Here is a 56,443-nt window from a genome sequence, read left to right as displayed (position 1 = left end):
GCCTGTACGTCCCGGTGCACCGCGACCCGGTGACCGGCGTCGTCCTGGCGGAGATCCGGGTCACCACCCCGCGCCGCCCGTAGCAACCCGCCGCCACGCTGCTGACGTACGAGACCCCCGGGCCCTGTCGGCGGGCCCGGGGGTCTCACGGCGGCAGAGGAGCGGTCAGAGGTTGTCCCAGTAGCTCTCCCGCTCGGAGGGCGGCCCGAACCGCTCGATGGACCAGCAGGTGCAGTTCCCGCCCTCGTACAGCTCCTCGTCACACTCCTCGTGGTGTTCCCGCACCCGCCGCTTCGCCGGGGCCGCTGGCGGCGCGGGCTGCGGGGCGGGCGGCTCCGGGGCGGCCTCGATGGCCGGCATCACGCCCGCCCATTCCATGCCCAGCGCGGCGAGGGCGGCACGCTGCTCCGCGGTGAGCTTGTCCCGCCGGCTCTTGGTGTTCGAGAGCCACACACCCAGTTTCACCGGCACCGGATCCGCCTCGCCGTCGACCGCGATCTCGACGACCGTGCTGCGCGGGACGGGCCGCTGCCCCTCCTTCTCCACCCACTGGGTGAGGGCGGTCAGGCCCCGCTGGAACGCCGCCTCGGCCTTGCTCCTGGCCTTCTTCGGCCCCTTGAGGGCGGCGGCCAGCGCCGGACGGAGCTCCGCCGGGGCGGCGGCCGCCACGGGGAGGGTGGCGCCCTGCACGCCCAGCGCGGCCAGCCGCTCCCGCTGCTCGGGAAGGAGCTGCGCCCATGTGCCCGGCTCCTGCTGTCGCCACCTCCAGGTGCCGATGTCATCGCCCTCGAACGTGACGCCCGGCGCGATGTAGGGCAGGTGGCCGTCGGTGTCGACCAGGTCGGCGAGCACCCGGTAGTGCCGCTGCCAGTTCAGCGGCCACGGGCAGTTCCAGTCCGGGTCGATCTCCGCCAGCTGCTTCGCCCGCTCCGCCGCGCGCTTCGGGTCCTTCCCGAGCCCGCCCTTCCGGCGCAGGTTGGCCATGTGCTGCCCGACGGGCACCATCGCCTCGCCCTCGCCCCACACCGCGTCCTGACGCGGCGCGAGGTGCCCCATGGCCCGCCGGTAGGACCGGAGCGCGGCCAGCTTGGCCTCCCACGCCTCCTCACCCGGCTCCCAGACCATCCCGGCCTCCGGCGCGTCCAGCAGCGTCTTGCGGCGCTCCTCCAACTCCCCGGCCCGCAGCGCCTTCCTCTGCTGGTGCACCCACCGCCCAAGCGGAAACGCCTTCGTTGCCCCGACCTCGACCTCTACGTCATAGGGCACGGCGTAGACACCGGTGATCTGGTTCTCCTTCCGCCAGCGCAGCAGGGCCTGGTAGCCCTCCAGCCACACCAGCGACTCCGGCCGGTAGACCCGGGTGCGCAGGAACGCCGCGATCGTCGCCGCGTCGCGCGGAGAGGAGAAGTGGAGCAGCGCCGCTTCGGCGGCGGCCTGCGTGTCGTCCTGCTCCCGGTCCTCGCCGTCGCCGTCCCCGCCGGCCCCGACGATCTGCCCGTCCTCGTCACGTCGGACGTGGACCTTGCGCTTGCCGCTGGTGAGCGCGCGGGAGGCGAGCTGCTCGACCGGGCGCTCATCGTGGCTGCGCAGGCCCTTTATCTAGTGGTCGTTAAGTGTGGGGCGTGTTTGGCATGGTGCAGAGGCGGCTGTCATGAGGGTGTGGTGTGTGTTGGAGCTGTTAGCGGAAGATCTGCTCGATGCCGAAGACGAGTTTGTGGGCTTGGGGCCATCCGGCGTCGATGAAGGCGTCGCAGATCTGTCGTAGGGCGGTGAGGTTGTCCGGGCTGCGGAGGAGGCTGCGGTGGTCGGCGAGGATGCGTTCCACGAAGGTGACGCAGGTTCCGACGCCGAGGGTGTCTGCGGTGTAGCCGCTTTGGGCCCCGACCTGGGTGATGATGTCGCGGACGGTGAGGAGCGTTTCCTGCGGGCGCCGGTCGATCATGCGCTCACATAGTCTGACGAGGTGGTGGGCGGTGCGTGCGATTGGGGTCGCCGAGAGCACCTTGACCAGTGGCTGTGCCTCGTCGAGGAGTCTGGCTTCTTGTGTGGTGGGGGGTGTGCTGTTGGGGACGCCGCCGCTTGCGTAGTAGAGCTGTGACGCGATGTGGTCGAGGAGTTGGGCGGTGTTCTTGAATTGCTCACGCTCGGCGTCGGTCAGGGTCTGATACTGGAGCAGAGCATGACGGGTTCGGTCCAGGGCAGGTTCGGCGAGCTGTTGCATCACTGTGAGCGCGCGTCGCCGGACAGTGTCGTTGTCGTGAGTGAGCGCTCCGGAGACGCGTAGTTCGTGGAGACAACCGGACCACGTACTGCCGTCCGGCCAGTGACTGCCAGGCGGGTGAGAACCGTCAGGGCACGAGGGAGGTGGGACCGCAAAACGGCAGGGAAGTGTTCGACTAGGGGGTACTTGGCTGCGTCGAAGTCCTGTCGGCGATTGGACACGAGTGTGAACACGGAGCCGCTGCCCAGCTGCGTGCTGGCCGAAGATGTCTCGGTGTGGCTCAGCATGGCCACGTAGAGGTCTTCAGCAAGACCCGGCAGAAGATCCATCAGTTCCGAGATGTTGCTGTTCATGGAGTCGAGGTCGTTATAGCCGCGCTCTTCGAGCTGGGGCGACTCCACGGCGCGTCTGAGCAGCATCTCGGTCGCGGTCAGGTCACTTGCTGCAGTCTGGATCACTGCGGTGACGGCCAGCCGGGAAGCGGGGGCTGGAGGCTGGGTCCACAGGTATTCCAGCAGGCGCCGCGCTGCCAGCCCGCAGAGTCGCAGCTGCTGTTCGTCCAGCACCGCCCGATGGGATGCCAGGTCGGTCACCAGAACGCCACCGTTGTCTTTCCAGGTGGACACACACCCGGCGATGCTGGCGTCAAGCAGCGCCATGTCAACACCTGCCAACTCGGCGCCGCGCAGGTCAGCGGGGAAGGCCGCGAGTAGGTGCTCCTGCCACAGGCGGGCCACATCGTCGTCATGCTGAGGGGATCTGTTCACGCGACTCATCTTCGGGCAACGTTCTGCACAGCGGGTGCTGTGTGCACCTGCTCAAGCGGCGGTAGCCGATGAGAGCTGCGGCGATACCGACGAATGAAGACGGCGGCCGCCGACTTGTACCCGGTTGCGATCGGCACCGACGCCATCGTCTACCCCTCGCCCGGACCGTCCCTTGCTGGACGTCCTGCCGCATACGCCCGAGGACATGCCGGTGCCCGGCATGTTCCGGCTTGGGGTCTCGCCCGGGATGGTCGAGCACCAGGGCACCCAGACCGTCCTGTGGGCGCACCAGTCCAGGCCGCTTCCTCGTTTTCCGGTCCCGTGAACAATTCTGACTCCCGGTTCACGGCAGATCCCCTGCCCGTCACCCACCCGTGTAATCAACTGCGTCTGCTTCATTGACATCTCACTCAGAAGACCTACCTTTGGGAGCGCTCCCATAGCAGTCTTGCAACGGGAAGGAGTCCCCCCACATGCGCAGAAAGAGTCCGTTGACCGGGCGTTCGCGGGCGTCCCTCCGCCGGCCTTTCCAGGCGCTCGTCATGGTGTTCGCCGTGGCCGTCGGCGCCCTCGCCTGGTCGGCCCCCGTCCAGGCTCACGGCACCGTCGTCGGCCCCGGCACCCGCGCGTACCAGTGCTGGAAGACATGGGGCAACGACCACACGAACCCGGCCATGCAGACCCAAGACCCCATGTGCTGGCAGGCCTTCCAGGCCAACCCCGACACCATGTGGAACTGGATGAGCGCGCTCCGCGACGGCCTCGGAGGCCAGTTCCAGGCACGGACCCCCGACGGGACACTCTGCAGCAACAACCTCTCGAGGAACGCCAGCCTGGACAAGCCCGGACCGTGGAAGACCACCACCGTCGGCAACAACTTCTCGGTCCACCTGTACGACCAGGCGTCCCACGGTGCCGACTACTTCAAGGTCTACGTGAGCAAGCAGGGCTTCAACCCCAAGACCCAGACTCTGGGCTGGAGCAACCTCGACTTCATCACGCAGACAGGCCGCTTCGCCCCGGCACAGGACATCACGTTCCCCGTCCAGACTTCCGGCTACACCGGACACCACATCCTGTTCGTGATCTGGCAGGCCTCGCACCTCGACCAGGCCTACATGTGGTGCAGCGACGTGAACTTCGGCTGAGCCGCAAAGCACCGCACACGGCACCGGCCTTGGCCGGGCGCCGGTAACCCGCCGCCCGGCCGACTGAGCCCCGTCGGGGCAGGGGCCCCCATTGGTCACCCTGCCCCGACGGGGCTTCCCGCGTTCCTCACTCGACTCTGAAGCTCCTATAGATCGTCAAGCAGTGTCTCCTGCACCAGATCCTCGGCCTCGTGCGCCGAGCCCAGCATGCGGTAGCAGAACGCCGTCAGTTCACCCCAGTGGGGCTCGAAGTCCACGCGGTCATCATGCGGCACGCGCGACTCACAGCAGGTGTGTCGGGCCCTGGTAGAGGTCGCCCGCGTTGCGGGAGAGCGCCGCGATCAAGCTGCCGTAGTCGCTGACGGGGACGCCCCGACCGACGTAGACATCGACCTTGCCCTCCTTGTCGATGCCGAAGTGCTTGCGGCGGAACGCCTGGTCGGCCGCGCGCTCGGGTAGGACCGTCGCGGACACGGTGACCGTCGCCCCCGACCGCTTGAGGCGTACGGCGGCCAGGTCGCTCCACTTGTACGTGGCTTTCGTGCCACCTGTGACGATCAGTCCGGCCGGGCCGACAGTGAGGCTGTCGGGTTCCGCCTGGAACGCCCGCCAGCCGCCCTGCACCCAGCCGTAGATCCAGCCCGCCACGGTGGCTCCGAGGACGATGAGGAGGTCGTCGCCGACGCTGAGTTCGGTGGCGGCGCCCACGTGACCGAGGGTGAGGCCCCCCATCAGCAGACCGATGACCACGAACATCGCGGCGGAGCAGAACTTGGCGTGCCTGTTCCCGCGGTCCTTGATCGCTTCGACGCGGCTGGTCGTGATCGTCAACGGGCCGGTGGACGACGGCGGCTGCTCGGGCTCCGATTTTCGGGTCCGTGGCGGGTGCAGGACCTTGGTGGTCGCCTGGGAAGCGGCGTCGAGCGGGGTACCGGGAGCGGTGCCGCGTACGGTGTCGGGAAGCGCCCTCAGCCGGGCGAGGGCGCTGTCGGCGTCGGGCCGCCGGTCGGGGTCCTTCTCCAGCAGGTCCACCAGGAGGGGCGCGAGTCGCCCGGCGTGGGCGGGCCGCAGCGGCGGATCCGTCAAGGCCGCGGTCGGGTTGTGCCGGGGGAACGGCGGCTCACCCTCGACCGCCTCGTACAGCGTCACCCCGAGCGCGAACAGGTCGGCGGGCGCGCCCGGCTTGGTGCCCCGCCACAGCTCGGGCGCCAGATAGCCGGGCGTGCCGATGACGACTCCTTCGGCGGTCAGCGCGGTGTCCGTGGCGGCGAGCGCGATGCCGAAGTCGGTGAGCATCACCCGGCGGTCGGTGGACAGCAGCACGTTGGCGGGCTTCACGTCCCGGTGCACGATGCCCGCCGCGTGCGCCGCCGCGAGCCCCGCGAGCGCCCCGGCGGCGACCCGCTCCACCTCGTCGACCGGGAGCCGCCCGCGTTTTCGCAGTTCCTCGGCGAGGGAGCGGCCCGCGACGTACTGCATGACGATCCACGGGGCGCCGCCCCGCTCCCGCAGGGCGTCGTAGACGGTGACGATGTTGCGGTGGTCGCGCAGCCGTGCGGCATGCCGTGCCTCCCGTACGGCCCGCGCGTTGCGCTCCTCGCGCTCCGCCTCGCTGGCCTGGTGAGGGATGCTCACCTGCTTCAGCGCAACCTCGACGTTCAGCTCCTCGTCGTGGGCGAGCCACACCTGCCCGAAACCGCCCGCGCCGAGCGGACGCACCAGCCGGTAGCGGCCCCCGACCACTTCACCGTCGCTCACGAAGAACCCCCGTTCGATCCGAGTTGTCGTACGCGGGGCCGGCCCGTGGGCCGAGCCGCGCAGCCGTCAGCGTAGGGCTTGCCCGCGGGGCACAGAGGCGATACGCGGATACGAAGATCGGCGGGCGGCTCACCGGGGCTTGTCAGCGGTCCGCGGCGTCACGGCTGGGTCGTGCCTTCAGGCCGAAGCCGATCAGTACGACCCCGGTGACGCGGTCCATGGCCCGGCGCACGACCGGCTTCTTGAAGAAGGCGCGGGCCTTGGGCCAGCAGCAGGACGTACGCGCCGAGCCAGAGCGCGGTGAGCAGCGCGTGGACCAGGACCAGCAGGGCCATGCCGGTGTGCGGGGAAACGAGGCACGAGTACCAAGTCGTGGCACGGTGCACCGACCCGTCCCACCCGGGCGCCACCACCCTGATGTACACCACCCACGCCACCTCGATCGACAAGGCCGCGGCAAAGGTACAGGCGCTGCTGCTGGACAAGAGAGGTCCGGGCTACCGCATCACGTAGGTGACGGAGCGCGACCCGGAGTGCACCTGAGTTCACCCCCGGGTTCGGCGGGCAGTGCGCCGGCGAACCCGGGTGCCTCAAGGTGGAAGGATCCGCAGCCTCTGACACCCACCATGCTTCGCGCGCTGCTGGTGACAGATAGCGCGCCGACCTAAGGACAACCGCCGTGCTTGCCCCGATCAAAGTCGCAGGCCAGTGGGCGCTGATGGTGACAACTACCGCGCGTCGGCTCACGTGTGACTGAGCGCTTCATTTGGCGAGTGAGCGCGTGAGTCGGCGGCCAGAGCATCCGGTGTCGATGGCTTGGGAGGCACGGGTGCATTGGGTCTCGCTGTGGGTGACCTGCGTCCGGGCTCGGCCTCGAAGAGGCCCACGGCTGACCAGGCGCGTGAGCCCCGTCCGAGCGGCACCAAACAGGAGCTATCGCCTGATAACGCCTTCTGGATCTCAGATGTTGCGGGTGGCGCTCTGCGCCGAGTGCCATGATCGAGGGGCTCGGGGCGAAGGCGCACAGGTGATGACGGGGAGGGCGCGGTGGAGGGCCAGCTTCTGGGAGACCGTTACCGGTTGGTCCGGCAGCTCGGCGAGGGCGGCATGGGCGAGGTCTGGGAGGCGCGGGACGAGAAGCTGGACCGGCAGGTCGCTGTCAAAGTGATCTCCCTTCTCGCCGGGAGGGAAGGCCGTGGGGATGAGGCCCGCGCCCGTTTCCTGCGCGAAGCACGGATCACCGGCCGGCTCCAGCATCCGTACATCGTGTCCGTCCACGATCTCGGCGAGAGCGATACGCAGAGAGGCACCGTGCCCTTTCTGGTCATGGAGTTGGTGCGGGGCGAAGGGCTCGACGTCAAGCTCCGCGAAGGCTCCGTCGACCTGGCCGAGGCGGCCCGGTGGGGCGCTCAGATATGTGACGCATTGGGTGACGCGCACGCTCACGGCATCATGCACCGGGACATCAAGCCGTCCAACATCCTCGTCACACCTTCCGGAACGGTGAAGGTCCTCGACTTCGGTGTCGCACGCGCCGCCGATCCCTACGCGACTGCTGACCGGCTGACCCAGACCGGATTCATCGTGGGCACGCCCCCGTACATGGCGCCGGAGCAGGCGCGTGGCCACCCGGAACCGAGGAGCGATCTGTACGCTCTGGGCTGCCTGCTCTTCGAGCTGGTCACCGGCAGGCTGCCGTTCCAGGCTCCGGACAGCGTCGGCTATCTGACGGCGCATCTGAGCCAGCAGCCACCCGCGCCCAGTTCCGTGGCCGCGGGTGTGCCAGAGGCCTGGGACGCTGTCCTGCTCAGGCTTTTGCGCAAGGATCCTGCAGAGCGGTACGCGAGTGCCGCCGACGCCGCCCAGGCCCTGCGGAGACTCGCGGACGCGCCCGAGCCTGTGCCGGCGGCCACCGCACCGCTGACCAAGGCCTGGCCGTCGTCGTCCCCCGGTGGCCCCTCTCCCCGGAAGCCCGTTGCGCCGCGGTCCTGGATCGCGATCGCGATCTGGCTCCTCATCACGCTGGTGGCCGCCACGGTGACCGCGGCCAATATCGACGGAGCCGAGGACGGTCGCGACGTAGCCAGCGGCGCCGGCGCGGTCGCCATCGCCACTGTGGGGCTGATCATATGGTTCGCCGTGCAGGCAAGCGGTGGGAGCAGTCGAGACGGGCGACCATGAGGGACGCGGACCCGTCCTCATGGTCCATGAGGTGCCCGTCATCCCCGAGCAGCGGACTCACGTCTGTGTCCATGAGACGAGGGCCTGCGGCAGGGACCTGGTGCTGCTCCTGACGGTGGCCGTCGGATGGCAGCAGGGCGGTGTCTCGGGTACAGCGCAGCATTTGCATGGGCCCGCGCAGCACAAGGGTGCTGCACGGCGGAGGCCGGCCCCAGGATGGTGCAGCGGGTGGCCGGCGCCCGCTCCGCCCGCCTCAGCAAGCGCGGGTGTCACGCGGCCCGCCGAAGCTGTGAGGCTGCGAGGTTCACAGGTCGTTTCCCCAGGTGACGGGGTGAGCTGTGAGGCTGTGAGGTGGAGCTCGCGGCCGTACCGGTGCGGGTGGTTTCGCATCGAACGCCGACGCGTGTCGCAGACGGCGGCCTAGCCTGCGTGCCATGGATGACGAGCTGACCAACGATGACCATCTCCGGGCCCTGGCCGCGCTGGAGGCCGTCGTCCAGAACAACGACGGCGCCCTTGAGGTCCTGGCGGGCGGCGCGCACGAGCGCCCGCTGGCGGCCCTGCTTGCCGCGTACGGGAAGCACACGCTCCAACGCGTCCTGCTCGCCGCGTTCGGCATCGAGGCCACCATGACCCGCGACGAGACCGGCCAGCGTGTCGCGGAGCTCAACGGCGATCCCATGGCGCGCATCGTCTTCCTCCTGACCCACTCCCTGCACCACCAGGCCGCCCTCGCCGGCGACGACCTCGTCACCGCCAAACGAATCGGCGGATCCATCCTGCTCGCGATCCACGCCTTCACCGACGCGGACAACGGCGACGACCTCGTCACCGCCAAACGAATCGGCGGATCCATCCTGCTCGCGATCCACGCCTTCACCGACGCGGACAACCAGGACGCCCTGACCCTGCTGCGGGCACTGCGCAACCAGGTCCTCCAAGCCGACTGAACCGCCCCCGTATGCCCTGGTCCCGCTGGTGCTCGCGCAGGACGATGGAGCCATGGGCACCCGCGACCAGGACCACGGCCAGGACGACGTCGTCGAACCGGCTCGGCCGCCGCTCACCGCAGCCCGCGCCCGGGAGATGACGGCCGGGTTGCGCGAGGCGATGGACGACGGCCGGTGCTCCGTGGCGGTGCTCGCCGCCCGGGTCCGCGACGCCCACGCCGCCCGCATCTGGCTGCCGCTCGGGTACGGCAGTTGGGAGTGGTACTGCGCCGCGGAGTTCGGCATCAGCCGCGCGCAGGCGTACTGGCTGCTCGGCGTCGCCTGCTCCCTGGCCGCGATCCACGGCGCGGTCACCGCAGGCACCGAGACTTCTCGCACGCGAGACAGCGACCCGGCCGCCGCGGCCGCGCTCGACTACGGCCTGTCCCAGCGCGCACTGATCGTCGTCTCCGGCCGTAGCGGCGACGCCGCGGAGCTGATCACCCGCCGACTCGCCGTGCTCGCTCACAGCGGTCTCCAGGCCCTCGATGAGCCGGCAGTGCGCGCGGTGGTCCGCCAGTCCGTGCGCGACGTCCGAACCGCCCCGCCTCCGTCGCCCGCCGATCCGTCGACGGATCCCCTCGTCGCCGCAGGGCGCCAGCTCACCGACGACCTCTTCGCCAGAAGTCGCCTGCCCCTCCTGTCAGCGGCAAAGCTCGGACCGGAGCCGGGCAGCCAGGTCGACTGCCGCCTCGATCTCCTCGCGGCGGATGGACACGCTCTCGACGTTGAGGCCGAATGGCACCTCGAGCCGTCGGCAGAAGGTCATCAGCTCGCGGGCGGTCGCCAGCGCATGCTCGAACGATGCCTGCAGCGTGTCATCGGCGTGCTGGAGTTCGTTGTGGATCCAGCGGGGCACCTCCACGCCGAGCCACCTCAGGAACTCCAGCGTCTTCATCGACCCGCAGACCGAGAACGTGAACACGATCGGGGACGGGCGCCAGATCCCGGGCGGCGCACTCGTAGCGGTAGTCCGAAACCAGGCCCTTGGCGGCGTTGACGTCGTAAACGACCTGGGTGACGAAGTACGAGCAGCCGGCCTCCTGCTTCGCGAGCAAACGCAGGTGCTCCGTACCAGTGCGCGTGTGTCGCTCCGGGATCGCGACGCCGCCAAGCAGCAGGTCGGGCCTGAGTTCGGCCCGCAGAGACTGGGCGCGCGACAGAGTGGTGGCAACCGGCGTCTCCCGCGACGCCGCGCCCACGAAGACCGAGAGGACCTGGTCTGGTTGCTCCGTGAGCCAGCTTCGGAAGTCGCTCTCATCGTACTTGCCGACCGCCCGGTAGACCACGACCGCCAGATCGAGCTCTCCGAAGTGCCGGGCGAGGTACTCCGCGGGGTCCATCGTCGGCGTGAACGGGAACGGCCGCTCGGCCTGGTTCCGGTCGCTCTCGTCGTCGATGTCGTAGAGCACGAGCCCGTCGGGCTCCAGGCCGTCGAGCCGCTTGCGGGCGATGTCGGCGATCTCCTGAGCCCGCTCGGGGGTGGTCGTCTGCCTGGGCGGCGTCACCGCGAAGAACAGAAACTCACCTGCGCGGTCACAGATGCGCTGCTGGAGGTCCACGGCAGCGACCCTAACCGGTCGGCTCGTTCCGTCGGCTCCGAACGCAGCCGTAACGCCTTGCTACTGACAGTTCCCCGGCACTGTGACTACATCCCCGCGGGTGCGCGTGGCGTCGCCGGGGGCGAGCAAGCTGGTGAGTTCGGCAATCGCCTCGGGCGACGGTTTGAAGTAGCGGCGGACGTTCTCCGGCTTCTTGTGCCGGGACTTCGCCATCAGCATCAGCGCCGCCCACCAGGGCCGACGAGGGCCTAGCGCACGTTCTGACATGGATGTTCCTCAACCCCCGAAAGTCCCGTAAGTTCACGCAATCTGAAGGGTTCACGGCGAGAACTCAAGGGTCCGTCGTCGTGCTCTGTGGAGTTGCTTCCGTGGGTTCGGGGCCAACTCGCGACCTTGCCGTTCCTGGTCCCCTGGACCGGCAAGACGCCGAGCGGCCCCCTGCTCGAACGCAGCGAAGCGGAGTTGAGAGCTTGGGGGCGGGGCAGCCTCGGGTCGCTCTTGTACCGGCGGGCGCTGGGCGAGGCCCTCGCCACGGCGCTGGCGGTACGCGACGGCGCGCCGTCGACCGGCCCCGCACCCACGTACGCGCAGGTGCAGGCCCTCGTCGACGGGCCCGGCGTCACGTGCCGGTGAGCTTGTCGAGGTCGGGGGCGTAGACGGTCATCCAGTGCGGGTTCAGCCGGTAGTAGACGACCTCGCGGTTCCAGTCGAAGGCGTCGTCGTCGCCGTAGAAGTCCTTCAAGTAGGAGAGGAGTTCCTGCCAGTCGGCCGTGGTCTCGGCGTCCTCGGGGTTCAGCTCCTCCACCGTGCCGTGGGTGAACACGCCGAGGTCCTCGCCGCGCATGTGCGCGACGCTGGCGGCCGGACGGGCCGCGAGATGACGGGCCTTGGCGGCGTTGCGCGCCGTGCCGAAGTGCCACCGGCCGTGCAGGAAGTGCCCGTCGGCGCCGCTGATCCGCGGTTCGCCCTTTGCGGTCACCGTCGAGAGGGCGAGCGTGCACATGCCGGTGAGGGCCCCGGTGAGCTGCGCCGCCGTGATGGTGCGGCCCTCGACGATCGAGCGGAGGTGTGCGGTCGAGCCGGAGAGGGAGGAGTCGAGGAGGGACTGGAGCTTGTCGAGTTCTTCTGGGGTTTCGCGCATACGTCCATCGTCGGCCGTAAACCCGACACCTTCTGTCGTCATTGATGAAGCAGCGGTGAGGTTGCTCCGCGCGGGTTGCGCTCGGTGCTGCGTGGATGGCAACTGCGATCTCTCGGGTTGGTGTCGGTGGTGGTGAGAGTCAGTGGTGGCGTTCTGGGGTGGGGTGTTGCGGGGGCTGGTCAGTGGGTGTTTGTGGGTGGGTGGTCCGCTGTCATGAGATGAGAGATTGAGGGGCGGGATCGCTGTCGTGGGGCTTTATCGCATGGCAGCTGATGTTGTCTCAGGTTCGAGAGTTCTTATCCGCTGAGGTTGGCCGGCCGGTGTGATCGTGGGGTGGACCAAGAGGTAAGGGCCGGTCGTGGGCCTGTGCTGCCCAGGGGATTGGTGGTGCGTCGTCTGCTGGAGCGGCAGCAGGCGGGGGAGCTGGCCACGCGGCATGTGCGTGCGGTCGCTGAGACGGTGGGTGTCTCGGAGCGTACGGTGTGGCGCTGGCTGGAGCAGGCGAAGGCGACCGGGCAGGTGGAGGCGCCGGTCCGGCAGGGGTATGCGGTGTCGGACGAGGTGTGGGCGCTGCTGGGCGAGGTGGGAGGGAATGTCGCTGAGCTGAGGCGCCGGCTGGCCGCGGCTGGCGGCGGGGCTTCGGTGCCGTCGGCGTCGACGTTGCACCGGGTGATCCGCAGGGACCGCCGGGCGGGCCGGGCTTTGCTGGTCGAGCGGGAGCCTGAGGTGGCCGGGCCGAGCAGGCCGGATCCGCTCAGCGAGCTGGGCCTGAACGTCGTGGCCGGCCAAGGTACAGGCGGGCAGGTTTTTCTGCGGGAGCAGAAGCATCTGGCACAGGTCCCGGTCCTGGTCCCAGGCGCGCAGGTGGTGCACACGCCCGCTGTGCGGTCGGTGCTGCGGACGGTCGCGCACGCGGCCGCGGTGGGGGCGGTGGTGTGCTTGTACGGCGACGCCGGCCAGGGCAAGACCGTCGCGCTGCAGTACGCCTTGTCCCAGCTGCCGCACCCGGCCCGGGTCCGTCGGGTCCATGTCGGTGTGCACCCGACGGTGCCCGAACTGCGCCGGGTGCTCGCGGACGCCCTGGAGCTGGGCAGGCGTCTGCCGCGCGGGGCGGGGGAGGCCGACCTGACGCTGGTGAACGCGCTACGACAACCCCGCGTGCTGGTCTTGGACGAGGCACAGCGCCTTCCGGGACCGGCGCTGGAGTTTCTGCGCGGGCTGTGGGACCACCCGGACACGGACACGGCACTCGTGCTGGCGGGTGCGGGCAGTGAACGGGCGCTGAGCCGGGTGCCTGCGCTGGCGTCTCGGGTGCTGACTTGGGAACTGGTGCCGCGTCTTCGCCCGGGCGACGTGGCAGCGGCGATGGCGGCGTTCCACCCGCTGTGGGAGGACGTGAGTGAGGACGATGTCGTATGGGTGGACGAGCATGTGTGCCACGGCAATTTCCGGACGTGGGCGAAGCTGACCTCGCACCTGACCGCCGAGATCTATGGCAAGAGCCGTGCGGTGGTGGACCGCCGGTTGCTGGAGCGGGCCTGCGCACGGCTCATGGGGCCGCTGTGACCGGCGCGGCCAGGCCGGGAGAGGGCGCTTCCCGCTCCGGCGTGCACGGGGACGGCGGGGGTGTGCGGGGAGGCCTGCCTTCCTCCTCCCTGTCGGCGCTGCGCGGCCCTGCCGTGCGCAGGCTGCTCGCCCTGCGGCAGGACCAGAGACTGACGACCCGGCATGTGCGGCTGATGGCTCAGTCGTTGGAAGTGACCGAGCGCACGGTGTGGCGGTGGCTTGCCGCTGCCGAGCGTGACGAGTCAGCGGCCGCGGAGCCCGGAGCGCGGGCCCAGAGCAAAGACCGCTTCTCCGTTACCCCCGAAGTGCGCCGCCTGCTGGCCTTGTGGAAGGGCAACGTAGCAGCGGTTCATCGGGAGCTGACCGCTCGCGCGGCCAGGGGCGAGGGGGAGCCGCCTCCGTCGATTCCGACGCTGCACCGGGCGGTCCAGCGGGATCTGACGCCGGGGGAGCGGGCCGGACTCGCCGGTGGCGAGCGGGCGGCGCGCAAGCACGATGTGTTCCTGTCCCGGCCGCGGGGCTGGCGCAACCAGGTGTGGGAGACCGACCACGTCCAAGCGCCGGTGCTGGTCGATGTCGACGGCAAGCCCCGAAGGCCGTGGATCACCTGGTTCACCGATTGCGCCACCAACGCGATCACCGGTGTCGCGGTGACGCCGGTGCATCCGTCGCGGGAGTCGGTACTGGCCGCGCTGCGCTCCGCGGTCTTGCGCGAGGACCCCTACGGCCCGTTCGGCGGCCTGCCCGAGAAGGTGCGTGTCGACCGCGGCAAGGACTTCCTGTCCCGGACGGTGACCGCCGCGTTCGATTTGCTGGACGTGACGGTGGAGGACCTGCCCGCCTACACCCCCCACCTCAAGGGCACCGTGGAGGGCCTGAACCGGGCGGTGGAGAGCATGTTCCTGGCCGCGTTGCCCGGCTACGCCCGCCAGCCGCGCCCCGGCAAACGGCCTTCCCGCCCGAAGGACGAGGTACTGATCGGCTTCGAGGACTTCACCGCCCGGCTGCTGGCCTGGACACGGTGGTGGAACACCGAACATCAGCCCGCGCCCTTGCGGGGCAGGACTCCGCTTCAGGCGTGGCAGGACGATCCCACTCCGCTGCGGGACGTGCCAGCCGCAGATTTGTGGACGTTCACCCTGGAGGACGCCGGTACCCGCACGCTGACCACTCGCGGCATCCGCTTTAGGAAACGCGACTACGTGGGGCCGTGGATGGCCGGGCAGGCAGGGATCCAGGTCCGCATCCGCTTCATGCCTCACCACGACCACCGCATCGAGGTCTACCACGCGGCCACCGGCCGCTACCTCGGTCCTGCGGACCTGGCCGACCAGGCCACTGAGGAACAGGTCAGCGCTGTACGGCGGGCACGGGCAGCCCGTAGCCGACGCCTGAAGAAGGACCTGGAGGCTTCCCAGCGCGAGCGCTACGCCGCCGCTACCCAGGCCGAGCCCCCTCGGCGGCTCGGCGCACTGACCGGTGCGCAGGCCGACACCGAACTCGCCCTGAGTGCCGGTACCAGCCTGTCGCAGCTCGCGCTGCCGGACGTCATCCCGCCCGCCGCACCCCCGGCCGACTGGCGCACCCCAGCTTCCCTGGCTGCGCTGACCACGCCGGGCCGGCCCGCCCCGCTCACGTCCGGCTGTGAGTCCGCCCCTGCGGTCCCCGACGGCCCGGGCAGGCACGCCGCACCTTCCACCACCGACGAAGACGGAGACGCCTCGTGACTGCGGCCACCTACCAGTACGTCGACCTGCCCGACGCCTCTGTGGTCACCACCCGCGCCTTGCTCACCGCCCGCGAGAACATCGGCGACACCGTCGCTGCCCGCGCGATGATGTGTATCCACGGCGGTGCCGGCTTTGGCAAGACCCTTGCCGTTAACACCTGCCTGCGCGCACTCGAACCGGGCGAGGACGTCCGCAAGATCACCTTCCGGGCCCGTCCCACCGCCCGAGCGGTGCGCTATGAACTGTTCACCGCGCTCGATCTGGCCGGCGAGCCACCGCGCCATCCCAGCGAGTTTGACCGACTGCTGAAGATGGCCCTGGCCGAGCGCCCCCGTACCTTCCTCGTCGACGAGGCCCAGTGGCTCAACGGCGAGGCATTCGAGTACTTCCGCTACCTGTGGGACGAGCCCTCCACCCAGCTCGCGATCATCTTCGTCGGTGGCGAGGGCTGCCACACCGTGCTGCGCCGTGAACCGATGCTGTCCTCCCGCATCTTCATCTGGCAGCACTTCACCCGCCTCACCCCCAGCGAGGTCCTCGACGTCATCCCGCTGTTCCACCCCATCTGGGCCGACGCCGACCCGGACGACATCGCCTTCGCCGACAGCCACGCCGCACACGGCAACTTCCGCGCCTGGGCCCAGCTAACCGCCCACACCCGCACCGCCCTGGCACGCACCGGCCGCCCTCGCGTCGACCAGGAACTGCTGCGCTGGGCCTTCAGCCGCCTCGCCTGACCACCCCACCGCCATGTTCCTCGCCTCGCGGCCGCCGTCCGTCACCGTGGTCATCGACCCAGGCGACGACGTGATCCACACCCACACCGCCCTGGCCGCCCACCACCCGCCGTCCGGCCGGATCACCCTGCACCCCGGCCCGGGCACCACCAGTGAAACCGGCCTCGCCCACGACCTTCTCGCCGCCCTGGGAAAACCGCCCCTGCTCCCGGGCCGCTTCCCTGCCGGCCGTCAGCCCGCCTGGGAAGCCGCTGCCGCCTGGATGACCGCCCTGCCCGTCACCCGGCTGACCGTCCTGCGTGCCCACCGCCTCACCACCCGCCGCACCATGCGCCTCCTGCAGCTACAGACCCTCACCGGGATCCACCTGACCCTGGTCTGCCACCGCCCTTACCTTCCCGCCGCCCTGCACCAGGCCCTGCAGACGGCCGACTACTCCGTCACCGCCGACTTCGACGCAGCCCGTCGCCACTACTACGGCACCCCTATCGCCGAACCCCCGCCTGCGGACGAGCCCGCTGGGCTAACCGGTCGGTGGCTCACCCTGCCCGCACTGGACCGCCTCGTCTCCTATGACAGCCCCCGCCCCTGCACTGACCCGTGCAGCCCGCCCCTGATCGTCTGGCGGCACCGCCCACCGCCCGTGCCTCTCACCGCGCCCACCGCCCAGCGAGTCGCCCACCGCCTGCATGCGGCGACCGCACATCCCCGCCTCGCCGCGGCCGTCGCCGCCGCACTGTTCACCGGTGCCTCCCTCCAGCAGCTCGCTACCGCCCGCCCTCGCGACTACGACGACGCTGCGGCCACGCTCGCCCTGCACGACCGCGCCCGCTACACCGACGGCTGCGCCGCCTACCCCGTACCGCCCTGGGCGGGCGTCTTCCTTCGGGCCGCGGCCTGCTTCACCCGGCTGGTATCCGGCGAGGACCAGGAGCTGCTTGCCGCGCCAGGTGACCGTGGGCACCTGCTGCGCGTTGCGGAGACGGTCAGACTGCGCCCGCCCCAGCCGCCCGCGGCCTGCCGCAAAGGCCCGGTCGGCCGTGTGGAGTGGGACTGGCGCGAGCGGCAGGAAGCCGAGAGGTGTGAAGCGGTGCCGACCAGTCGCGTCAGGCCCTCACGACGCTGAACACCCTGACCTGGTGACGCGACGGGTGGTGAATCGCGTGAAAGTGGTCAGAACAGTTCGCGTGGAAGTGTCCACTGAAAAGCCGCGTTGACCTGTACTTCTGCCGTGGTTGACTTCTGGAGGGAGTGGACATTTAGTCGCGAAGCCGCAGGACACTTTGACGCGATTTTTGATAAGTAATGTGGGTGCTGACCTGCTGCCTTTCCAGGCGGAAGACACCCTTCCGTTATGGAGTGTTGAGGGGTTTGAGGAGTTCCCAGGACAGGCCCTCATGCCTGGGGACGGGACTCCGGAAGTTACCTGGCTTTTAGCCAGGGCACGGAGAGACCCCCACGCCTGGGGACGGGACCCTTGTTGACCTGGGCGGGTGCTTCTGTCTGGAGAGGATTTTACTGTTCTTTGTTCGAGGGTGAGGGGGTTTTCCTTTAGTGCCGAGCGGTTGGCTGCTGAAGTGCGGGACATTATTTGACGGCTTCGGCTGATCGCGTTACGGAACCGCCGAGGCGCTTCTGGAGGCTGTGAGTCTTCCGGAGCGGTCCCACATGCGTGGGGGAGCCCAGTACTTGCCGGGGGAGGTCGCGCGTGAGCTGGACAGACCCCCATGCGTGGGGACGGGACCTCCCTTTCGACGACCCGCGGGGCCCGGGCGGGGAGAGACCCCCACACCTGGGGACGGGACGCTACCTCGGGCACGTCTGGGAGCGAACCACCGGAGAGACCCCCACCTGGGGACGGGACGCTTGGAGCCGGCCACAGGTCGCCGCGATGATCGAGAGACCCCCACACCTGGAAACGGGACTGCGAGCAGCCGACGGCCGCCCGGCTCGGGATGGAGAGACCTCCACACTGGGGACGGGACCTGCGTGGAGCTTTTGGTTCATGTCCGTGCTGCGAGAGACCTCCACACCTGGGGACGGGACCCTTGTTGACCTGGGCGGCTCCTTCTGTCTGGAGAGGATTTTACTGTTCATCACTCAGCGAGGGAGCCTTTCGGTGGAGGTCTGCACTGCCGCTTTTATTGGCCTTGTGAACGCGGGGAGGTATCGGCATCGGCATTGGCAACGTCGTCACGGCACCGCCTTCTGGGCAGACCCCTACACGCAGGGGATGGGGATAGAGGTCAGATGCAACGGTCGTGAGGGCGATGTGCTGTGGTCCTGTGAGCCCGGCAGGGGGCAGGTAGTCCTGTTTGGAGTGTTGGGGCTGCTCGGCTCTGCTGGGCATCTCTGTCGTTCGATGCCCGTGGAGGAAGGTCGGCCGGGCGGTGTGTGGGGAGGGAAGGCCGGTGGTGTCGGCCTGGTGGAGAAGACGGTATGACCCCCACGGACTCAGCTCGTCAGCGGTTGACGAGGCTTGGAGCGGGAGACTGCTGCGAGCCAATAAGCGCGTTGTACCACGAAGGTATACCCCTTAACGGGCATGTGCGGTGTTATCGGTGAAGACGGAGGGGGCCGGGCCGGACACGCAGTGGACCGTCGCTTGCTGACCGATCACCGAGTCCGCCTCATGCGCGCTTTGCTCAGCGGGGAGAGGGGAGCGATATATGCATGGGGTTCCGGGGGCGCTTCCTCGCGTCTCAACCGCTCGGAGTGACAAGCGCATGGTGCTGTGTTCGCTGTGATGGGCCGCGTGCCACCGCGCGGTGGCGCGGCAACTGCCGAGGTCAACCCCTCGGTCACCCCGGCCGTTGCCCCAGGGGGCGTGCCAGCAGGGCGGGAGCTGTGGAGATGCGGCTGATTACGTCGCCGTGGGCAGAGTGCGGTTCACCGGTGTGGGGGATGGCAAGGTGTCGCTGTGGCTGCTGTCCTGGCCTGGACGGCAGGGGAGGGGCTGGCTGGATGGGTGTGGTCGAGGACAGCCGGGAGGATGGCCTGGATCTGTCAGTGTGGGGGAAGTACAGCCTGCTCTACGGCCTGACTTATCCGCTGCTGTTCCATTTGCTGGACGCGGCTGCGGTGATGGGGGAGTTGTGGGACCGGTACCTGACGCCTGCGCAGCGCCGGGTGATCTCCCGGGGGCTGGGTCTTACGTCGGCCGCGGCGCGGCGCGAGGCCATGTTCCTGGCAGGCTCGCACGACATCGGCAAGGCGGGCCGGTTCCAGATGTGCGAGCCGGGAGCGTGGGCGCAGGTCAGCGATGAGCTGCGCGCGGATGCCGGACCGTGGCGGCTGCTACGGCACGAACGTGCCTCCATGCACACGTCCGTCGAACTCCTGGCCGATCTCGGCTATCGGCTGGGAGGCAACACCAGCCCGGCGGTGCGCGCGGCCCAGATCCTCGGCGCCCATCACGGCCGCTATCTGCAGTGCGACGTGCGCGGGGCGGCCCGTGCTGAGCGGGTGCGTCTGGATCTCGGCGGCCCGCTGTGGCAGGACCTGCGGCGCCGCTACCTCGCCCAGATCCGCTATCTCACGGGTGCCGGAACGCCGCCATCCCGGGTCTCCGCCGAGGCGGCGGTCCTGCTGTCAGGCCTGATTATCGTCGCGGACCGGCTGGTGAGCCAGCCTCATGAGTGGATGCGGCGTGCGATGGCACCGGCTTCGGGCGCGCTGGACCACTGGATCAGTACCCGCCGTCCGGCGAGCGCGGATGCAGAGGAGGGGTGGGCCGCCGCGGCCGCGGTGGTGACGGCGTCCGGGCTCGAGCGGGTCGACCTGCCCAGCGTGCCCTTCACTCAGGCTCATCCGCACACCAGCGGCCCGAACCGGCTGCAGGCATCGGTCATCGCCCAGCTTGAGCCGGCGGTGAAGGAGCAGGGGACGGGCATCCTTGTGGTCACCGACTCCACCGGCACCGGCAAGACCATCACAGGGCAGGAGGCTGCCCGGATCTTCAACAGCCACTGCGGTACCCGTGGGATGGCCGTGCTGCAGCCCACCACGGCCATCGCGGATGCCGCCTATGACACCCTGGTGGCCTACGTGGCTGCCCACCGTCCGGAGCGGGCCGCGGTATCGCTGGTGCACGGCCACAGCTGGAACAGCGCCGCCTACCCCGACAAGCGGCTGCTGGAAGCCGCTGGTCAGCTGACGCTGGACGAGTACTTCGACGCACAACAAGACGCCGCCGGCCGGCCCGAGCACCGCGTCACCGTCCCGGACCCCTTTCTGCGCGGCTGGGACAGAGCGCTGCTGGCCCAGTTCACCGTCGCCACCATCGACCAGGCGCTGATGGCCGTCCTGCCGGTGCGCTACAGCGCGCTGCGGATGCTGGCCCTGTCCGGGCGCACCGTCATCCTGGACGAAATCCACGTCGCCACCCCCTACATGCGGCGTCTGACGGCCCGGCTCCTGCACTGGCTGGCAGCGCTGGGCACACCGGTCGTGCTGCTGTCCGCCACGCTGGCCCCGCCCGCAGCCCGGGAACTGGTACACGCCTATCTGGCCGGTGCAGGACTGCGGCCCGGCCAACTGGACGGTCTGGAGACGGACGTGCCCTACCCGGGTTGGCTGTTCGCCGCCGCCCGCGACGGCGCCGTCACCCGCATCGACCCCGCCCAGGCCGCCGCCCATGCCACGGCCACCCGCCGCTGGCTGACCGTGCGGCACCAACCCGTGACTGCGGCCCGGCTCGGCGCCGCCGGACGGACTGTGGCCGACGGGGAACGGCTGCACCACATCGCCGCACAGATCCGCCCCGTGCTGGCACACGGCGGCTGCGGGATCGTGGTGTGCGCCACCGTCGCCGACGCCCAGGACACTTTCCGCTACCTCACCAGCATGCCCTGGCCCCGCCCCCCGGAGGAGCTGGTGCTGCTGCACGCCAGATTTCCCAGCCATCAGCGCGAGGCCGTAACCCGGCGGGTACGCGCCCAGCTCGGCCCGGCCGGGATGCGCCCCGAGCGGCTGGTCGTAATCACCACCAGCCTGCTCGACATGAGCCTGGACATCGACTGCGACCTCATGATCAGCGATCTGGCCTCGCTGGCCCGGCTGCTGCAACGGGCCGGCCGACTGTGGCGGTTCGAACGACTGTGGCAGGAAGAAGACGCCTACCGCCGCCGCAGGCCCGACTGGATCCTGGCGCGCGGGCCGCAACTGACGGTACTGGACCCGGTCGTTGACGGCCACACCGAACTCCCGCACTGGTGGGGCAGGGGCGAGCCGGCCTTCGAACTGAACGCCGCCGCGCACCTGCTGGCTCACCCGCCCGCCCACGATCTCGACCTGCCCGTCCAGCTTCCCGGCCTGCTGGAGACGGCCGGCACCCGCATCCCCGACACGCTGGCCGACATGCACACCGCCTACCAGGCCGAACTGCGAGCCCACGAACACCTCGGGCAGGAACAAGCCGTGCCGCCACCTGCCCGCACCGGCTCCCTGGCCGACCTCTACCGCCGACCCACCACCGCCGGTACGGCTCCCACCCGGGAGGGCTCGCGCCCGCGACGCCTGCTGGCCTGCTACCGCCAGCCGGACGGCTCGCTGCACCTGGACCCGGCCGGTACCCTGGCCCTGCCCGACAGCCCCCGGCTGTCCGCGCCCGCCATCCGCACGATCCTCGAACGCACCCTGGACGTCCCCGAGGACTGGCTCGCCGACGCCGCCCCCGCACAGTTGCCCGAATCCTGGCGCCAGCACGCGCTACTGGCGGACCTGACCCTGCTGATCCACGACGCCGCCGCACCGGCGCCTGTCCGCTTCGGCCGCCACTTCCTCCACCTCGACCCGCACCTCGGCCTCATCCACGACGAGGCACCGGCCTGACCGGCCGAACCCCGTCCTGCCATTCAGCCGCCGTTCCGTCGGGACCGGGTTCGACGGGGGGCGGCTCCGTCCGGTGCACGTGCGCCCAGTACCGGCCGGTACCCACCGGGTCCGCCCGTGCAGCGTCAGGGCACACGCCGGTCCACGCGCCGGGCGGCGCTCAACCACGCCCAGCACACTGCTGGCGGAGCCGCGGCTGCCCCTGCCGCGATCAGACCTGCTCGCACGCGCGGGCGTTATACACCCCCAGCACTTCATCGCGGGCTGAATCCCCCATAACGGACTCAACCTTAGGCGGGCGTGCTTCAGTGAAAAGCACCTGAGGGCAGGCACGTCCCGCCTTCGCTCCTCCCGCGCTGCGCTCTGCCTGCCGTGTGCAGCGCCCGAACGTCTTGTCCACACCCGATCCTCCCGCGCCGCGGGCCGCTGCCCGGCCCGCGCTGTCACGGGAAGGAGACAGCCCCTGTGCCCTCCCCGCCGGCTTACCCCGTCGACCTGCGTCCCTGCATCCCCGTCCGCACGGCCGGGCGGCACCAGGTGCTCGGACTGCGCGAGGTACTCCTCCAGGCCCACCGCATCGACGACCTGGCACTGCCCCTGCCGCCCGCGCAGTCCGCGCTGCTGCGACTGCTGACCGCCATCACCGCCGAGCTCACCGGCCTGGACGATGCGAACCTGTCACTGGAGGAGTGGCACGAACGGCGAACCGACCTGCTCACCAGCGGCCGCGGCCTGAAAGCCCAGGACGTCCACGGCTACTGCGACGCCTCCGCACTGGACCTCTACGACCCACACCGCCCCCTCCTGCAGGACTCGCGCCTGGCCGCGCAGTGCACCAAGACCTCCGGCATCAACAAACTCGTCTTCGGCCGGCCCGCCGGCAACAACATCGCCTGGCTCAGCCCGCACACCGACACCGCCCCACGCCCCGTGCCCAGCGACGAGGCCTTCTGGCACCTGCTCATCCAGCACTACTACGGCGCCGCCGGCCGCTGCACCACCCGCAGCGCCGGCCCTCACACCAGCGGCCGGGCCACCGCCGCGCCCCTGCGCTCCACCCTCTCCTTCCACCCCCAGGGCGCCACCCTCCTCGAGACACTCCTGCTGCACCAGTTCCCCTACCGCGGCGGCCCCCAGCACTCCCCGGACACCTGCCCCTGGCAGGAGCTTGAGCCGCCCGACCCCGTCAACCCCCCGCCCCCGGTGACCTGGCCCAAACGCCTGCTGACCGGCCGCTCCCGCCACGCGGTGCTGCTGGTCCCCAACGCCGACGGCAGCGCAGCCACCGACGCCTACCTCACCTGGGCCACCCAACACCCCGCCTACCCGGCCACCGACCCCTACCTCATCATCGACACCCACACCCGGGCCAAGGCCGAGCAACGCGACACCCCCCGCCGCGCCGACGCCGACCGAGCCGCCTGGCGAGACCTGGACGCCCTGCTGCTGGCCGGCGACGAGAACAGCACTCAGCGCCGGCCCGCCGTCTTCGACACCCTCAACGACCTGCCCGCCCCCGTACGGGCCCGGCTGCGGGTACGGGTGTGCGGCTTCGACCAGGACGGCCGCACCACCAACAGCATCTGGTACACCGCCCTGACCCCGCCCCTGTGGAACTGGGCCGAAGAACACGACCCGCCCGCCGCCCGCCGGATCGCCGCCTGCCGCCAGGCCGCCGAACGCCTGGCCGCCCTCCTGCGCACCCACGCCAACACTGCCTGGAACGAAACCCAAACCCCCGCTACGGGCGGGACACCGCCCGCCCCGCGCCGCGGCCCAAGGCCCAGCCGGTGGGCGCGCGAGGCGCTGGCCGTGTACTGGCCGCGCGCCGAGCAGGCTTTCTGGAACCTCGTCAACCAGCACGCCGATGAGGCAAGCGACCCCTATCCGGTCTTCGCCCGCACCGCTGTGGACGTGCTGCGCCAGGCCGTCCGCCCGGACCTGGCCTGCCACCAGATGGCCGGCCCCGCCCTGGCCCGCGCCGTCCGCGCCCTCTCCGCCGCGGCAGCTCCCGCCTCCCGCCGCAAGAAAGCAGCCCGCCATGCCCAGCCATGACGACTACCGCGCCCACTGCGACGCCTACGTCGCCGCCGTCCGCGACCTGTGCATCACACCGGAGATCCGCTCCGCCCTCGAGGACGGCCGCGGCAAACCCGTCGACCACTGCCAACCCCTGCACCCCTGTCTCAGCCGCCTCACCCACAAACAACCCGACCGCCGAGCCCACTACACCCTCGCCTGCCTCATCGCCCACGAACGCCCCGACCGCCGCCCCATCACCCCCACCCCGGGCCCCGACGAGCCCGTCGCCTGGCGATCCCGCCCCAACCTCGGCGCCACCTTGGCCCTGGCCGCACGAGGGCGCACCGACGGCCCCTACGAGAAGGAACTGCAAGTCCTCATCCGCCTGTCCGAGGACCTGCTCCACCGGCGCTTGCCCGGCCTGATCCAGCAACTGCTGGGCGCCGGCTGCCCGCCCGACTTCGCCGTCCTGCTGGCCGACCTCACCTACTGGACCAGCAACCGCCTCAGCGTCGCCACCCGCTGGCAGGACGCCTTCTACCTGACCGCCCTCACCCAGCCCCACACACAGGAAAGCAGCAGCACATGACCAACCCCTACCTCGCCCGCTACGTCGACCTGCACATCCTCCAGGACATCCCTGCCTCCTGCCTCAACCGGGGCCGGTACAACGAGCCCAAAACCCTCATGTTCGGCAACACCCAGCGCGGAGCCATCTCCAGCCAGTGCGCTAAACGCGCCAACCGGCAGGCACTGGAGACCCTCCTGGGCGAACCCGCCGCCCGCACCCGCATGCTGCCTCCTCGCCTGGCCAAGGCCCTGCGCGAGGCCGGCTGGCCCGAGGACCTCGCCCGCTTCGCCGCCGCCCAGATCCCCCGCAGCGCCACCAGCGAAGGCCTGGCCACCGACCCGGACGCCGACGACCGCACCCTGGCCATGCTCTACCTGCCCGCCGACACCATCCTCGACGATCTCGCCGCCCTGTGCACCCGCCACCGCACCGCCCTGGAAAAGGGCATGGCCAAGGAAGCCAAGTCCACCGCGAAAGGCCCCGCCGCCTACCTGCCCACCGACGACGTGGTGAGCCTGCTGTGCCAACGCACCGCCAGCATCAGCCTCTTCGGCCGCTTCCTCGCCGGGCTCGCCGACGCCCACGTCGACGGCGCCGTCCAGATGGCCTGGCCCTTCACCACCCACACCAGCGATCTGCAGCCCGACTTCTTCACCGCCGTCGAGGACTGGGCCCCGCCCGGCGACTCCGCCAGCGCCCACCTGGACACCGCCTACCTCAGCGCCGGCGTCTTCTACCGCTACGCCAGCGTCAACTTCACTGACCTGACCCACAACCTCGACGGAAAAACATCCCAGGCCATCGCCCTGCTTGCTGCGTTCACAGACGTGTTCATCTCCACCCTGCCGCAGGCCAAGAAGAACTCCACCGCCCCCCACACTCTGCCCGACACCGTCCACTACGTCGTCCGCGACCGCCGCCCCGTCTCCTTGGCCTCCGCCTTCCACCAGCCCGTCAAAGCCGACCGCCACGGCGGCTACCTGGCCCCCTCCCGCAGCGCCCTGTCCCGGCACGCCGGGATCATCACCCAGATGTTCGGCACCCGGCACCGCATCGCCCAGGGCCACGTCACCCAGGCACCCGACCCAGAACCGCTCGAGCACCTCGGCGAGCGCCACACCAGTTACGACGACCTCATTGACGCCCTCACCGCCGCGGCCGGCGCCCCCGCCACCCCGCCCCGCCGCTACACGGCGGCATGACCATGCCTGCCCAGCCGGCCGACACCACCAGCGCCCCGCCCACCGGGCTGCTCCTGCGCCTGACCGGTGTCCTGAGCGCATACGGCACCGACACCGCCTTCACCCGCCGCGACACCCAGCCGCACCCCACCCGCTCCGCCCTCATCGGCATGTTCGCTGCCGCCGCAGGCCGCCCCCGCCACCAAGCCCTCGATCCCCTCGACCTGCCCGGACACCCCCGCTACACCGACCTGTCCTTCACCATCCGCGTCGACCAGCCCGGCACGCCCTACACCGACTTCCACACCACCGGCAGCGGCCGCCCCCGCCACGAACAACTACGCACCAGCAAAGGAGACCGACGCCCCGAAGGCAAAACCACCCACGTCACCGACCGTCACTACCTCACCGACGCGTGCTTCACCGTCGCCGTCCACGGAGACGCCGCTCTCATCGACTACCTCGCCGACACCCTCGAACACCCCCAGTTCGCCCCCTACCTGGGCCGCCGTGCCTGCGTACCCGACGAACCCCTCGTCCTCACCCCGCCCCTGACCGACCCGCTCACCCACCTGCTCAAGCACGCACCCCTCACCCTGCCCGACCCGCCCGACCCGGATGAAGACCACATCCCAGTCACCTTCTGGTGGGACACCCCACCCCCCAGCCCCACCGCCCACCGAGAACTCACCGACAACCCCGTCGACTTCACCCCCCACCATCGCCGGCACACCGTCCGCTCGCTGTGGTCCACCACCCAGTACCTGCCCGCCGCCCTCTACGTCGGAGCCAACCCCCTGCCCACCCTGGCCGCCTACCGCCACCTCCTGGAGCAGCCATGCCCACCGCCATGCTGACCCGCATCCGCCTCAACCTCGCCCACCCCACGGTCCGACGCGACCTGGCCGACTACACCGCCCTGCACCGCACCGTCATGCGGCTGCTGCCAGACAACCTCGGCCCCCACCCCCGCCGGAGCGCCGGAGTGCTCTTCCGCCTCGAACGCGGCAACCGCCAGCCCCTCCTACTGGTGCAGACCCGCATCCCACCCGACCTCACCGCCCTGCCCCACCACTATGGCCAAGCCGACACCCGCGACCTCACCCCCATGCTCAGCGCCCTCACACCCGGCCGCCCCGTCCGCTACCGCATCACCGCCAACCCCTCCACCCGCAGCCGCCGCCCACCCGGCCCCGGCGACCAAACCCTGCCCAAACACGGCCGCGTCCTCGCCCTCGACGACACCGACGCCCTCGCCTGGTGGCACCGCCGCGCCACCCAGGCCGGCCTGTACCTGCACGCCACCACCAGCGAACCCAAGCCCTTCCGCCGCCCCGACCGCAACCAGCCCGGCCCCGTCCACCGCCTCCTCCAATTCGACGGAACCGCCCTCATCACCGACCCGGCCGCCCTCACCGATGCCCTGCTGACCGGAATCGGCCGCGCCAAATCCTACGGCGCCGGCCTGCTCAGCCTCGCCCCCGCTTGACCCCCACGGAGTCAGCCGTGCCCGCACCACACCGCGACGACACCGAACGCGCCGCCTCCATCACCCACCTCCTCGCCCTCGAAGCCGCCGGCACCCTCACCCCCGAAGACCTGCACACAGTCGCCGACGCCCACGGCCGCACCACCAAGAGCGTGAAACGCTGGATGCAGCGCGCACGAGAAAACGACGGCCACTACCAGCGCAAACAGCGTGACGCCACCGAAGTGACGCCGCGCATGGAGGAGGAACTGATCCGCTGGTGCGGCAACATCGCCGCCGCCCATCGCACCCTGCAAGACGATGGCGCCATGCCGCTGAGCTACTCCGCCTTCCACCGCGCCGTCACCCGCACCTACCCGCCCAGCTTCCTCGCCGGCCTGCGCGACGGCGAAAAGGCCCGCCGACGCTACGACCTGCACGGCTCCCACCGCGACCGCGGCCGCCGCAACGACGCCTGGGAAGCCGACCACAAAGAAGCCGACGTCTGGGTCAACGTCGACGGCACCGCCCGGAAACCCTGGCTGACTCTCCTCGTCAACTGCTCCAACTCCGGCATCTGCGGCTGGGCCGTCACCCCCCACACCCCCAGCAGCCAAGCCATCATCGTCGCCATCCACCACGCTATGCAGCGCGGCGGCCACCACGGGCCCTTCGGCGGCATCCCCAAACTCGTCCGCGTCGACCGCGGAGCCGACTTCCTCAGCAAAGCCGTCGCCCAGACCATGGGAGCCCTCGCCGTACGCCGCGTGGAACTACCGCCCCGCCGCCCCGACCTCAAGCCCTACGTCGAAGCCCTCAATGCGGCCTTCAAGGACATGCTCTTCCGCGGCATGCCCGGCTACACCCACTGCCCCAACCCCGAGCCCGCAGCCAAACCCAAACCGCCGCCCCTCAAAAACCTCCTGACCTTCGAGGAGTTCACCGCCCACATCCGCGACTTCGTCCACCGCTGGAATCACGAGCACCGCATCCGCAGCCTCGGCAACCGCACCCCCCTGCAGGCATGGAAAGCCGACCGCACTGTCATCCACGACCTGCCACCCGGCGCCCTCAACCGCTCCCTTCCTCTGGTCAGCCGCACCTTCACCATCACCGACACCGGCATCGAGTGGAACAGCCGCGACTACCTCGAACCCTGGATGCGCGACCACATCGGCACCCGCGTCCGCCTTCGACACCTGCCCGGCCACTACAACACCGTCGAGGTCTACAACGCCGACACCGACCAGTACTACGGCACCGCCCGCTGGACCAACGCCGCCAGCCCCCACCTGATCAAGCGCGTCAAACAGGCCAACGCAGCCGACGCCGCCCGCCTGAAAAAAGCCCTGGAGAAACGCCCCCGCATCGTCGCCGACCGCTACGCCGCCACCACCACACCGGCCCCGCCCCAACCCCTCACCACCCTCACCACCGAACAAGCGCGCGAGCACCTGCGGCACACCCACGACACCGACCTGCCCGACCCCCAAGCCACAACCGACGAAAACCTCCCCGAACCCACCGGCTCCTGGACCGACACCGGCCGCCGACGACCCCCACCGGACACCGACGACAACCTGCCCGCCCCCACCACCTCCTGGCTCACCCACCCGCCCACCATCCCCAGCCCCGATGCACCAGAACAGGACGGTCACTCGTGAACGCCAGCAGTGACGGCCACTACCTCGACCTGCCCAACGCCCGCCTCGTGCCCACCCGCACCGTGCTGCGCACGCAAAAACAACTCCAGTCCGCCATCAAGCTCCAGGCCATGCTCTGCATCCACGGCGGCGTCGGACTGGGCAAAACCCTCACCGTCCGCACCTGCCTACGCGATCTAGCCCCCGACACCACCCTGTTCTTCCAGTTCCACCGCCACTGCCCGCTCACAGACATCAAGAAAGCCGTCGCCGCCGCTCTCGACATCCCGGACAGCACCCGCGGCCTGAACACACGCATCAGCGAAGCTCTCGCCGAACGGCCCTACGTCCTCGTCTTCGATGAAACGCAAGGACTCACCACCGACGCACTCGAATGGGTGCGCACTTTGTGGGACACCGTCCGTAATCGCCCGACCGTCGTCTTTGTCGGCGCCGAAGACACCCGCCGACACCTCCGACGCCGACCCGCTCTCGCCTCACGCGTAACCCAATGGCCACGCTTCAAGCCCCTGCACCCCGCCGAAGTCGTCGAGCACATGCCCCACTACCACCCGGTGTGGAGCAAGACCAACGACGAAGACCTGCTGTGGCTCGACGACGCAGCCTGCCGCGGCAACTTCCGCGACTGGGCCAAACTCACCAGCGCCATCCAAGAACTCCTCACCGAGCAGGGCCAACCCCTCGACGCCTTCACCCGCACCATCGCACGCGAAGCCCTGACCACATTCGACCCGTCCGACCTCCACCTCCCACCCGATGACGAGCTGTGAGACGGACGGCGCCTCAGACACAGACGACTCCTGTGCCTTTCATCCGGCAGGAGTTGGAATCAGCAGACGGTGATCAAGTGCTCAGCGGGCGCTGCTCCCCACAACCGCGCGGACAGCGACTCCCACTGATTTGTGGCGAGCCATGCCTGAGCCCGATCATCGAGTGCATCGGCCGCGGCTGACCCCCACGCCTCCGGGGAAGGCGAAAGCAATTCGGGGAAGAAAATACACGCACATCATGGGGCGACCCCCAGCAGGTGGGGAAGGCTACGCCGGCATCGACGTCACCGCCACGCCCCTGGGACGACCCCCAGGCGTGTGGGGAAGGCTTCTTGCCGTACACCTGCTCGTTGTCCATGGAGGGGCGACCCCCAGGCGTGTGGGGAAGGCCCTTACTGATCGTTTCAGAATGAGGTTCGCAGGCGGCGGAGGCATATGAGGCTGCAGGCCAGTTCGAGCAGGCCCTGATGGAGATCGGCACGCCGCTCGTAGCGGATGCGGAGTCGCTTGAACTGGTGCAGCCAGGCGAAGGCGCGCTCGACCACCCAGCGGACCTTGCCCAGTCCGGAGCCGTGGGCGATGCCGCGTCGGGCGATCATGGGCTTGATGCCGCGTTTCCACAGCAGGCGGCGGTACTTGTCGAAGTCGTAGCCCCGGTCGGCGTACAGCCGCCGGGGTTTGCGGCGGGGGCGGCCCCGCAGGCCCCGGACCGGCGGAACCGCGTCCAGCAGGGGTATCAGCTGGGTGATGTCGTGTCGGTTGCCGCCGGTGAGCGTGACGGCGAGCGGGATCCCGTGACGGTCGACGATCAGGTGGTGTTTGGAGCCGGGGCGGGCCCGGTCGACGGGCGAGGGGCCGACGTGATCCCCCCTTTGAGGGCCCGGATGTGCGAGCCGTCCACGGCGCTGTCGTCCAGGTCCAACAGGTCGGCGCGGCGCAACTCGCCGAGCAGGGCGGCGTGCAAGCGGGGCCAGACGCCGGCCTCGGTCCAGTCCCGAAGCCGGCGCCAGGCCGTCACGCCGGAGCAGCCCACCGTCTCCGCGGGGACATCACGCCAGGCGACACCGGTCCGCAGCACGTACAGGACGCCGGCGAGCGCCGTTCGGTCCGGAACACGCAACCGCCCCGGATAGCGGTGCCGCCGCTCGGGAGCGGGCGGCAGCAGCGGAGCTACCCGCTCCCACAGGTCGTCAGGAACAAGATCAGCACGCACCCCGGACAGCCTGTCGACCAAGATCGCCAAGCGCAACACCCGCAGCTCAACTCATTCTGAAACGATCAGTTAGTGACCTGAGGGTTCGAAGATCGGCGGGCCATGTTTGCTCACTTTACCGGAGCCGGATGTTTCTGTGAGGGGCGTTGCTGGGCGGGGCGCCCCGGCAGGCTATCTCTGATCCTGGCCTCCGGCCGGGCCGCCGCCGAGACGGCGACCGTTGCTGCTTGGCGCGGCAGGAGCGCGCTTGGGCGAAGCTGCATCCGGGCGTCCGGGGGAATACAGCCGGGCCGCGGCCCGGCGGGAGCTCGGCGCGTACGGCGCGGCCACCCCGCCGTCAGCCACTCGGCCAGTTCGGCGCGCCGGCGCAGCTCGATCTGGAAGTCCATAACGCGCGCCAGCTTCGCGCACATCGCACACAGGTACCGGCCGCGCCGTTCGGCGAGCGGCTGCTGGCAGTTGGCGCCGCGGTCGGTGCACACCCGCACCGTTGCGGTCCGGCGCCGGTCGGCTGCCGCCAGCCCAGCCGTCGCCTTCGTCGGCACCGACTCGGCCACCGCGTACAGCTCGACGTCCATCTCGCGGCCGCGGAAGTCCCGGCCGGCCACCCAGCCGCGCACCGGACCACCCGGCTCACGCGGCAGATTCGCCCGCCCTAACTGCGACTTCGACGCCAGCGAGCACGGCCAGAACATCCAGCGTGTCCACCAGCTCACCCGGTCTCCCGCAAGTGCTCCTTGAACATCGCCCACTGCGCCCGCTTCGCCGCGGCTTCCCGGCCGGAGAGCCCGTCGGTACTCCACTCCGGCTCACGCCCGAGTTTCTTCGCCCGCTCCCGCTCTGTTTTGAACAGCGGCTTGAAGCCCTTGAGAGTGTCCTTCGTGCCGAACGCCACGCGGGCGGTGACGGTGATGGTGCCTGTCTCGGTCATGGCGCTCATCATCCCGTCCTCAGCTTGCAAACCCCGCAGCCGCCAACGGCCGCGCTGACCACGGCGGGAATGCTGGTCACCACGGTCACCGTCGACGGCCGGGCAGCAGGAGTGCTCACGACCGCGAGATCCCTTGCACAACCGGAGACACCCCGGCCCGAGAATGGCTCTGTTCGAGCAGGTCAGGCCCGTGGTGAACGCCCGGATCCCCTCCTATGCCGCCTGCTGAGGAATAGATGGGGGAGCGGGGCGGCTTGCTCGGGAAGGGGGTACCGCTGCGCTCGTCGTCCCGGCCGTGCCTGGCCGGGACGACGGCGCCCGGTCGATCGGCCAGGCGCGTCGGTAGGCGCTTGAGCGCCGCATTCCCCTCTTGCAGCCTCAGTACCGCGTGTGATTCAGCGCGTCGGCAGCCCTGAGGGCTCTGTCCGCAGCTCCGGAAAGGAGCTTCGCGTTGTCCGGGAGGCTCTCAAGGGAGTCGACAGCCTTCATGGTCTTGTCCGCAGCCCGCCAAAGAGCCCGGGCATTATCCGGGAGATTCACGAGAGAGTCGGCAGCGTCGGCGAGGACGTCAGCGCTGTCTGGCAGGTTCCTGAGAGAGTGGGCGGCGCTGGCCAGGATGTTGGCGCTGTCCTCCAGGTTTTTGAGGGTGTCGGCGGCGTTGGCCAGTACGTTGGCACTGTCTTCCAGGTTGGCGAAGGTGCGCGCTGACTTGTGCAGCATGGTGATGCCGTCCTCGGAGATCCCGAAACCGTGAACCCTCGGGTCCGCCAGCTCCTTGACGACGACCTTGAGCAGAGCGGCGAGCTCCGGAGCAATCTTGGCAAACTCGTCCAGCGCAGGCCCGAGGCGGTCGACAACCTCGCTTTGGGCAGTGGAGATCATCTCGCCGAGCTCGGATTTGGTGAGATCGCCCAGCCCCACCAGCGCGTCCAGACCGTCGGCCTCGCGGGCATCCTTCCAGCCCAGCAACACCTTCACCGGGTACCTCTCGCTGTCGGGGCCGTCGACTTCCTCATGGTGGGGATTGCATAACAGGATCAGGTTGTCGAAGCCGTTGCGCTCCTTCACCGACCAGCTCGGATCGAACCGCTTGCCGCCCTCTTCGAAGGCCCGGATGTGAGCGATCTCGACGTTGAGCTTGGGCGCGCCGTTGATCATGCGAATGGTGGGGACGTTGCAGTCGGGCCAATAACAACCGCCGCGGGCCAAAGTCATGAGCGCGGCGATCGTGGCGTTGCTGTAGTAGCGGCGTGGCTTCTTGTCCACTGGGCCCTCCCCTTTGGCGATGGACACTCGCGAGGACCGTAGCGACGCCCACCGACAAGGACCGGCGCCCACCTCGCGCGACGGTTGCCTTCAAGCCACCTCGCTGGGCCGGTGCTGGATCAGCCGCAGCTGACGCCCTGGCCGGGATCCAACCGTGGTCGACCGCGATTCGAGCAGAGCTGGGACGTGCAGAGTCAAACGCCCCAAGCGCCCGTACTTGCCGCAGGAGGCCTTCCATGTGAACCCGCCGCGCCCTGATCGCGCTTGCCGCCACGGCCACAGTCGGCGTCCTGCCCATCGCCGGCACCAGCGTGGCGGAACCGGCGGGACGCGCGGCGGTGACGATGCCGCTGCGCGATGCCGTGGCGAGCCTGCCCGTCGCAGACGAGGACCGCACCGGCTACAACCGCGAACGGTCTTTCGGCACCTGGATCGACGCAGATCGTGATGGCTGCGATACGAGGGCAGAGGGGCTGCTGGAGGAGGCGTTGGAGGTGACGGGCCGGTGCCGACTGACCCCCGGTACGGGCCGCTGGTACTCCTGGTACAACGATCAGTACGTCACCAGCCCCCGTGACCTCGACGTCGACTACGTCGTACCGCTCGCCGAAGCGTGGGACTCGGGCGCTTAGACCTGGCCGCAGGAGCGCCGTGTCACCTACACGAACGACCTCTCCGACCCGCGCCATCTGATGGCGGTCACCAAGCGCTCGAACAGACAGAAGAGCGACCAGGACCCGGCGGAACGGATGCCCGATCCGCGAGTGGGCTGCGACTACACCGAGTACTGGGTCAGGGCCAAGAAGAGCTACGACATGAGCGCCGACCCCGCAAAAAAGCGCAAGCTCACCAAGCTCGCCAGCAGCTGCCCCAACGTCCCACTGACCTACACCGTCGCCAGCTGACCGGAACCAGCCGAGGCCCGCCGCTGGTCGGATTCCCGACCGAGGCTCTGGTCGCACCGGGCTGGGGCGCCGCTGCGCTCGGCAATCTGAGGCCCTACACCCGGTCCCGGCCGGGCGCCCCGTTCTGAGCTCGCGGGAGCAGGTCACCGCTGCCCCCTGGTGAGGCCGGCCAGTCCCACCAGCGCGGCCGCGATGGTGCTGCCGGAGCTGAAGGGAGCGCCGAGCGCGGGGTGCTGGTAGGTGAGGTAGACCGTGGCCACAACGATAAGCAGGACCATCCCCAGGGCGAGTAGCCGCACGTACTGGCGCAGCTCCTGATGCTCGTCGTCGTGGCGGGGGGTCGGGTCAGTGGTCACGGTGGTTGGGTCCTTCAACGTCGAGCACGCGCGGACGGCCCGACGCATGCAGTGGGCGGAGCATGGGCAGGCACCACTCCTTGGAGTCGGAGCCCGGACAGCAGCCACAAGGAGCGCTAAGCCGAGCTCCTCGGCAGTCCTGCCCCCTCACGTCCTGCCGTGCGGCGTCTGGAGCGTTCGAACGCGCCACCGCCAGCGCCGCGGACATCGGGCTGTCGGCCGAGGTGCGCGTCCCGCATCTGCGCCGAGAGACTGCCCCTGGGCTGAGAGGGATCAGACCCAGGTGGTCTCTCGGATGGTGGTTGGTCCGGGCATCACGATGTAGATGCCGGAGCCGGGGACGATTTCGTGGGACCGGGCAAGCAGCCGCTCGACGTCGATTGAAGATGGCCAGAGCGTGCCGTACAGGGTCCAGCGCAGGCCCGTTAGATCGGTGCTGGTCCGGCCCGCTCGGCAGGTGGCCGCGCGCGACAGACGACGGGGAGGGAGCGCAGCTGATAGCGGGGAAGCGTGAGGAGAACCCGGCGGGGTCGTCGAACAACCTGCGCGGTGACGTGCTGCGCGTGCTCGGGGGTGCTGAAGGTCGCGACGGTCGAACAGATCCAGCAGATCTCAGCCCCGCACCTGAGTTACCGGCACACCGGCAAGCCGACCCCGTCGAAGCGGAAGCAGGCCCGCACCGCCTCCCACACCGGGGCGCTGTCCGATCTGCGCAAGCACGGCCTGGCGGAGAACGGCGGACAGCTCCCGGGCGGGGACAGGCTGCGCAACCTGACGCCCATGGGCTTGAAGGCCGCGGCTCGCGAGCTGGGGCGGCCGGTGGGGGAGACGGGCGACCCGGCCCGCGGCGCCGGCCGCACGGGCGCCTCCCACCCGATGACGGTCAACGAAGCCGTGCTCGCCCTGCTGCGCCCGAAGCCGAACCTGTCCCAGCTCGCCAGCGAGCCGGCCGACGTCCTCGCCGCCGCGCAGGCCGCCGTCGACGCGCCCGCCGGGCTGGGCACCATCGCCTCCTACGCGACCGAGGTGGCACTGCCCGCGACCGGCACCTGATCCAACCCCGGCAAGGGCGGCGCCCAGGCGGACATCGTCATCACCGCGCCCCAGGACGGGGTGCCGCTGCTGTTCGTAGAGATCGACAACTGCTTCGAGTCCGCTCAGGTCCTCGCCGCGAAGATCGACAAGTACATGCGGTTCTGCCAGCGGAAAGTGAAGGACGTCGACGGCAAGGAGCGGCCGATGTGGCGCACCCGCTGGTGGGTGCCCGACCGCCGCCACCGCGACCAGCCGCACCCACCGCTGCTGCTCGTCTTCAACGGGATCGGCCCACGCAACCCCAACACCGTCATCACGCAGCTGGCCGAGCTCACCGAGCGGCACTGGAAGGGCACCTGGTACGAGGGAGGCTTCCACATGTACGACGGCAAGCTGCCCATCGTGGTCACCAGCATGAAGCACCTCCAGGTGCACGGCCCGGCCGGGGCGATCTTCCGGCGCTTCGGCCGGCCACAGAACCAGACCCTCCTCGAGGCGATCGGCAACCCGCGCCGCGAAGCCCACGACGCCCGCAAACAGGCCGAGTACGCCGCCCGCCAACGGCAGCACCAGGAGGAACTGCGCCGCATCGCCGCACAGCACAAGGCCGAGCGAGAGGCCCGCCGTCCGGTGTGCGCCGGCTGCGGCACCCGGTTCACCGACGCACGGTGGAAGGCCATCGAGCCCGCCGGGTGGGGCGCCCCACGGGAGACCCACCCGCACTTGTGCGACGGCTGCAAGCAGCGCGCTATCACCGCCGAACGGCAAGCCGCGCAGGCCGGGCCCGAGCGCCAGGAGCACGACCGGGCCGTGCCCGAGCAGAAGGCCGGCGGCACCTGGCTCTCCCGCTTCCGCGGCTGACATCCGGACGGAGACCACGGCCGGGCAGGACGTCCTGCCCGGCCGTGGCGGCTACTCCCAGGGCTTCGGTAGCCCGTGGCGCCTCGTGTCGGCGGTCCCGCTACGGCAATCTGCCTGACATCTCGTCTGGGAGGAAAAAATCTCGATCTGCCGGTACCCGGCCGCCCTGCCCTCCATCCTGAGACACATGACGTCCAGCGACCCTGCCCCGGCACACCCGCAGCCATCGATCACATCGGTGACGCGGCACGACATCTTCAACTACCTGCGCGAAATATCGAGCCCCTGGTGGGGGAAACTGGACGAGGTCACGTTCCTGGAGGACCTCTACGACCTGGACCAACCTACGGCCGATAACAGCCGGCTCCCGACTGTCCGCGCTGACATCCAGCAGCACCGGATTAACAACTACGACCTGCCCGACGACTGGATCTTCGAGGACCCCCGGTTGGGGCTCTCCGACGGACCGGACGAGGTGCTGCTCGCCTTCCTGGCGCGAACCGTCCATCCCGAGGTCGCGGCTGGTGTCGAGGAGGCGACGAAGCAGGTTGAGGAGCTGAACCGGCTGCTGGCACCGGACGGGTGGGGTCTGCGTCCATACGAGTTCCTCTCGGGCCGCCCTGTCTACACGCCGGTCCGGCTTCCGCTCACGGGACCGCTGGTTCCGCTGCCGCTGAATGACGACGACACGAGCAAGCTCGATCTGGTCCTCGGGCAGACTTACAGCCTCCTCGACTGTGCCGGTGAGGAGACCGCATGTGACCTGTTGCGCACGGCTGTCCTGACCCTGCGCCGCGACGGCGGCTTCTTCCACCCCATGCCTGGTGACGGTTGGACAGCGGACACCTACGAGGCGGTCCTGACCGTGGAGCGCGAACTCCAGCCCACCTGCACCCCGCAGATGAAGGAGGTGATCTGGCGGATATTGGAGCCCCTCCTCAGCCAGCTCGGACGCACCGACGTCCAGAACCTCGTGGTCGAAGGCGATACCCGGCCGCTGCCCAACATCTCCCCGGACTGGCGGACCGAGGCTGCGGCCCCCGCTACCTCCATCGTTCGCGGTCTCCGCCTCCCCTTCTCCACTACCGAGTTCGACGTCACCCGCAGGGACTTCGCCGATCTGGAAATCCGTGCCTCGCAGGACAGCAGCGGGTTCCACTACCTCTACGACACCCGCGCACGCCGGATGATCACCGACTTCGTCCTCGACGACCGCCCTCGGGTGGCCACCCTGTGCAATGTCACCATCATCAAGAAGGGTGACACCTTCACGCCGAGGATCAAGCTGTGGAAGAAGGACAAGAGGAAGGCAGGGGAGGTTTCCGCCACGCATTCGGTGCCCGATACCGGGGCCACCCGGGCTGTCAAGGCGCTCGTCGATACCGGGGATGTCCACGAGAACTTCTGGAAGGTCATCAACTTCCTCCAGGGATGCGCGGGGCTCAGCACGCCAGGTGACTCCCTCCAGCTCGTGGCCAGGGACGAGGGCCAACTGACCCACCTGCTGACCGGCCAGGACCGGACGATGGTTCTCAGTGCGGTCAGGACCGCGATCGGCGGTGGGCTCACCGAAGAGGACATCCGCCTGATCAGCAACCGCAGAGAGCAGCTCCAGAGGTTCGAGCGGCTGCTGACCGATCCGGACTACTTCCAGCAGGAGGAGAGCCGGGCAACAACGCGCGGGGCTGAAGCGGTCTGGCAGGCCTTCTTCGAGGCGAACCAGTGGATCTTCGGCTACGGACTCAACCTCATCGCCTGCGAATCCATCGACGACGGCAAGCTGGAACGCATCACCACCGGTGCGAACATCTTCGGCGGAGCCGGGAAACGCATCGACGCCATCATGCGTTCCAAGGGCCTGATCAGCAGCATGCTCTTCTGTGAAATCAAGACCCACGACACGGAGCTGCTCGCCAAGACCCCGTACCGCGCTGGCGTCTACCAGGCCTCAAAAGAACTGGGCGGCGGCGTGGCGCAGGTGCAGAAGACCGCCAGCAAGGCCCAACAGCTCATCTCCCGCGAGTTCCTCACCCGCATCTACGACGACGACGGCACCCCGACCGGTGTCGAAATGTCCACTACTCGGCCCCGTCAGGTCGTGGTGATCGGCAGTCTGCGCGAGTTCACTCACAACGGCGCCGTCAACCCGGAGAAGATCAACTCTTTCGAGCTGTACCGGACATCGATCCAGGACGTCGAAATCATCACGTTCGACGAGCTTTACCAGCGAGCGTGCTTCATCGTCGAAGATCGCTAGGCCGCCCATCCGTCGGCCTCGGCAGCCTCGCGTGACCTGGGCTGTCAGTGGCGGCTGCCAGGCTGAACGGATGGACCGTCATTACGAGCAGCTGCTACGCCGCCGGGTCCATGGCGCCGACCACAACGAGCCCGGCCCGCGCTACGCCGAACTGGTCGGCAGCCCGCTGGACGGCCTGCTGCTCGGCATCCGGCTGAACGCAGGACGAGGCCGACACCGGTGTCGCGCTCTCCTCCGAGCCGGTTGGCCGTGCTGCTCGGAGGTGGAGGTGTGCATGCCAGGCCCGGCCTGCACGGGGTGGCGGCGCTGGGCTGACAGGGTCGGTCCGCCGACCGACTCGCCCGGTGGACGCGCACCGGCGGTGTGGTGGGCCGCTACCGGTGCGTTCCGGGGGGTGGAGTCCACCGCGCGAGCCAGCACCTTCTGGGGGCGGCGCTCGTTGCGCCGCCCCCTTTCCTTACCCCACGAGGGTCCTGTCCACGACGATCCTGCGCCTGCTGTGCTCCCCATAGTCGTGGGTCACCCTGCGCGTTGCGGCTCGGTCGAGGGGTTTCCGAGGCGGTTCAAGCCCTGGCAGCGAGCCGCGCGCTGCGCCATCCAGAAGCGCAAGGAGAGACATCGTCTTTCCAGCGCCCGTAGAAAGGTGGAGCGTGGCAGTGTCGACTCGCTTGTCGGACCGTACGGATGGGGCGCCTGCAGTGGCCTCGTAATCGCTGAGCTGCTGGATGATCTCGGCCACGAGGCCTAGCTCCTCACGCGACTGCTCGGGAGTTTCGGCCCCCTCGGCGTAGAGGTCGAGGAAAATCCGCCGCTCATCGGTCTGCCAGAGGAATTGCAGGGCGGCGGCGACGGCCTTCTCACTCGGCCTGCCGCAGATCTTGAACCAGGCACGGAACCAAGGTCCGAGCGCGGTGCCGCTGATGTCGCAGGCGTGGAGGAAGGTCGCGAACTGCCGGAAGTCGCGGGGGACGGAGCGCCCCTTGCAGATGGCGTGGGCCGTGCTGTGGGGGAGCTGGCCACCAGAGCGGGCTTCCATCTTCCGCGACGGGAGACGGCCCGCACGAGCCCAGGCGTCGCGCAGCGCACCGCTGAGGTCGGCGATGTCCCGCACATACTCGGGCTTGGGCCGGACGGTTGAAGCCCGAGCCTCAATGCGATTCCTGTGGACAGCTTCGCGCGCCTCCTCGTACAGGTTCGTTGCCTGCATGTGCGCCCGCCATTGTGCTGTCCCTGCCCGCTCCAAGTAGTTGTTGCAACCCCTCGCGTACGAGAGCACGAGCTTGTAGGAAGGCAGTGACACACCACTGGCGGCGCGCTTGAGCTGCGCGGAGGAGTAGTGGGTGCGCTCCGCCAGCTGCCGGTACGTCAGGCACGCATCTCGACGCATCGCGCGCAGGTGCTCAGCGAGCGCGCCCAGGGCAGGCACAGTGTGGTCGACGGGCTTCTCCGGACGTCCCATGGCGCGCCCCTCAGTTGCCTGAACCGGACGTGAGGGCGGCGCTGATTAGACGTCGCAGCAGGCTGTGACCCCTGCGGCGGCTGTTGAAACCAGCGGCAAGCAGGACGGCCACGCTCGTGCCGCCGGCGACGGACAGAAGTACCACGATGTCCCGGACTGTGATCGCGGTGACGAGCCGCAGAACGACGGCGGCGGAGAGGAAGCCCAGGATCACCAGCGCCTGCGGCATGCCGAACGCCGACGCGCTGCCGTTCGAGTCGCCGTCTTGGACAGTCTTGTGCAAGGTCATAACAACCCCCATGCATGTGTGTGAGGGGCGGCGGCCGTGAACGCACCGCCGCCCCAGCTGTTGGCGTCTTCGAATCCGAGAGACCGCGGGACGGCTTGGCGGTGCCGCCCCGGATGCGATCGGGGGATCCGGGAGGTCCTTGCAGTCACGGGCCGCTGGCGTACAGTCCGTTGTAGTTGACGTGGGGACCGCCAGCACCAACGGTCCCAGAACCGGGCACATCTCCGCTAATGGCCTAGTAGTTGGCTCATCCGCCGTCTAGGGATAGGATCGCTATCCCCTGTGGAGCCGTCTACCTGCGGCGATGTGATCGCGTTTCGGGTTGGCTCATCAGTCGTCCCGCTTGGAATGGCTGCCATTCACGGGGATCGCGTCCACAGTGGAGGCACTGCGCAAGTAACGGATTTCCGTTAATCCTGCTACGCAGCCCCCGCATTGCTGTTGGCGCTTCAATCTGGGGAACGCACAGGGTCGCGATTGGCGCGCGACTCACACAGAACGGGCTGGTGACCTGCCGCTTGGCCGCGGCGGGGTCACCAGCCCGAGTCGTACGCAGCTGCTCTCGTACTTGATTCCGCCAGCCACTGGTGGTGTTACCTGCTGCGTCCTCGGCGTTGCCCGACGCCGTCTACACCTTCGAGTGACCGTGTGCTGCCGCCCCTTCCGCCGCGCGACCACGACTTGGTCGTGTTCCTTGAGGGTGCTGGCGTCGCGGAGCCCGAGGCCATCCTGGACGACCCGCAGTGGGTGGAGTGGCGCGGCGGCCCTGCCCACGAGTTCAGCGCCGCCTGACGTCTGTGCTGCGGGGTCGGGCAGGAGGGTCCTGCCCGACCCCGCAGATCAGTCGATCAGGTTGTGCAGTCCTACCGTGCAGCCCCCGGCCGCGATGACACCGGCGAGGACGGCCTTGGGGTAGGACTTTTCGGCGAAGAAGGTCAGCACGCCGACGCCGATGCCGCTGACGACGGCTATGAAGAGGATCAGAGCTGTGCGCTGTGACAAGAGCGCCAGCTTCCCGGCGGGGGCGGGTTCGGGCGTGCTGGGTGGATCAGGGTGTGTGGACGTGGGGGAGTGCTGGTCCCGAGCCATCGGGATTCTCCTAGAAGGCGGAGGAGCAGAAACGGCGGACACCTGCGTGGTGTCGTCCGCGGGGGTGTGCGCCTCGCGGTCGGCGGGCCTGCTGCGGCTCTCTGCGTGAGAGCGTCCCTGTGGGGTCTCGGCCCTGGCCCAGGGTGGCGTGTTCAGCGTAGCGGCGATCGGCGCGGGTGTTGCCTCGGGTGTCTGGCGGCTGGTCATCGGTACTGCGTTCGGCGTGAGTTCGACATTGCGGGCGGGACAGTGGCAGGGCTCGGGTGCTTGCGTCTCGTCCTGCCGGGCACGGCTCTTTCACCCCGTAGGGCTGGAAGCCGGGACCCGGACAGCAGCGGCCGGGAGGGAAGGTTCCGGGGCACGACGAAGGCCCGGACGCGTGGTCCGGGCCTCTCCTGTCGAAGGTCCTCTCGCGGGTCGAATGCCGGTAAGGGAGTCGGCAACCTTCCGTCTACTCGTGCTCTCGCCTGGAGCGGTTGGCGACCCAGTCCGGATCGCGTACGGGCGCCAGCCCCCGCGCCTCGGTGGCCGGGGCGCGCATCACACGCCAGCTGGTGCGCGGCGCGGTGACGGCGTGGGCCAGGACGACGACGGCCTGCCGCCCGGCGCCGCCCCGCACCCACGCCCCAGTGAAGCGGACCTGATCGGCCGCCCAGTCGCCCAGGCGCCGCCACGGACGCAGCCGCCCGAGCAGATAGCCCGCCGCGAGCGCGACGACGGCCGCAGTGACGACGACGCCCATCACGACCACCGCATCCCGATCGCGGACAGCTGCTCCACCCGTTCCGGGGACAGCGTCGCGGCCCTGCTGCGCTGGTTCCCGATCCACGCCCCGAGCCGGAGCTCGCGCTGCTCCTGGTCCTCGCCGACGACGATCCGTTCGATGTGCTTCCTCGGCACCCGCAGGTGCCCCTCGCGCTCGTAGAACTGCCGGGCGGCCTCGTAGTTCAGTGCCCACTTGTCGGCCTGCGTACGGCGCGGCCGTGGCTTCTCGTCCTCGGTTGCGGGCTCGATCCCGAGGACGTGCTCGCACATCCACTTCTGGACGGTGGTGAGGTTGTCCCAGCCGAGCCGCTGCGCCCGCACCCACCGTCCGAGATCCTCGCCCTGGTGCACGACGTCGCCGGGCTCGGTCGGCAGCGGGTGGCCGGCCTCCAGGTGGAGCCGGACGAGGTGGAAGCAGCGCTGCCACTGCACCGGCCAGCTCGGGCACCAGGACGGGTCGATGTCCTCCAGCTGCTCGCGCCGCTCGTCCGACAGCACCCCGGCCGACGACTGAACCGGCAGCCCCTGGGCACGCCGCTGCTCGATCTCGGCCGCCTTGCGGGCGGCGGCCCGCGCGTTCTTCAGCCAGATGCCCACCCGGTAGCCCTGGAAGGTGGCGTCCAGCGGGGCCAGGAGGTGGCCCGCCTCGGCCGCCCACCCGCGCGCGGCCGCGAGACCTTCTTCCCACGCGACGTCGAAGTGCGACCACACCATGCCCAGCTTCTCCAGCTGCTCGATGCGGTCCTCGTCCATGTTGCCGCGGGCGTAGAACCGCCTGGCGTCGGCGATCCACTGCCCGAGGGGGAACGCGGCGAGCGCGGCCGGCCACCCCTCGGCTTCCGCCTCCTGGTCGTCACGGCCGGGGACGCGGTACGTGAACGGGACCTTCAGGTCGTCGTGCTCGCGGGCGTAGATGACGGAGGCCTCGATGCCGCGCCGCCAGTGCTCGTGCTCGGGGTTGAGGACTCGCAGGTTGATGAACGCGGCCAGCTGCGCAGGGTCGCGCGGTGTGCTGAACTTCAGCAGCTTCCGGGCCGGGGACGATGGCCCGCTGGACCCGTTCCCCTCGCCTCGGCTCTCCTGGCCCTGCGCGGCCTTCTGGACGCTGGGGGCCTGCTGCTGCGCCAACTGCTCCACCACCCGGGCGTCGTGCGCCCTGAGCGCTTCCAGCAGCTTCGCCAGCCCGCCGAAGGCCCGGGACGTGAGCATGTTGTCCGCCGTCTCGCCGGGCCCGAGCAGGACCGGCACCACGAGCGAGGCGACCTTGCCCTCGCCCGGCTGCATCCGCAGCGCGCGGCCCACGGCCTGGACGAGGTCGGGCATGGAACCTCGCACGTCAGCCCAGTAGACAGAGTCACATTCCCGGGTATCTACGCCTTCCCCGAGCACCTTCACCGAGCCCAGGAAGCCCTTCTCCACGACCGTGCCGTCCGTGGCGATCCCGTCCGCGAACTCTCCGAGGACCCGCCGCCGATGGTTGGGCTTGTGGTCGCCACACAGCCAGTCCGCCCTGCTGACTCTCACGGTCCTGTCTTGTGAGGTCCTCAGTATGTCTGTCGTCGAACTGCCGCGGTCCGGCCGTTCAGAGAAGGCGCGGCTCTTCTCCGACCAGGCGCAGGCCGTCGAGCGGCTGGCACGACACCTTCGCCCACCAGGCACACGGGGCCTGTACGTGTCAGCGACGGGCACCGGCAAAACGCTGGTGTCGATCCGGGTGGCGGACACACTCGGCGCGCAGCTGGTGCTGTTCGTGGTGCCCACCCTCGACCTGGCGGCCCAGACCGCGCTGGCATGGCGCCGTGACGGCCACAGCGAGCACATGGTGATCGTCTCCTCTCTGGACACAAGCGGCCGGGACGCCCTGGTCGCCGCCCGCGTCATGTCGACCACTAACCCGCACGCGCTGGGCGCCCTGATGTCGGTGGTGGGGGAGGGGACGGACCAGATCCCGGCACTGACGGTGATCTGCACCTACGACTCCCTGAACAAGATCGAGGAAACCCAGAACACGAAGTACACCGTGCCGCCGTTCGACCTGGCGGTCATGGACGAGGCGCACCGGATCGCGGGACGGGCCGACAAAAAGTGGGCCATCATCAACTGTGAGGTCTCGCCGTTCTTGCGGTGAACTGCATGCCGTTCTCGCAGGTGGGGTTGCGACGGATTCTGGACCCTGCACGGCCGTTTGACCTGCGAGCCTTCAGGTTGGGTGAGACTGCAGTAGATGGGGTGAGAACGCCTACTGTGGCGGCGTTAGGGGAGGGCGCCGGAACCTGATCATGGTCGCAGCTCGGAGAACGCTTCTTCCTAGACGTCCTTGATGGCCGTAGTGATGAGCTCGCGGAGCAGTCGCACGCCGCCACTTCCTGATCTTGCTTAGGAATCGGTGGTTTTTGACGTCGAACAAACTCCAGCTGGCACCGATCTACAGCGGCCGTGGAAGGCGCGCCACGATGGTGGCCGTGGCCGGGCGGCCCACAGCAACCACGACCAGGAGCAACCACGACGGCGCTCCCCGTCGGCCCCCAATACATACCAATCGAGCGAGCGGCAGCGAGCGAAGGCGATAGCTTGGCGCCCCGTGCGCCACATCAGCACGGGCTGGCCTGCAGGTTCTGACAATGGCGGGTCAGGGGCACCCACCGGCTGACAGTCGACATACGGCCCTGTTTGAACCCAGGGTCGAGGAACAACCACACCGGATCGTGCGGCAACGGCAGCCGCTCCAGCGTTTCGGCCTCGCCAGGGTCAGCGAGTGGCCGGCGGGTCACCAGCTGCGGCTCGGCGTCCGGGTTGTCGGGCATCCATGTGGGGCCGTCGTACTCGGCGCGGGCCAGGGTGGTGCCCTCGGCGTCGAGCAGGTGCAACACGTTGGCCGCGCCGAGATCCTGCTAGTCGTAGCGGTGTCGAGCGGTGGCGCGGAAGCGCGCGCTGTCGGGGCCGCCGGTCGTCCTCGTACTCGCGCCAGGGCCGGGAGATCTGGTCGGTCTCGCGTAGGTACAGCGGGTCGTCGCTGGCGGGGTCGCCGTGGTAGCGGACCACGGTGGCCGCGGGTTGACGAGTTCGCTCTCCCACGCGTCGCGGCGGGCGCGTTGCAAGGGGTGCCGCTGGCCGCAGACCCGCCCCCTCACGTCGGTCCCAGCAGACAGGGGCACCAGACGGCCGGGGCGGCAGGGAATGCGCTGAAGATCCTAAACTAAAAACAGGGTGATTAGGCCATAGCGCCACATTATTGTGGTTGGGTGCCAGGAACGGAGGGGGGCTGGGGACAAGTGGAGCAGCAGGGCCGTGCCGAGGTGATCGCGGCCATCTCGGAGATGGCCGTGCTGCGTGCGCTTCAGCTCGCCGGGAACCGGATCCTGGGCAAGCATGACCGCTCTGTGCGCGGGCCGATGAGATCCGTTGCCACCTGGTCGATTCATGTGCACCTGCGCGTAGAGGAGCACGAACTCGATTCCCTCCTCGAAGATGCCTGGCAGATTCCGGTCGCCGTCGGCCTGCCGGGCGACCTCCTCAACCTACTGGACCGACACGTCCGCACCCTGCTGGCAGCCGGCATCGAGTTCCGCCGTGATGACCTCGCGCTGACACTGTCCCGGCTCCCCGGACAGCCTGCTCTGCCGTGGGAATCCCCCAGCTCATCCGGGAAGCCGTAGTGCCGTCCAACAGCAGCGAGAGCGAACTCGATGCCGCGCGCATCGTGCAGTACGTGACCGGCCGGAGGCTTGAGCCGTACGACAGATGTCCCGAATGCGGCGACTACCACGACACAAGCGCTCCTTCCAACGGCCGCTACGACTTTCACCAGGGGGAGAGCGGTGCTCTGGAGATCACGCGAGCGACCAGCAGAGCCGCTGAGCGAAATGAGCGGAGCTGGAATCCTTACCTCACACCTCATCCGGCTCCGGCACTGCGTGCCCGCTGGCACCTCATGGTCGACAGCACTGCAAGAGCCAACGCACCCCGCAGCAAGAAGGCGGGCCGGGAGTCCGGGGAATTCCTCGAGCAAGTCGGCCCTGCTCTGGCAGAGCTGGAACGGCGTGGCGTATCGCATGCCTGGGTAGAGAGCGCCTGCCCCTCCAGCCCTTGGCATAGCCCTGACTGCCCGTACGGAGCACTCGCACGGGCCGGAGCCAGGACCGCCTTCGCCGAGCCGATCAGAGGTGGAGCGGGCTCCATCTGCGTCAGTGTGCTCTTCGGATACGACGATATGCCTGCGTTCGATGGAGAGGACGAAAGGAAGAAGGAGGCCAGGCGGCAGAAAAAACAACAGGCCCAGGCAGGCAAGAAACCCGTTCCTGCTGCCAAACCTGACGCGTCACGCCTGGGACTGGTGCACTGGTCGTTCAACCCCGCCTTCGTCGCTCGACTGGAGTCGCGGCGGGATGACGACATACACCAAGAAGCCGAGCGCATGCGGACCCTCTTCGGTGACCGACTGCCTGCATCTGAGATTCTCGAACGGGCACGTGAGGTTGTCGACGAAATGATCAGGCTCGCCAAGACTATGACCTGGCGCGAACGGCTCCCGCCGCAGCCGGGATCACGAATGGTAGATGCAGGCACGGAACTAGTCGATCTCCTGGAGGCTGAATTCTCGCTGTACCCCGACTTGGCGGCCAAATTGCGACGAGCGCACCCGCACCGAACTCGACGTGAGGTCTTCTTCTGGCTGACCTGGACCCGGTCATCGGCCTGGCACCGCCTCACCCGCCATGCTGCCATTCCTGCCCGTGCACCAGAGCTGCCTGATGGGGTGACCGGCATCTGGGTCGGCTGCCTGACGGACCACACAGAGATCCTGTATGGGGACACAACGGGATGGATCCGCCACAGCCTGACCGGATTCTTACCCGCATCCATCTGTCGAAGGGGGAACAGCCTCTGACCGGAAGTGGGCGTCTCTATGTCAGCGACCACGTAATTCCCCACGAACCTCACTTCCGTGTCGGCGTAATTCCCCACCCCCGCGGTCACGAGTCCCCATGGGGACGGTGACCGTGGCCGGTGCGGTCGACTCTGCTCGAACTCGCGTACATTTCCCTGTTTCGGGTTGTTTGAGAGCTGATTAGCCATTCCCTGCGAATCGGTCTGGTTTCCCATGGGCATGCCGGTGCCGGGTTGAGGGTCCTGACCACCTCGGAGCCGCAGGCGTCCCTCGACCTGCGAGCCGAGAGGTCGACGGACGCACCGGATGGCAAGGAGAACATTCACCGTGGTCGACATCGTCGAGATCTACGTCCACTGGTACGCGGGCCGCTCGAAGAGCCAGGTGGCCACTTCGCTGGGGGTGGACCGCAAAACGATCAGGAAGTACCTGGCGCCGGCAGAGGCGGCCGGGATGACGCCAGGCGGGCCGCCCATGAGCGAGACAGACTGGGCCAAGCTGATCAAGAGCTGGTTCCCGGACCTGGTCAGTCGACGACTGAACCAGCTGACCTGGCCCGAGATCGAGCAGCATCGCGACTACATCAAGCAGCTGCTGGGGACCACCACGGTCACCACGATCCACCAACGGCTGCGGGATGAACAGAAACTGAAGGCATCGCTCACGTCGCTGCGGCGGTGGGTGCACGAGAACCTCCCCGACGAGGCGGCCCGGTCGAGGGTGACGGTGCTACGCGACGACATCGAGCCTGGCTCGGAGGCCCAGATCGACTACGGCTTCCTGGGACAGTGGGTCAACCCATACACCGGCAAACGACACCGGATCTGGGCGTTCGTGATGGTGCTGCCCTGTTCGCGGCACATGTTCGTACGTCCCGTGACGCACATGGACCAGCACGCGTGGACCCTGGCCCATGTGGACGCGTTCCAGTTCTTCGGCGGTGTGCCCCGCCGTTCCCGGCCTGCCTCGGTAAACTGCGGGAATGGCAAGGACGGAGCGGGGGCGCGGGCGCGAGAGCTATCACCACGGCGACCTCGCCACCGCACTGGTCCGCGCCACCCTGGAGATCGTCGACGAGGTGGGGGTGCGCCGCTTCTCCGTCATCGAGGCCGCGCGCCGCACCGGTGTCAGCCCGGGAGCCCCCTACCGCCACTTCGCCGACCGGGACGCTCTGCTGGTCGCCGCCTCCCTCGACGTCCTGAACAGGATGAAGGAGCTCTTCCTGGAGGTGCTCGGCGCCGCGACGACGCCGACGGAGCGGCTGGCCGCGGTCGTGGCCGCTTACGTCCGCGTCGCCGCCGACCTCCGTGGCGGGTACGAACTGCTGACCGCTCCCTCCCTGCTGGAGGCCAACCCCGAGCTGCGTGAGGGCAACCGCGCGCTGGCGGACCTGCTGCTGCCGTCCGCGCTGGAGCTGGCTCCCGACGCGGAGTCCGCCCACGCCCTGCTGGACGCGATCTGCTCGCTCATGCGCGGGTATGCGGCACGGCTGATCGACGGGGAGTTCGGCACGTCGGAGCAGGCCGTGGAGGAGATCGCCGCCCGCGCGACGACGGCGACCCGCGCTCTGGTGGCGGGTCACCGGGGCGAAACAGCCGGGCTCACGGGGCAATGAGCCGGGCCGGTGATGAGGCTTCGCCCCTTGACGAGCCTCATCACCGGCCGATGCGGAACTGGCCCACAGGACGCAGCCGGCTTTTCGGATGCCTGGACGGGGGGAGCGAGCGGACGACAAGTCGCTCGCACACCGCGCGGGAGTTACTCGGCCAGCCGCTGATCAACGGTTCGCAGCGCCGCGCGCACCTCGTCGATCAGCTCGGCCCCGTCGTGGGTCTCCGAAGTGGTGCGGAAGGCGTACCGCTCCACGGCCACTCGCAGCGCGGCAGCGACCAGGGCCGCCTGCACATGGACGGAAGGCGCCTCGGGGGACTGTCCGGCGCGGCGCGCGATCTCCGCGGCGAAGACAGGCTCGGAGTCGGCGTGCACCTCCAACCAGACCCCGGGCAGGGCGGGTTCGGTCCGGGTGAGCCGGGCCAGGGTGAGCAGCATGGGCATGTCGGAGGTGACCGCGCGGCAGTGCCGGTCAAAGCCGTCGAGCAGGGCGGCCATGCCCGCGTCGGCGTCCCCGGCCGCCGAAGAGGTCATACACGAGGTGTTCCTGGAGATTCACGCTGGCTGGATGGAACTGCTGAGCGCGGGCAACCTCGAACAGGGCGCGTGGGCGATCGTGCGGCGGGCCGTGCACGATCGCCTGGAGCTGGAGGGGCGGGCGCCGGCGTTCGTCATCAACGGCCCCATCACCCAGGCTCTGGCCGCCACCCGGGACAAGCTGCAGAAGATGGAGTCCACCAGCGGCCTGTACGAGGCCATCGCGGAGCTGCCGAACCGCCAGTTCGAAGTGATCGTGCTGCGCTACCTGCTGGGCTACCCCACCGCCAAGGTCGCCTGGTTCGTGGGCATCGACGAGTGCACCGTCGGCCACCACCTGCGGCGCGGCAAGGAGCGCCTGCGGATCAAGCTGGGCCTGCCCGACGACCGCAAGAAGCCGAAGAAGAAGGGAGAAGGAACATGACAGCCACCATCGACACCCTGCTCGCCGACGCCCAGATCCCCCTCTCCACTCCGCGGCGCTTCGACGTCGCCGCCGCGCTGCGCCGTCTTGCCGCGGACGCCTCCCGACGCACCCCCACCGTCGAGATGCCCCGCGCGGCGCAGACCGGGCAGCGCCTGGGCGTCGTGTGCCGGTGGGTACTGAACGAGCCCGACGCCGCCGAACACGTTGACAAGATCGCCAAAGGGCCGGACCGCAGGCCACTGACCGAGGAAGAGATGCACGTCGACGGCGCCCTGGTCTTCGCCTGCCTGCTGTATCTGACCGGGCACCCGGAGTCCACGCAGTTCTGGTGGCAGCTCGCCGCCGGCGCGGGCAGCCGCGCCGCCGCCTACTGCCTGCACCTGCACCACCCGGCCGTGGGCGAATCACGGCGGGCGTGGCACTGGTTCCACCAGCTCACCCACTCTATGGCCGACACCGCCCCGCCGGACGCCGCGTTCCTGGTCTTCGCCCGGTACGTGCGCACCAACGGCTCCCGCGTGATCGCCCCCACCGACCGGCTGGAAAGCGAAGTCGACCGGCTCGCCGCGCGCACACCGGGCTCCTCCGTCATCGTCGCCCGGCCCGACAGCCAACTGGTCGCCCGCCTGCAGGAGTTCGCCGCAGACCGCTGACACAGCACCCGCCGCACGCAACGCAGAAGGGAGCCGTGTCCAGCCACCGGTTCCAAGGCCACCGGCCGGACAGGCTCCCCATCGCGACGCCATCAGAAGGAGACGTCCTCCATGCACCCTAGCCGTCGACCATCGCACAGGGGCCCGAAACGCCTCGCCGACTGCCGCACGAAGCCCTCCCGTCGCAGGAGCACCGCCCTCAGCCAGATCCTGCACGGCGCCTGCTACGCCATCGGCACCGGCGCGATCGGGCTCGCATTCCTGTGGGCCGAACGCCTCTGGTGACCGGGAACGTCGCAGCAAGCTCCGAATTGAGTCCTGCCTCACTGGAACCCGAAGCGCTGACACGGCCCACCAGTGACTCGATGGCAGACCGAGTATGAGCAGGTAAACTCTCCCAGCCCACGCGTCCCATATCAGGGATATCCTCTTGCACCGCCTTCGAGGGCCCGGTAACGGCACCTACCGGCCCGTAGCACGTACTGCTCCGTCCGTCCGGTTCGCGAACTGGATCTCTCTCGCGGTGCGGAAGAAGCCACACATCGACCAGCGGTACGCCGAGGGGCAGACCAACGCACGCCGCCTCTTCGAGGAGATCCGGCAGCGCGGATACCCCGGTCAAGAGCAGGTCGTCCGCAAGTACGTCCACCAGCTCCGCATCGCGTTCCCGCGCCAGGACCCGCCCCGCCGCAAGCCCTCGGTCAGGGACGTGACCAGCTGGATCACCCGTCACCCCGACCGCCTCGATGACGACGACGCGCAGCGCCTCAAGGACATCCTGGCTCGCTGCCCGGCCCTCGCATGTGCTGCCGAACACGTCAGGAACTTCGCTGAGTTGATGAACCACCGTCGCGGCCGCCACCTCAAGACCTGGATCGCTGCCGTCCAGGCCGATCCCGTTCCGGCGTTGCACACCTTCGCGAACGGCCTGCTCACCGACCTGGACGCGATCGTTGCCGGGCTCAGCCTGCCCTACAGCTCCGGCGTCGTCGAAGGCCACAACAACAAGATGATCAAGCGCCAGATGTTCGGCCGCGCCAACTTCGACCTCCTTCGCATTCTCTGAACTAGCGATCTTGGTCTGTTGGGGTGTCCGTCCACCGTGGAGACGGGATTCCGAGGCCGACGGTTTGGGGTGACCGGCGGTCGATCTGGGCGAGCTTGTCGTTGGCGCCGGCGAGGCTGATCTGGAGCCCTTCGACCTCGCCGAGCCAGCCTTCGCGTTGTGCCTCGTCGATGCGGGCGAGAAGGTTGTCGCGGATCTCGACGATGCGGGCGTGCTGGGCAGGGTCGGGCCAGTGCATCGGACACCGCAGGCATGCGTGTTCATGGATGCATGGGGTCGAGTAGGCCCGGCCGCAGAGCCCGGTGGAGACCTTGCGGCGCTCGAAGTGGCCCAGGAACTCCTCCCATTCGTCGTCGGTGGGAGCCCGATACTCCTCGGAGGGCCGCTGGCTGCGGCGCCGGGCCAGTAACGCCAGATGCGCTTGGATGGCCTCGTCCGGATAGACGGCCTTGTAGCCGAGGGTGACGTTGATGTCCTGGTGCCCGACGATCACCTGGGCGATGTGCGGGTGCAGCCCGTTCATGATGGCGTCGGTGATGAACATCCTGCGGAAGTCGTGGGGCGTGTAGTTCAACGGACGGCCATCACTGGGGTCGACCAGGGCGGTGCTGGCCAGAGCAGCCTGGAGCATCTTGCGGACGGTGCCGTGGTTGATGGCGCGGTACTCGGTGCGGAACCGACGCTGGAACAGCAGCGGCGCTGGCGGCATCCAGACGCATTTCCAGTCGTAGGCGGGGACCAGCGGAACCGGCCCGGAGGGTTCCCGGATTCTGCTGATGATGGTGGACAGCACGTCGGCCAGTTCGGGGCTGACCACCAGCAGTCGTTCCACGTCGGTTTTAGAGGGAGCGATCTGCAGCAGCGGCACGATCTCACCAGTGGTCGGCAGCCGATACTGCACCAGGCTGTGATGGCTGATCTCGAGCAGTTCCTCGATGCGGACACCGGTGAGGCGGAGGACTTCCACCACAGCCCAGGCCCAGAATGCGTACTCCTCTTCCTGCCCGAGGTCCCGGCGCTTGCCTGTGCGTGGATCGTCCGCCCAGATCCTGGCCGCGGCCGTGCCGGAGCGCAGGACGGACCGGATCAAGGTCTGGTCGCCGACGGTGAAGGCGGCGCCGGGCTCGGTCTGCCGGGCCGCCTGGAGGAGGGCTCCGGAAGTCCTTCGTCGCTGGTCGACCGTGCGGACGAGCACGGGGAGGACCGGGAGCCGCTCGCGGGTGCGGGCGTCCATGCGGGCCTTGTGCTGTCTCTTGTGCTTGCGGGTCCCGATGTCCTCCCGGCTGATGGGGCAGGGAACGACCCAGTGCGCCCACCGCCCAGGGTCCTCAAGCGCCCACTGGGACAGGTCCAAGTAGAAGGCCCTCACCTTCACCAGGCACTCCCGGAAGCTGATGCGGGGAACAGGAACGGCGGTCCTCTCGCCGTCTCGCCCGGTGGCCGTCTCCGGCCTGGTCAACAGGCGCTGCCGCCAGGCGGCTGCAACATCAGCGGGCAGGTGCAGCGTGTCGATGCCCGGATGGTGGAGTTCGAGATCTCGCCAGAACCGGCGGCCGAGGAAGTAGGCGAGGTCACGCAGGCTGTTGTAGTCCAGCGCAGGCTGGCGTTCTCGCAGGTAGTCCACGAGCAGGTCTCTGACGGGCCGGCACTCGATCTGGTAGCGGTCGATCAGTTCGTCCGGGGTCCGCTGCCCACCGGTGCGCAACTCGCGCCAGCCCGTGGGAGCTTCGGGCCCGAGGATCTCCAGGTCCCGCAGAGTGCGGTAGAAGAGGGCAGGTCTTTCGGCCAAGCCGTCCGCACTGCCGTCTCGATCTCAGCGAGCTCCATGACGTCACCGAGGGTGATGGCATGGACGAGACCGCCCTTGGCCGCGAGGATCACGGCGGCTCGCTGCAGGATCAGCCGCCGGGACGATGGTGAAAGATCGGCGCGGCCCTCGCAGTGTGCTTTCAGCCGCGCGAATCCGGGCGGGTCCCGGACGAGGGCGAAGCCAGGGGCAAGATCCCCTTTCAGAGAGGGCATGGCCACCAGCCACTTCAACGAGGGCCGGATGACGTCGGCGCAGATCAAGACCTTCAGGCCGTTGGACAGCTCGGACGGCAGCCAGGCGGAGCACCGGCCCCGGCTGTTGAGCCATCGCAGAGGCGCCTGTCGCCACCGGTCGCCCAGGGCCTCGGCGCCGCTGACGAGCCATCGCTGCTGCCACGTCTCGCCCGGAAAGTCCTGCAGCCAGTCCAGCAAGTGGGCCAGGCCACGGACCCGCTTGCCCTGGACCACGGGGTTCGCGAGCACGAACGACGTTCCGGTCGTCCGCTCCCAGACCTCCACACGTCCCAGCCGGGTGGTAGGCCAGTCGTCGCCGACGATCCTCGCAGGGAACCGGTCGCGCGGCAGCTTCAGCGCCGCAGCCGTACTCGCCGCCTTCAGCGTCGTGGCCGTCACGGCTGGCCACCGAAGAGGACGTTGAGCGTTTCGGCCCGATAGCCTGCGGCAGGGGCCGGAGCAGTCCGCGCTGCCGCCTGCCGGGTCTGCTCGGCGTGATGGGCCAGCACCCGGCGGATCACCTCCTCCTTCCGAGGCGTGAGATATATCTGAGTGGTGGTCAATAGAGCGTGACCCAGGACGAACTGGACGTCCGTGAGGGGCAGGCCGGAGTCTTGGGCCATCCGGTAGGCCGCCGTGTGCCGCAGCGCGTGCAGCGTCGCCGAGGTCCCGGCCAACACGTTGACCCGCTCGAACATCCGATGGGCCGCGTGATAGGTCAACGGACGGGACGGAGCACGCAGCGTCCACCACAGCGACAGCCGTCGGCCGCGAGGGATCGAGTCCTCCATCTCCAGTTGGTAGAGCCGCAGCCAGACGAAGGCGTCCGTGGAGGACGGAAGCTCCTGCACCTCCCCGGTGCCCTTGCGGACCGCGATCAGCTGACGTCCCGGATCGGCCCCGCCCTGTGTGGCGGACAACAGCTCGCTGGCGCGGGCGCCGGTGGACACATAGAAAGCAACCAAGGCCCGGTCACGGTGCGAGGGCAGCCGCGCGAAGATCTCGTTGAACTCCTCATCCGGGACACTGCGGGGCACCCGCTTGGGCACCGTAGGCCGGTAGAGCCCGGTGCGTTCCCTGCGATGCGGCTCCATCGGATTGTGGTGCACATGATCACGACGGCCCCGCCGCGACCGGTCCAGGGGGAAGGGATTAAGAATCCGCCCCGTACCCGCCTCGATGTGGAAGTCGTAAAAGCCCCGCAGCACCGTCTCGCTGTGCGCGCGGACCGACGCCGCGTACGGCTTCCCGCCCACAGTCCACGAGGCAGCACCCCCGGATCGCCAGTGTGGACGCGCCGGCTGCCCGGCGACCAGCAACCACCGGGAGAAGTCCCGTGCCTCCAGGCGCGTCGCCTGTTCCCACGGAACACCGGTGGCCCACAAGAACCGGAACCAGCGCAGCAAGTCCATCCCGTACGAGCGTGCAGTCGTCGGCGGCTTCCCGGCTCCTTGCATGTCCTGCAGGTAGGCAGAGACACTCTCGACCGGCACCCCGGTCGGATCGACGAGCCGGTACGGATCCCACGGGTCATCCATGGCCACCAACTCGCCGACCAGGGGCACGGCCAGAGACGCCAGGTCTCTCGATGCTTCCACGGCCAGACCAACGAAGAATCCACCATCAGTTCACTGACCCGCAAAAACGAGACACGTAGTTCAGTCAACAGGTAAACGTATCCTGCACGCCGCCTGACGTCGTCGGCGTGGTGGAACCAGAGGTCTTGGAGAAGATCGTCACTCACGACCGTTCATGATCCGGGAGTTGGTGACCCTCCGTGGCTCTGGCACTGAAAGTGATCCAGAACCAAAATTCAGGAGACGTTGACACGTGCGGCTGGCGTACCGCGAGCAGGGGTTGTGGGGGCTGGTCGACCACCGCGCCACACGCGGACGAAGCGGCGGCGGCCGGCAGGACGAACGGGTCGTGGCCGCGGTCAAGGAGGTGCTGCGCGGGCAGCGGGAGACGCTCCAAGGGCACTGTCAAAGGGCTGATGCCGCTGGTCGCACAGCTCCTGAAAGACCGGCACAAAGGTGCGGTGGCCATGCCGTCGCGGGCCACGTTCTACCGGCTTGTCCATGAACTCGCCCACCCCACGGACCATCCGGCCACCCGGGTGCGGACGGTGCCGGTCACCGACGGCAGGCGCGGGTTCACCCCGACCGTGGCGTTGCGGCCCGGGGAGCAGGTCCAGATCGACACCACTCGCCTGGACGTCCTCGCCCGGTTCGATGACGGGAGCGTGGGACGCCCCGAGCTGACGATCGGTGTCGATGTCGCCTCCAGGGCGATCCTGGCGGCCGTGCTGTGCCCGGCCGGAACCCGGGCGGTGGACGCCGCCATGTTGCTGGCGGAGATGGCGGTGCCGCACCCGGCCCGGCCTGCGTGGCCTGAGGTGCTGCGCTTCGCGCACAGGACGGTCCTGCCGGGTGAGCGGCTTCTGTCGCTGGACGAACGCCTCCACGGGGCGGCTGCCCGGCCGGTGGTGGTGCCCGAGACGGTGGTGGATCGGGGGAAGGTGTACCTGTCGAAGGCGTTCACGGGCGCCTGCGAAGCACTCGGCATCAGTGTGCAGGCCGCCCCGCCGTTCGCGCCCACGGCCAAACCTCGTGCTTCATACTGCGCTTCTTCCGGTTGATTCCAGGAGTGTTGGGTTCTTAGGCGGTCGACCGATGCCGGGTCGTTCGAGGTCGGGTGGGGGCGAGTAGTAGAAGTATTCGCCCTTGCCGTTGGCGACGCGGCCGGTCAACAGGCCGCGGTTGCGCCAGTTCTGGACGGTGCTGAGACAGACTCCGAGTCGGCGGGCGATCTCACGGAGGCTGGCCATGCCCTGGTCTGCGAGCCGTTGGGGGTGGCTGCGCAGGCCGTAGGCCCGGCGGATGTACTGGGCCATCCGTGGTTGAAGGGGCAACGAGGAGGAGGTGCGGGCCGCGCATCAGCGGGTCTACAGTGCGGTGGCGCCGTGGGCGGTCGGCTGCTCGCTCAACTTCGTCTACGGGCGGCGCTCGGACCAGGAGTTCACGGATCAGGTGTACGACAAGGCCACCCTGCGGCGCCTTGCCGAGCTGAAGCGGACCTACGACCCGGGCAACCTCTTCCGCCGCAACCAGAACATCCGGCCGCTGGTGTAACCGGCCCTGCCCTGCGTCCGGCCGGTGCTCGGCCGCGGCGACCGTGCGGCGGCCGAGCACCGGCGCGTGCGGCGGGGCGAGGGGCCCTGGCAGGCTCCGGCCCGTCGGCCGGTGTCAGCTGCCGGCCGAGGAGGCGAGAGCGACGCTGTTGCCGTCCGGGTCGGCCACCCGCGCCACCCGTTCCCCCCAGGGCATGTCCACCGGCTCGCCAAGCACGGGCACGCCCGCGGTGCGCAGCCGCTCCAGGGCTTGATCGACGTCCTCGACGAAGACGAACATCTCGTACGGCCCGCCCGGCTCCCGTGGCTCCGTGGCGGCGGAGACGGCGAGCTCCACGCCGTCCCGGTGGAGGC

At 69.2% G+C, this 56,443-nt stretch carries 56 protein-coding genes and 3 pseudogenes (2 of these 59 only partly in view); 34 read left to right on the top strand and 25 right to left on the bottom strand.

What is annotated here, in order from left to right:
* Window positions 1–83 carry the final stretch of a hypothetical protein gene (locus tag ABFY07_RS06675; protein WP_346173534.1) on the top strand. Its footprint begins 103 nt before the window's first position, so the window shows 83 of its 186 coding nt (coding positions 104–186); its start codon lies beyond the left edge, outside the window; the stop codon is at window positions 81–83.
* An 82-nt stretch (window positions 84–165) separates the two neighbouring features.
* Here ABFY07_RS06675 and ABFY07_RS06670 read toward each other — a convergent pair.
* The 3 genes and pseudogenes from ABFY07_RS06670 to ABFY07_RS06660 all read right to left on the bottom strand — a co-directional run.
* Window positions 166–1,599 (bottom strand): annotated as a pseudogene (locus ABFY07_RS06670) (helicase associated domain-containing protein); the annotation flags it as partial.
* Window positions 1,600–1,678: 79 nt separating this feature from the next.
* Complete coding sequence (locus ABFY07_RS06665) at window positions 1,679–2,221, bottom strand: hypothetical protein (protein WP_346173533.1); 543 nt, start codon at window positions 2,219–2,221, stop codon at window positions 1,679–1,681.
* A complete protein-coding gene (locus ABFY07_RS06660) occupies window positions 2,221–2,988 on the bottom strand; it encodes a hypothetical protein (protein WP_346173532.1) in 768 nt (255 codons plus the stop codon). The genes ABFY07_RS06665 and ABFY07_RS06660 overlap by 1 nt, the downstream gene beginning before the upstream one ends.
* Window positions 2,989–3,461: 473 nt before the next feature.
* Between ABFY07_RS06660 and ABFY07_RS06655 the strand changes: the two genes are divergently transcribed.
* Window positions 3,462–4,136, top strand: coding sequence for a lytic polysaccharide monooxygenase auxiliary activity family 9 protein (locus tag ABFY07_RS06655; protein ID WP_479685633.1), 675 nt, complete (start codon window positions 3,462–3,464; stop codon window positions 4,134–4,136).
* 158 nt (window positions 4,137–4,294) lie between these two features.
* Here the strand turns inward: ABFY07_RS06655 and ABFY07_RS06650 are convergent.
* Window positions 4,295–4,393, bottom strand: a pseudogene (locus ABFY07_RS06650) (sigma factor); the annotation flags it as partial.
* Between the two features lie 25 nt (window positions 4,394–4,418).
* Entirely contained in the window at window positions 4,419–5,894 is a 1,476-nt protein-coding gene (locus tag ABFY07_RS06645; RefSeq protein ID WP_346173531.1) for a serine/threonine-protein kinase, read from the bottom strand.
* Window positions 5,895–6,266: 372 nt separating this feature from the next.
* On the opposite strand from ABFY07_RS06645, the gene ABFY07_RS06635 reads away from it, so the two are divergent.
* The 3 genes from ABFY07_RS06635 to ABFY07_RS06625 all read left to right on the top strand — a co-directional run bounded on the left by ABFY07_RS06635 (window position 6,267) and on the right by ABFY07_RS06625 (window position 9,025).
* Window positions 6,267–6,407, top strand: coding sequence for a hypothetical protein (locus ABFY07_RS06635; protein WP_346173530.1), 141 nt, complete (start codon window positions 6,267–6,269; stop codon window positions 6,405–6,407).
* Between the two features lie 534 nt (window positions 6,408–6,941).
* Complete coding sequence (locus ABFY07_RS06630; protein ID WP_346173529.1) at window positions 6,942–8,075, top strand: serine/threonine-protein kinase; 1,134 nt, start codon at window positions 6,942–6,944, stop codon at window positions 8,073–8,075.
* A gap of 434 nt (window positions 8,076–8,509) precedes the next feature.
* Window positions 8,510–9,025 carry a hypothetical protein gene (locus tag ABFY07_RS06625; RefSeq protein ID WP_346173528.1) on the top strand — a complete coding sequence of 172 codons (516 nt, stop codon included), beginning with the start codon at window positions 8,510–8,512 and terminating at the stop codon, window positions 9,023–9,025.
* 682 nt (window positions 9,026–9,707) lie between these two features.
* On the opposite strand, the gene ABFY07_RS06620 is transcribed toward ABFY07_RS06625, so the two are convergent.
* A complete protein-coding gene (locus tag ABFY07_RS06620; RefSeq protein WP_346173527.1) occupies window positions 9,708–9,929 on the bottom strand; it encodes a hypothetical protein in 222 nt (73 codons plus the stop codon).
* A complete protein-coding gene (locus ABFY07_RS06615; RefSeq protein ID WP_346173526.1) occupies window positions 9,883–10,626 on the bottom strand; it encodes a hypothetical protein in 744 nt (247 codons plus the stop codon). The genes ABFY07_RS06620 and ABFY07_RS06615 overlap by 47 nt, the downstream gene beginning before the upstream one ends.
* A gap of 393 nt (window positions 10,627–11,019) precedes the next feature.
* On the opposite strand from ABFY07_RS06615, the gene ABFY07_RS06610 reads away from it, so the two are divergent.
* Window positions 11,020–11,259: a hypothetical protein gene (locus ABFY07_RS06610; RefSeq protein WP_346173525.1), complete on the top strand. Its 240-nt coding sequence runs from the start codon at window positions 11,020–11,022 to the stop codon at window positions 11,257–11,259.
* On the opposite strand, the gene ABFY07_RS06605 is transcribed toward ABFY07_RS06610, so the two are convergent.
* Complete coding sequence (locus tag ABFY07_RS06605) at window positions 11,246–11,767, bottom strand: pyridoxamine 5'-phosphate oxidase family protein (RefSeq protein ID WP_346173524.1); 522 nt, start codon at window positions 11,765–11,767, stop codon at window positions 11,246–11,248. The two genes, ABFY07_RS06610 and ABFY07_RS06605, sit on opposite strands and share 14 nt — an antisense overlap.
* Before the next feature lie 387 nt (window positions 11,768–12,154).
* On the opposite strand from ABFY07_RS06605, the gene ABFY07_RS06600 reads away from it, so the two are divergent.
* The 12 genes from ABFY07_RS06600 to ABFY07_RS06545 all read left to right on the top strand — a co-directional run bounded on the left by ABFY07_RS06600 (window position 12,155) and on the right by ABFY07_RS06545 (window position 29,308).
* On the top strand, window positions 12,155–13,333 hold the full coding sequence (locus ABFY07_RS06600) for an AAA family ATPase (RefSeq protein WP_346173523.1): 1,179 nt from the start codon (window positions 12,155–12,157) through the stop codon (window positions 13,331–13,333).
* A gap of 113 nt (window positions 13,334–13,446) precedes the next feature.
* Window positions 13,447–15,060, top strand: coding sequence for a Mu transposase C-terminal domain-containing protein (locus ABFY07_RS06595; protein ID WP_428836872.1), 1,614 nt, complete (start codon window positions 13,447–13,449; stop codon window positions 15,058–15,060).
* On the top strand, window positions 15,057–15,800 hold the full coding sequence (locus tag ABFY07_RS06590) for an AAA family ATPase (RefSeq protein WP_346173521.1): 744 nt from the start codon (window positions 15,057–15,059) through the stop codon (window positions 15,798–15,800). Before ABFY07_RS06595 ends, ABFY07_RS06590 begins: the two co-directional genes overlap by 4 nt.
* Before the next feature lie 13 nt (window positions 15,801–15,813).
* Window positions 15,814–16,926: a hypothetical protein gene (locus tag ABFY07_RS06585; protein ID WP_346173520.1), complete on the top strand. Its 1,113-nt coding sequence runs from the start codon at window positions 15,814–15,816 to the stop codon at window positions 16,924–16,926.
* A gap of 1,838 nt (window positions 16,927–18,764) precedes the next feature.
* Window positions 18,765–21,632 (top strand): HD domain-containing protein, encoded by a 2,868-nt coding sequence (locus ABFY07_RS06580; protein WP_346173519.1) that lies wholly within the window; start codon window positions 18,765–18,767, stop codon window positions 21,630–21,632.
* Between the two features lie 465 nt (window positions 21,633–22,097).
* Window positions 22,098–23,687, top strand: coding sequence for a type I-E CRISPR-associated protein Cse1/CasA (gene casA / locus ABFY07_RS06575; protein ID WP_346173518.1), 1,590 nt, complete (start codon window positions 22,098–22,100; stop codon window positions 23,685–23,687).
* The gene (gene casB, locus ABFY07_RS06570) at window positions 23,674–24,243 is read left to right on the top strand and encodes a type I-E CRISPR-associated protein Cse2/CasB (RefSeq protein ID WP_346173517.1); all 570 of its coding nucleotides are present in this window, start codon (window positions 23,674–23,676) and stop codon (window positions 24,241–24,243) included. Before casA ends, casB begins: the two co-directional genes overlap by 14 nt.
* Entirely contained in the window at window positions 24,240–25,427 is a 1,188-nt protein-coding gene (gene cas7e, locus ABFY07_RS06565; RefSeq protein ID WP_346173516.1) for a type I-E CRISPR-associated protein Cas7/Cse4/CasC, read from the top strand. Before casB ends, cas7e begins: the two co-directional genes overlap by 4 nt.
* 2 nt (window positions 25,428–25,429) lie before the next feature.
* On the top strand, window positions 25,430–26,263 hold the full coding sequence (cas5e, locus tag ABFY07_RS06560) for a type I-E CRISPR-associated protein Cas5/CasD (protein ID WP_346173515.1): 834 nt from the start codon (window positions 25,430–25,432) through the stop codon (window positions 26,261–26,263).
* Entirely contained in the window at window positions 26,245–26,895 is a 651-nt protein-coding gene (cas6e, locus tag ABFY07_RS06555; RefSeq protein WP_346173514.1) for a type I-E CRISPR-associated protein Cas6/Cse3/CasE, read from the top strand. The genes cas5e and cas6e overlap by 19 nt, the downstream gene beginning before the upstream one ends.
* A 17-nt stretch (window positions 26,896–26,912) precedes the next feature.
* Entirely contained in the window at window positions 26,913–28,538 is a 1,626-nt protein-coding gene (locus tag ABFY07_RS06550; protein WP_346173513.1) for a Mu transposase C-terminal domain-containing protein, read from the top strand.
* Window positions 28,535–29,308: an AAA family ATPase gene (locus ABFY07_RS06545; protein ID WP_346173512.1), complete on the top strand. Its 774-nt coding sequence runs from the start codon at window positions 28,535–28,537 to the stop codon at window positions 29,306–29,308. Before ABFY07_RS06550 ends, ABFY07_RS06545 begins: the two co-directional genes overlap by 4 nt.
* Window positions 29,309–29,712: 404 nt before the next feature.
* On the opposite strand, the gene ABFY07_RS06540 is transcribed toward ABFY07_RS06545, so the two are convergent.
* The 4 genes from ABFY07_RS06540 to ABFY07_RS06525 form a co-directional block, all read right to left on the bottom strand.
* Window positions 29,713–30,521, bottom strand: a protein-coding gene (locus tag ABFY07_RS06540) for an IS5 family transposase (protein WP_346173511.1) whose coding sequence is annotated in 2 segments (ribosomal slippage) — window positions 29,713–30,182 and window positions 30,182–30,521 — 810 coding nt in all. Because the reading frame shifts where the segments join, the coding sequence is not laid out codon by codon here.
* Window positions 30,522–30,631: 110 nt separating this feature from the next.
* The gene (locus ABFY07_RS06535; RefSeq protein ID WP_346173510.1) at window positions 30,632–31,237 is read right to left on the bottom strand and encodes a hypothetical protein; all 606 of its coding nucleotides are present in this window, start codon (window positions 31,235–31,237) and stop codon (window positions 30,632–30,634) included.
* Window positions 31,234–31,452 (bottom strand): hypothetical protein, encoded by a 219-nt coding sequence (locus ABFY07_RS06530; protein ID WP_346173509.1) that lies wholly within the window; start codon window positions 31,450–31,452, stop codon window positions 31,234–31,236. The genes ABFY07_RS06535 and ABFY07_RS06530 overlap by 4 nt, the downstream gene beginning before the upstream one ends.
* A 378-nt stretch (window positions 31,453–31,830) precedes the next feature.
* Window positions 31,831–32,718: a hypothetical protein gene (locus ABFY07_RS06525; protein WP_346173508.1), complete on the bottom strand. Its 888-nt coding sequence runs from the start codon at window positions 32,716–32,718 to the stop codon at window positions 31,831–31,833.
* Between the two features lie 344 nt (window positions 32,719–33,062).
* On the opposite strand from ABFY07_RS06525, the gene ABFY07_RS06520 reads away from it, so the two are divergent.
* Together ABFY07_RS06520 and ABFY07_RS06515 are read left to right on the top strand one after the other, a co-directional pair.
* Window positions 33,063–33,350 carry a hypothetical protein gene (locus ABFY07_RS06520; RefSeq protein ID WP_346173507.1) on the top strand — a complete coding sequence of 96 codons (288 nt, stop codon included), beginning with the start codon at window positions 33,063–33,065 and terminating at the stop codon, window positions 33,348–33,350.
* 117 nt (window positions 33,351–33,467) lie between these two features.
* Window positions 33,468–33,623: a hypothetical protein gene (locus ABFY07_RS06515; protein WP_346173506.1), complete on the top strand. Its 156-nt coding sequence runs from the start codon at window positions 33,468–33,470 to the stop codon at window positions 33,621–33,623.
* Window positions 33,624–33,766: 143 nt separating this feature from the next.
* On the opposite strand, the gene ABFY07_RS06510 is transcribed toward ABFY07_RS06515, so the two are convergent.
* Complete coding sequence (locus ABFY07_RS06510) at window positions 33,767–33,979, bottom strand: hypothetical protein (protein WP_346173505.1); 213 nt, start codon at window positions 33,977–33,979, stop codon at window positions 33,767–33,769.
* A gap of 549 nt (window positions 33,980–34,528) precedes the next feature.
* Between ABFY07_RS06510 and ABFY07_RS06505 the strand changes: the two genes are divergently transcribed.
* The 3 genes from ABFY07_RS06505 to ABFY07_RS06495 all read left to right on the top strand — a co-directional run bounded on the left by ABFY07_RS06505 (window position 34,529) and on the right by ABFY07_RS06495 (window position 38,132).
* Entirely contained in the window at window positions 34,529–35,032 is a 504-nt protein-coding gene (locus tag ABFY07_RS06505) for a hypothetical protein (protein WP_346173504.1), read from the top strand.
* A gap of 60 nt (window positions 35,033–35,092) precedes the next feature.
* Window positions 35,093–35,875 carry a hypothetical protein gene (locus tag ABFY07_RS06500; protein ID WP_346173503.1) on the top strand — a complete coding sequence of 261 codons (783 nt, stop codon included), beginning with the start codon at window positions 35,093–35,095 and terminating at the stop codon, window positions 35,873–35,875.
* Window positions 35,876–36,062: 187 nt separating this feature from the next.
* Window positions 36,063–38,132 carry a Shedu anti-phage system protein SduA domain-containing protein gene (locus ABFY07_RS06495; RefSeq protein WP_346173502.1) on the top strand — a complete coding sequence of 690 codons (2,070 nt, stop codon included), beginning with the start codon at window positions 36,063–36,065 and terminating at the stop codon, window positions 38,130–38,132.
* A 457-nt stretch (window positions 38,133–38,589) separates the two neighbouring features.
* Here ABFY07_RS06495 and ABFY07_RS06490 read toward each other — a convergent pair whose 3' ends face one another.
* Together ABFY07_RS06490 and ABFY07_RS06485 are read right to left on the bottom strand one after the other, a co-directional pair.
* Window positions 38,590–39,591 (bottom strand): helix-turn-helix domain-containing protein, encoded by a 1,002-nt coding sequence (locus tag ABFY07_RS06490; RefSeq protein WP_346173501.1) that lies wholly within the window; start codon window positions 39,589–39,591, stop codon window positions 38,590–38,592.
* 10 nt (window positions 39,592–39,601) lie between these two features.
* Window positions 39,602–39,880 carry a hypothetical protein gene (locus ABFY07_RS06485; RefSeq protein WP_346173500.1) on the bottom strand — a complete coding sequence of 93 codons (279 nt, stop codon included), beginning with the start codon at window positions 39,878–39,880 and terminating at the stop codon, window positions 39,602–39,604.
* 648 nt (window positions 39,881–40,528) lie between these two features.
* On the opposite strand from ABFY07_RS06485, the gene ABFY07_RS06480 reads away from it, so the two are divergent.
* Window positions 40,529–40,672, top strand: coding sequence for a hypothetical protein (locus ABFY07_RS06480; RefSeq protein ID WP_346173499.1), 144 nt, complete (start codon window positions 40,529–40,531; stop codon window positions 40,670–40,672).
* Between the two features lie 48 nt (window positions 40,673–40,720).
* Here ABFY07_RS06480 and ABFY07_RS06475 read toward each other — a convergent pair whose 3' ends face one another.
* The 3 genes from ABFY07_RS06475 to ABFY07_RS06465 all read right to left on the bottom strand — a co-directional run bounded on the left by ABFY07_RS06475 (window position 40,721) and on the right by ABFY07_RS06465 (window position 43,258).
* A complete protein-coding gene (locus ABFY07_RS06475) occupies window positions 40,721–40,882 on the bottom strand; it encodes a hypothetical protein (protein WP_346173498.1) in 162 nt (53 codons plus the stop codon).
* A 538-nt stretch (window positions 40,883–41,420) separates the two neighbouring features.
* A complete protein-coding gene (locus ABFY07_RS06470) occupies window positions 41,421–41,711 on the bottom strand; it encodes a hypothetical protein (protein WP_346173497.1) in 291 nt (96 codons plus the stop codon).
* Complete coding sequence (locus ABFY07_RS06465; RefSeq protein WP_428836864.1) at window positions 41,711–43,258, bottom strand: helicase associated domain-containing protein; 1,548 nt, start codon at window positions 43,256–43,258, stop codon at window positions 41,711–41,713. Before ABFY07_RS06465 ends, ABFY07_RS06470 begins: the two co-directional genes overlap by 1 nt.
* Before the next feature lie 25 nt (window positions 43,259–43,283).
* Between ABFY07_RS06465 and ABFY07_RS06460 the strand changes: the two genes are divergently transcribed.
* Window positions 43,284–43,862: a DEAD/DEAH box helicase family protein gene (locus tag ABFY07_RS06460; protein WP_346173496.1), complete on the top strand. Its 579-nt coding sequence runs from the start codon at window positions 43,284–43,286 to the stop codon at window positions 43,860–43,862.
* A 463-nt stretch (window positions 43,863–44,325) separates the two neighbouring features.
* On the opposite strand, the gene ABFY07_RS06455 is transcribed toward ABFY07_RS06460, so the two are convergent.
* Entirely contained in the window at window positions 44,326–44,604 is a 279-nt protein-coding gene (locus tag ABFY07_RS06455) for a hypothetical protein (RefSeq protein ID WP_346173495.1), read from the bottom strand.
* Window positions 44,605–45,006: 402 nt separating this feature from the next.
* Between ABFY07_RS06455 and ABFY07_RS06450 the strand changes: the two genes are divergently transcribed.
* From ABFY07_RS06450 to ABFY07_RS06440, 3 genes are all read left to right on the top strand, one after another.
* Entirely contained in the window at window positions 45,007–45,390 is a 384-nt protein-coding gene (locus tag ABFY07_RS06450; protein ID WP_346173494.1) for a hypothetical protein, read from the top strand.
* Window positions 45,357–46,622: a hypothetical protein gene (locus tag ABFY07_RS06445; RefSeq protein ID WP_346173493.1), complete on the top strand. Its 1,266-nt coding sequence runs from the start codon at window positions 45,357–45,359 to the stop codon at window positions 46,620–46,622. Before ABFY07_RS06450 ends, ABFY07_RS06445 begins: the two co-directional genes overlap by 34 nt.
* Window positions 46,623–47,604: 982 nt before the next feature.
* A complete protein-coding gene (locus ABFY07_RS06440; RefSeq protein ID WP_346173492.1) occupies window positions 47,605–48,237 on the top strand; it encodes a TetR/AcrR family transcriptional regulator in 633 nt (210 codons plus the stop codon).
* A 143-nt stretch (window positions 48,238–48,380) separates the two neighbouring features.
* On the opposite strand, the gene ABFY07_RS06435 is transcribed toward ABFY07_RS06440, so the two are convergent.
* A complete protein-coding gene (locus ABFY07_RS06435; protein WP_346173491.1) occupies window positions 48,381–48,767 on the bottom strand; it encodes an acyl-CoA-like ligand-binding transcription factor in 387 nt (128 codons plus the stop codon).
* 34 nt (window positions 48,768–48,801) lie between these two features.
* On the opposite strand from ABFY07_RS06435, the gene ABFY07_RS06430 reads away from it, so the two are divergent.
* The 4 genes from ABFY07_RS06430 to ABFY07_RS06415 all read left to right on the top strand — a co-directional run bounded on the left by ABFY07_RS06430 (window position 48,802) and on the right by ABFY07_RS06415 (window position 50,916).
* Window positions 48,802–49,194 carry an RNA polymerase sigma factor gene (locus ABFY07_RS06430; protein WP_346173490.1) on the top strand — a complete coding sequence of 131 codons (393 nt, stop codon included), beginning with the start codon at window positions 48,802–48,804 and terminating at the stop codon, window positions 49,192–49,194.
* Window positions 49,191–49,850, top strand: coding sequence for a hypothetical protein (locus ABFY07_RS06425; protein ID WP_346173489.1), 660 nt, complete (start codon window positions 49,191–49,193; stop codon window positions 49,848–49,850). The genes ABFY07_RS06430 and ABFY07_RS06425 overlap by 4 nt, the downstream gene beginning before the upstream one ends.
* A gap of 111 nt (window positions 49,851–49,961) precedes the next feature.
* The gene (locus tag ABFY07_RS06420; RefSeq protein WP_346173488.1) at window positions 49,962–50,135 is read left to right on the top strand and encodes a hypothetical protein; all 174 of its coding nucleotides are present in this window, start codon (window positions 49,962–49,964) and stop codon (window positions 50,133–50,135) included.
* Between the two features lie 238 nt (window positions 50,136–50,373).
* Complete coding sequence (locus tag ABFY07_RS06415; RefSeq protein ID WP_346173487.1) at window positions 50,374–50,916, top strand: transposase; 543 nt, start codon at window positions 50,374–50,376, stop codon at window positions 50,914–50,916.
* A gap of 1 nt (window position 50,917) precedes the next feature.
* Here the strand turns inward: ABFY07_RS06415 and ABFY07_RS06410 are convergent, their stop codons facing one another.
* Genes ABFY07_RS06410 through ABFY07_RS06400 form a run of 3 tightly spaced genes read right to left on the bottom strand, consistent with a single transcriptional unit; the run spans window position 50,918 to window position 54,524 of the window.
* A complete protein-coding gene (locus ABFY07_RS06410) occupies window positions 50,918–52,621 on the bottom strand; it encodes a tyrosine-type recombinase/integrase (RefSeq protein WP_346173486.1) in 1,704 nt (567 codons plus the stop codon).
* Complete coding sequence (locus ABFY07_RS06405) at window positions 52,585–53,358, bottom strand: hypothetical protein (RefSeq protein WP_346173485.1); 774 nt, start codon at window positions 53,356–53,358, stop codon at window positions 52,585–52,587. Before ABFY07_RS06405 ends, ABFY07_RS06410 begins: the two co-directional genes overlap by 37 nt.
* Entirely contained in the window at window positions 53,355–54,524 is a 1,170-nt protein-coding gene (locus ABFY07_RS06400; protein ID WP_346173484.1) for a tyrosine-type recombinase/integrase, read from the bottom strand. The genes ABFY07_RS06405 and ABFY07_RS06400 overlap by 4 nt, the downstream gene beginning before the upstream one ends.
* 265 nt (window positions 54,525–54,789) lie before the next feature.
* Here ABFY07_RS06400 and ABFY07_RS06395 point away from each other — a divergent pair.
* Window positions 54,790–55,564: pseudogene (locus ABFY07_RS06395) on the top strand (transposase); the annotation flags it as partial.
* A gap of 9 nt (window positions 55,565–55,573) precedes the next feature.
* Here ABFY07_RS06395 and ABFY07_RS43085 read toward each other — a convergent pair.
* Window positions 55,574–55,852: a helix-turn-helix domain-containing protein gene (locus ABFY07_RS43085; RefSeq protein ID WP_428836863.1), complete on the bottom strand. Its 279-nt coding sequence runs from the start codon at window positions 55,850–55,852 to the stop codon at window positions 55,574–55,576.
* Window positions 55,853–55,880: 28 nt separating this feature from the next.
* Here ABFY07_RS43085 and ABFY07_RS06390 point away from each other — a divergent pair, with 28 nt between their 5' ends.
* Window positions 55,881–56,090 (top strand): BBE domain-containing protein, encoded by a 210-nt coding sequence (locus tag ABFY07_RS06390; RefSeq protein WP_346173483.1) that lies wholly within the window; start codon window positions 55,881–55,883, stop codon window positions 56,088–56,090.
* A gap of 114 nt (window positions 56,091–56,204) precedes the next feature.
* Here ABFY07_RS06390 and ABFY07_RS06385 read toward each other — a convergent pair whose 3' ends face one another.
* Window positions 56,205–56,443, bottom strand: the 3' portion of a protein-coding gene (locus tag ABFY07_RS06385) for a VOC family protein (RefSeq protein WP_346173482.1). It continues 184 nt past the right edge of the window; the window shows 239 of its 423 coding nt (coding positions 185–423); its start codon lies beyond the right edge, outside the window; it ends in the stop codon at window positions 56,205–56,207.

This window comes from Streptomyces sparsogenes subsp. cuspidosporus, from assembly GCF_039532705.1.
In the GTDB taxonomy this organism is placed as follows: domain Bacteria; phylum Actinomycetota; class Actinomycetes; order Streptomycetales; family Streptomycetaceae; genus Streptomyces; species Streptomyces sparsogenes.
Note: the sequence above shows the minus strand (reverse complement) of the source record. Positions and strands in the feature narration are given on the sequence as shown.

Coding starts and splice junctions, on each gene's coding strand:
- ABFY07_RS06665 (WP_346173533.1), bottom strand. CDS start 2,221: ATGCAACAGCTCGCCGAACCTGCCCTGGACCGAACCCGTCATGCTCTG.
- ABFY07_RS06655 (WP_479685633.1), top strand. CDS start 3,462: ATGCGCAGAAAGAGTCCGTTGACCGGGCGTTCGCGGGCGTCCCTCCGC.
- ABFY07_RS06625 (WP_346173528.1), top strand. CDS start 8,510: ATGGATGACGAGCTGACCAACGATGACCATCTCCGGGCCCTGGCCGCG.
- ABFY07_RS06605 (WP_346173524.1), bottom strand. CDS start 11,767: ATGCGCGAAACCCCAGAAGAACTCGACAAGCTCCAGTCCCTCCTCGAC.
- ABFY07_RS06585 (WP_346173520.1), top strand. CDS start 15,814: ATGTTCCTCGCCTCGCGGCCGCCGTCCGTCACCGTGGTCATCGACCCA.
- ABFY07_RS06580 (WP_346173519.1), top strand. CDS start 18,765: ATGGGTGTGGTCGAGGACAGCCGGGAGGATGGCCTGGATCTGTCAGTG.
- casB (WP_346173517.1), top strand. CDS start 23,674: ATGCCCAGCCATGACGACTACCGCGCCCACTGCGACGCCTACGTCGCC.
- cas7e (WP_346173516.1), top strand. CDS start 24,240: ATGACCAACCCCTACCTCGCCCGCTACGTCGACCTGCACATCCTCCAG.
- cas5e (WP_346173515.1), top strand. CDS start 25,430: ATGCCTGCCCAGCCGGCCGACACCACCAGCGCCCCGCCCACCGGGCTG.
- cas6e (WP_346173514.1), top strand. CDS start 26,245: ATGCCCACCGCCATGCTGACCCGCATCCGCCTCAACCTCGCCCACCCC.
- ABFY07_RS06530 (WP_346173509.1), bottom strand. CDS start 31,452: ATGACCGAGACAGGCACCATCACCGTCACCGCCCGCGTGGCGTTCGGC.
- ABFY07_RS06520 (WP_346173507.1), top strand. CDS start 33,063: ATGCCGCTGCGCGATGCCGTGGCGAGCCTGCCCGTCGCAGACGAGGAC.
- ABFY07_RS06515 (WP_346173506.1), top strand. CDS start 33,468: ATGCCCGATCCGCGAGTGGGCTGCGACTACACCGAGTACTGGGTCAGG.
- ABFY07_RS06495 (WP_346173502.1), top strand. CDS start 36,063: ATGACGTCCAGCGACCCTGCCCCGGCACACCCGCAGCCATCGATCACA.
- ABFY07_RS06490 (WP_346173501.1), bottom strand. CDS start 39,591: ATGGGACGTCCGGAGAAGCCCGTCGACCACACTGTGCCTGCCCTGGGC.
- ABFY07_RS06485 (WP_346173500.1), bottom strand. CDS start 39,880: ATGACCTTGCACAAGACTGTCCAAGACGGCGACTCGAACGGCAGCGCG.
- ABFY07_RS06470 (WP_346173497.1), bottom strand. CDS start 41,711: ATGGGCGTCGTCGTCACTGCGGCCGTCGTCGCGCTCGCGGCGGGCTAT.
- ABFY07_RS06460 (WP_346173496.1), top strand. CDS start 43,284: ATGTCTGTCGTCGAACTGCCGCGGTCCGGCCGTTCAGAGAAGGCGCGG.
- ABFY07_RS06440 (WP_346173492.1), top strand. CDS start 47,605: ATGGCAAGGACGGAGCGGGGGCGCGGGCGCGAGAGCTATCACCACGGC.
- ABFY07_RS06435 (WP_346173491.1), bottom strand. CDS start 48,767: ATGACCTCTTCGGCGGCCGGGGACGCCGACGCGGGCATGGCCGCCCTG.
- ABFY07_RS06430 (WP_346173490.1), top strand. CDS start 48,802: ATGGAACTGCTGAGCGCGGGCAACCTCGAACAGGGCGCGTGGGCGATC.
- ABFY07_RS06425 (WP_346173489.1), top strand. CDS start 49,191: ATGACAGCCACCATCGACACCCTGCTCGCCGACGCCCAGATCCCCCTC.
- ABFY07_RS06420 (WP_346173488.1), top strand. CDS start 49,962: ATGCACCCTAGCCGTCGACCATCGCACAGGGGCCCGAAACGCCTCGCC.
- ABFY07_RS43085 (WP_428836863.1), bottom strand. CDS start 55,852: ATGGCCCAGTACATCCGCCGGGCCTACGGCCTGCGCAGCCACCCCCAA.